Annotated in this window: 53 protein-coding genes (1 of these 53 running past the window's edge); 30 read left to right on the forward strand and 23 right to left on the reverse strand. The window is 70.8% G+C overall.

Annotation, left to right across the window (positions count from 1 at the left end; all coding sequences use genetic code 11):
* Positions 1–115 precede the first annotated feature (115 nt).
* The 3 genes from VGR06_RS35455 to VGR06_RS35465 form a co-directional block, all read right to left on the reverse strand.
* Complete coding sequence (locus VGR06_RS35455; RefSeq protein ID WP_327563573.1) at positions 116–1,546, reverse strand: hypothetical protein; 1,431 nt, start codon at positions 1,544–1,546, stop codon at positions 116–118.
* Entirely contained in the window at positions 1,543–3,381 is a 1,839-nt protein-coding gene (locus VGR06_RS35460) for a dynamin family protein (protein ID WP_327563574.1), read from the reverse strand. The genes VGR06_RS35455 and VGR06_RS35460 overlap by 4 nt, the downstream gene beginning before the upstream one ends.
* A gap of 93 nt (positions 3,382–3,474) precedes the next feature.
* Entirely contained in the window at positions 3,475–4,656 is a 1,182-nt protein-coding gene (locus VGR06_RS35465) for an IniB N-terminal domain-containing protein (RefSeq protein ID WP_327563575.1), read from the reverse strand.
* A gap of 214 nt (positions 4,657–4,870) precedes the next feature.
* Here VGR06_RS35465 and VGR06_RS35470 point away from each other — a divergent pair, with 214 nt between their 5' ends.
* The gene (locus VGR06_RS35470; protein WP_327563576.1) at positions 4,871–6,100 is read left to right on the forward strand and encodes an Hsp70 family protein; all 1,230 of its coding nucleotides are present in this window, start codon (positions 4,871–4,873) and stop codon (positions 6,098–6,100) included.
* A gap of 44 nt (positions 6,101–6,144) precedes the next feature.
* Positions 6,145–8,457 (forward strand): helix-turn-helix transcriptional regulator, encoded by a 2,313-nt coding sequence (locus VGR06_RS35475; RefSeq protein ID WP_327563577.1) that lies wholly within the window; start codon positions 6,145–6,147, stop codon positions 8,455–8,457.
* 12 nt (positions 8,458–8,469) lie between these two features.
* Here the strand turns inward: VGR06_RS35475 and VGR06_RS35480 are convergent, their stop codons facing one another.
* From VGR06_RS35480 to VGR06_RS35490, 3 genes are all read right to left on the reverse strand, one after another.
* Positions 8,470–9,144, reverse strand: coding sequence for a hypothetical protein (locus tag VGR06_RS35480; protein ID WP_327563578.1), 675 nt, complete (start codon positions 9,142–9,144; stop codon positions 8,470–8,472).
* Between the two features lie 149 nt (positions 9,145–9,293).
* A complete protein-coding gene (locus VGR06_RS35485; RefSeq protein WP_327563579.1) occupies positions 9,294–10,859 on the reverse strand; it encodes an adenosine deaminase in 1,566 nt (521 codons plus the stop codon).
* 123 nt (positions 10,860–10,982) lie between these two features.
* A complete protein-coding gene (locus tag VGR06_RS35490) occupies positions 10,983–11,831 on the reverse strand; it encodes a M23 family metallopeptidase (protein ID WP_327563580.1) in 849 nt (282 codons plus the stop codon).
* 93 nt (positions 11,832–11,924) lie between these two features.
* Here VGR06_RS35490 and add point away from each other — a divergent pair, with 93 nt between their 5' ends.
* Entirely contained in the window at positions 11,925–12,956 is a 1,032-nt protein-coding gene (gene add / locus VGR06_RS35495; RefSeq protein ID WP_327563581.1) for an adenosine deaminase, read from the forward strand.
* 28 nt (positions 12,957–12,984) lie between these two features.
* Here add and VGR06_RS35500 read toward each other — a convergent pair whose 3' ends face one another.
* On the reverse strand, positions 12,985–14,955 hold the full coding sequence (locus VGR06_RS35500) for a Xaa-Pro dipeptidyl-peptidase (protein ID WP_327563582.1): 1,971 nt from the start codon (positions 14,953–14,955) through the stop codon (positions 12,985–12,987).
* Positions 14,956–15,019: 64 nt separating this feature from the next.
* Here VGR06_RS35500 and VGR06_RS35505 point away from each other — a divergent pair, with 64 nt between their 5' ends.
* On the forward strand, positions 15,020–16,597 hold the full coding sequence (locus tag VGR06_RS35505) for a DUF4139 domain-containing protein (protein WP_327563583.1): 1,578 nt from the start codon (positions 15,020–15,022) through the stop codon (positions 16,595–16,597).
* Between the two features lie 12 nt (positions 16,598–16,609).
* Here VGR06_RS35505 and VGR06_RS35510 read toward each other — a convergent pair whose 3' ends face one another.
* Genes VGR06_RS35510 through VGR06_RS35520 form a run of 3 tightly spaced genes read right to left on the reverse strand, consistent with a single transcriptional unit; the run spans position 16,610 to position 19,917 of the window.
* Positions 16,610–19,018: an ATP-binding protein gene (locus VGR06_RS35510; RefSeq protein WP_327563584.1), complete on the reverse strand. Its 2,409-nt coding sequence runs from the start codon at positions 19,016–19,018 to the stop codon at positions 16,610–16,612.
* Positions 19,019–19,043: 25 nt separating this feature from the next.
* Entirely contained in the window at positions 19,044–19,655 is a 612-nt protein-coding gene (locus VGR06_RS35515) for a DUF6879 family protein (protein WP_327563585.1), read from the reverse strand.
* Entirely contained in the window at positions 19,648–19,917 is a 270-nt protein-coding gene (locus tag VGR06_RS35520) for a hypothetical protein (protein ID WP_327563586.1), read from the reverse strand. The genes VGR06_RS35515 and VGR06_RS35520 overlap by 8 nt, the downstream gene beginning before the upstream one ends.
* Positions 19,918–20,036: 119 nt before the next feature.
* On the opposite strand from VGR06_RS35520, the gene VGR06_RS35525 reads away from it, so the two are divergent.
* The 7 genes from VGR06_RS35525 (at position 20,037) to VGR06_RS35555 (ending at position 26,314) form a co-directional block, all read left to right on the forward strand.
* Complete coding sequence (locus tag VGR06_RS35525) at positions 20,037–20,921, forward strand: dihydrodipicolinate synthase family protein (RefSeq protein ID WP_327563587.1); 885 nt, start codon at positions 20,037–20,039, stop codon at positions 20,919–20,921.
* Entirely contained in the window at positions 20,921–21,922 is a 1,002-nt protein-coding gene (locus VGR06_RS35530) for a proline racemase family protein (protein WP_327563588.1), read from the forward strand. Before VGR06_RS35525 ends, VGR06_RS35530 begins: the two co-directional genes overlap by 1 nt.
* Positions 21,923–22,039: 117 nt before the next feature.
* Positions 22,040–22,705, forward strand: coding sequence for a GntR family transcriptional regulator (locus VGR06_RS35535; RefSeq protein WP_327563589.1), 666 nt, complete (start codon positions 22,040–22,042; stop codon positions 22,703–22,705).
* Positions 22,702–23,811: an FAD-binding oxidoreductase gene (locus VGR06_RS35540; RefSeq protein ID WP_327563590.1), complete on the forward strand. Its 1,110-nt coding sequence runs from the start codon at positions 22,702–22,704 to the stop codon at positions 23,809–23,811. The genes VGR06_RS35535 and VGR06_RS35540 overlap by 4 nt, the downstream gene beginning before the upstream one ends.
* The gene (locus VGR06_RS35545) at positions 23,808–24,041 is read left to right on the forward strand and encodes a (2Fe-2S)-binding protein (RefSeq protein ID WP_327563591.1); all 234 of its coding nucleotides are present in this window, start codon (positions 23,808–23,810) and stop codon (positions 24,039–24,041) included. The genes VGR06_RS35540 and VGR06_RS35545 overlap by 4 nt, the downstream gene beginning before the upstream one ends.
* A 175-nt stretch (positions 24,042–24,216) precedes the next feature.
* The gene (locus VGR06_RS35550) at positions 24,217–25,497 is read left to right on the forward strand and encodes an NAD(P)/FAD-dependent oxidoreductase (RefSeq protein WP_327563637.1); all 1,281 of its coding nucleotides are present in this window, start codon (positions 24,217–24,219) and stop codon (positions 25,495–25,497) included.
* Positions 25,498–25,501: 4 nt separating this feature from the next.
* The gene (locus VGR06_RS35555; RefSeq protein ID WP_327563592.1) at positions 25,502–26,314 is read left to right on the forward strand and encodes a TIGR02452 family protein; all 813 of its coding nucleotides are present in this window, start codon (positions 25,502–25,504) and stop codon (positions 26,312–26,314) included.
* On the opposite strand, the gene VGR06_RS35560 is transcribed toward VGR06_RS35555, so the two are convergent.
* The 5 genes from VGR06_RS35560 to VGR06_RS35580 are packed head-to-tail and all read right to left on the reverse strand — an operon-like array spanning position 26,311 to position 29,422.
* Entirely contained in the window at positions 26,311–27,345 is a 1,035-nt protein-coding gene (locus VGR06_RS35560; RefSeq protein WP_327563593.1) for a DUF2332 domain-containing protein, read from the reverse strand. The genes VGR06_RS35555 and VGR06_RS35560 overlap by 4 nt on opposite strands.
* 36 nt (positions 27,346–27,381) lie before the next feature.
* Complete coding sequence (locus VGR06_RS35565; RefSeq protein ID WP_327563638.1) at positions 27,382–27,702, reverse strand: DUF3574 domain-containing protein; 321 nt, start codon at positions 27,700–27,702, stop codon at positions 27,382–27,384.
* Complete coding sequence (locus VGR06_RS35570; RefSeq protein WP_327563594.1) at positions 27,702–28,202, reverse strand: GNAT family N-acetyltransferase; 501 nt, start codon at positions 28,200–28,202, stop codon at positions 27,702–27,704. Before VGR06_RS35570 ends, VGR06_RS35565 begins: the two co-directional genes overlap by 1 nt.
* A gap of 33 nt (positions 28,203–28,235) precedes the next feature.
* Positions 28,236–28,904, reverse strand: a complete 669-nt coding sequence (locus VGR06_RS35575; protein WP_327563595.1) for a hemerythrin domain-containing protein — start codon at positions 28,902–28,904, stop codon at positions 28,236–28,238.
* Positions 28,905–28,918: 14 nt separating this feature from the next.
* Positions 28,919–29,422 carry an SRPBCC family protein gene (locus VGR06_RS35580; RefSeq protein ID WP_327563596.1) on the reverse strand — a complete coding sequence of 168 codons (504 nt, stop codon included), beginning with the start codon at positions 29,420–29,422 and terminating at the stop codon, positions 28,919–28,921.
* Positions 29,423–29,586: 164 nt separating this feature from the next.
* Here VGR06_RS35580 and VGR06_RS35585 point away from each other — a divergent pair, with 164 nt between their 5' ends.
* Positions 29,587–30,297 carry an AraC family transcriptional regulator gene (locus VGR06_RS35585; RefSeq protein ID WP_327563597.1) on the forward strand — a complete coding sequence of 237 codons (711 nt, stop codon included), beginning with the start codon at positions 29,587–29,589 and terminating at the stop codon, positions 30,295–30,297.
* Between the two features lie 6 nt (positions 30,298–30,303).
* Positions 30,304–31,266: an isopenicillin N synthase family dioxygenase gene (locus tag VGR06_RS35590; protein WP_327563598.1), complete on the forward strand. Its 963-nt coding sequence runs from the start codon at positions 30,304–30,306 to the stop codon at positions 31,264–31,266.
* Between the two features lie 100 nt (positions 31,267–31,366).
* Here VGR06_RS35590 and VGR06_RS35595 read toward each other — a convergent pair whose 3' ends face one another.
* Together VGR06_RS35595 and VGR06_RS35600 are read right to left on the reverse strand one after the other, a co-directional pair.
* On the reverse strand, positions 31,367–32,578 hold the full coding sequence (locus VGR06_RS35595; protein ID WP_327563599.1) for a LuxR C-terminal-related transcriptional regulator: 1,212 nt from the start codon (positions 32,576–32,578) through the stop codon (positions 31,367–31,369).
* Positions 32,579–32,841: 263 nt separating this feature from the next.
* Positions 32,842–35,070 (reverse strand): peroxidase family protein, encoded by a 2,229-nt coding sequence (locus VGR06_RS35600; RefSeq protein ID WP_327563600.1) that lies wholly within the window; start codon positions 35,068–35,070, stop codon positions 32,842–32,844.
* A 543-nt stretch (positions 35,071–35,613) separates the two neighbouring features.
* On the opposite strand from VGR06_RS35600, the gene VGR06_RS35605 reads away from it, so the two are divergent.
* Entirely contained in the window at positions 35,614–38,370 is a 2,757-nt protein-coding gene (locus VGR06_RS35605; RefSeq protein ID WP_327563601.1) for a lectin, read from the forward strand.
* A 214-nt stretch (positions 38,371–38,584) separates the two neighbouring features.
* A complete protein-coding gene (locus VGR06_RS35610; protein ID WP_327563602.1) occupies positions 38,585–40,591 on the forward strand; it encodes a prolyl oligopeptidase family serine peptidase in 2,007 nt (668 codons plus the stop codon).
* Between the two features lie 238 nt (positions 40,592–40,829).
* Here VGR06_RS35610 and VGR06_RS35615 read toward each other — a convergent pair whose 3' ends face one another.
* Positions 40,830–41,792 carry a hypothetical protein gene (locus VGR06_RS35615; protein WP_327563603.1) on the reverse strand — a complete coding sequence of 321 codons (963 nt, stop codon included), beginning with the start codon at positions 41,790–41,792 and terminating at the stop codon, positions 40,830–40,832.
* 60 nt (positions 41,793–41,852) lie between these two features.
* On the opposite strand from VGR06_RS35615, the gene VGR06_RS35620 reads away from it, so the two are divergent.
* The 6 genes from VGR06_RS35620 to VGR06_RS35645 all read left to right on the forward strand — a co-directional run bounded on the left by VGR06_RS35620 (position 41,853) and on the right by VGR06_RS35645 (position 46,731).
* A complete protein-coding gene (locus VGR06_RS35620) occupies positions 41,853–42,602 on the forward strand; it encodes a Sir2 family NAD-dependent protein deacetylase (RefSeq protein WP_327563604.1) in 750 nt (249 codons plus the stop codon).
* 198 nt (positions 42,603–42,800) lie between these two features.
* Positions 42,801–43,670: a DUF4129 domain-containing protein gene (locus tag VGR06_RS35625; protein WP_327563605.1), complete on the forward strand. Its 870-nt coding sequence runs from the start codon at positions 42,801–42,803 to the stop codon at positions 43,668–43,670.
* Positions 43,667–44,071 carry a hypothetical protein gene (locus VGR06_RS35630; RefSeq protein WP_327563606.1) on the forward strand — a complete coding sequence of 135 codons (405 nt, stop codon included), beginning with the start codon at positions 43,667–43,669 and terminating at the stop codon, positions 44,069–44,071. Before VGR06_RS35625 ends, VGR06_RS35630 begins: the two co-directional genes overlap by 4 nt.
* Complete coding sequence (locus tag VGR06_RS35635) at positions 44,068–45,033, forward strand: MoxR family ATPase (RefSeq protein WP_327563607.1); 966 nt, start codon at positions 44,068–44,070, stop codon at positions 45,031–45,033. Before VGR06_RS35630 ends, VGR06_RS35635 begins: the two co-directional genes overlap by 4 nt.
* On the forward strand, positions 45,030–46,280 hold the full coding sequence (locus VGR06_RS35640) for a DUF58 domain-containing protein (RefSeq protein WP_327563608.1): 1,251 nt from the start codon (positions 45,030–45,032) through the stop codon (positions 46,278–46,280). The genes VGR06_RS35635 and VGR06_RS35640 overlap by 4 nt, the downstream gene beginning before the upstream one ends.
* A 91-nt stretch (positions 46,281–46,371) precedes the next feature.
* The gene (locus VGR06_RS35645; RefSeq protein ID WP_327563609.1) at positions 46,372–46,731 is read left to right on the forward strand and encodes a hypothetical protein; all 360 of its coding nucleotides are present in this window, start codon (positions 46,372–46,374) and stop codon (positions 46,729–46,731) included.
* Here VGR06_RS35645 and VGR06_RS35650 read toward each other — a convergent pair.
* Positions 46,664–47,488, reverse strand: coding sequence for an SAM-dependent methyltransferase (locus VGR06_RS35650; RefSeq protein WP_327563610.1), 825 nt, complete (start codon positions 47,486–47,488; stop codon positions 46,664–46,666). The genes VGR06_RS35645 and VGR06_RS35650 overlap by 68 nt on opposite strands.
* Before the next feature lie 73 nt (positions 47,489–47,561).
* On the opposite strand from VGR06_RS35650, the gene VGR06_RS35655 reads away from it, so the two are divergent.
* Both VGR06_RS35655 and VGR06_RS35660 read left to right on the forward strand, forming a co-directional pair.
* Positions 47,562–48,545, forward strand: coding sequence for a penicillin-insensitive murein endopeptidase (locus VGR06_RS35655; protein WP_327563611.1), 984 nt, complete (start codon positions 47,562–47,564; stop codon positions 48,543–48,545).
* A gap of 53 nt (positions 48,546–48,598) precedes the next feature.
* Complete coding sequence (locus VGR06_RS35660; RefSeq protein WP_327563612.1) at positions 48,599–50,020, forward strand: M28 family metallopeptidase; 1,422 nt, start codon at positions 48,599–48,601, stop codon at positions 50,018–50,020.
* On the opposite strand, the gene VGR06_RS35665 is transcribed toward VGR06_RS35660, so the two are convergent.
* Together VGR06_RS35665 and VGR06_RS35670 are read right to left on the reverse strand one after the other, a co-directional pair.
* Positions 50,013–50,180 carry a DUF397 domain-containing protein gene (locus VGR06_RS35665; protein WP_327563613.1) on the reverse strand — a complete coding sequence of 56 codons (168 nt, stop codon included), beginning with the start codon at positions 50,178–50,180 and terminating at the stop codon, positions 50,013–50,015. The two genes, VGR06_RS35660 and VGR06_RS35665, sit on opposite strands and share 8 nt — an antisense overlap.
* Entirely contained in the window at positions 50,146–51,030 is an 885-nt protein-coding gene (locus VGR06_RS35670; RefSeq protein ID WP_327563614.1) for a helix-turn-helix transcriptional regulator, read from the reverse strand. Before VGR06_RS35670 ends, VGR06_RS35665 begins: the two co-directional genes overlap by 35 nt.
* A 104-nt stretch (positions 51,031–51,134) precedes the next feature.
* Here VGR06_RS35670 and VGR06_RS35675 point away from each other — a divergent pair, with 104 nt between their 5' ends.
* Complete coding sequence (locus VGR06_RS35675) at positions 51,135–51,626, forward strand: hypothetical protein (protein ID WP_327563615.1); 492 nt, start codon at positions 51,135–51,137, stop codon at positions 51,624–51,626.
* On the opposite strand, the gene VGR06_RS35680 is transcribed toward VGR06_RS35675, so the two are convergent.
* On the reverse strand, positions 51,623–52,906 hold the full coding sequence (locus VGR06_RS35680; RefSeq protein WP_327563616.1) for a DNA polymerase IV: 1,284 nt from the start codon (positions 52,904–52,906) through the stop codon (positions 51,623–51,625). The genes VGR06_RS35675 and VGR06_RS35680 overlap by 4 nt on opposite strands.
* A 104-nt stretch (positions 52,907–53,010) precedes the next feature.
* Between VGR06_RS35680 and VGR06_RS35685 the strand changes: the two genes are divergently transcribed.
* Genes VGR06_RS35685 through VGR06_RS35705 form a run of 5 tightly spaced genes read left to right on the forward strand, consistent with a single transcriptional unit; the run spans position 53,011 to position 55,308 of the window.
* On the forward strand, positions 53,011–53,469 hold the full coding sequence (locus VGR06_RS35685) for a YbaB/EbfC family nucleoid-associated protein (protein ID WP_327563617.1): 459 nt from the start codon (positions 53,011–53,013) through the stop codon (positions 53,467–53,469).
* Positions 53,470–53,471: 2 nt separating this feature from the next.
* The gene (locus tag VGR06_RS35690; protein ID WP_327563639.1) at positions 53,472–53,786 is read left to right on the forward strand and encodes a type VII secretion target; all 315 of its coding nucleotides are present in this window, start codon (positions 53,472–53,474) and stop codon (positions 53,784–53,786) included.
* Positions 53,783–54,484: a hypothetical protein gene (locus VGR06_RS35695; protein WP_327563618.1), complete on the forward strand. Its 702-nt coding sequence runs from the start codon at positions 53,783–53,785 to the stop codon at positions 54,482–54,484. Before VGR06_RS35690 ends, VGR06_RS35695 begins: the two co-directional genes overlap by 4 nt.
* A 6-nt stretch (positions 54,485–54,490) precedes the next feature.
* The gene (locus VGR06_RS35700; RefSeq protein ID WP_327563619.1) at positions 54,491–54,946 is read left to right on the forward strand and encodes a hypothetical protein; all 456 of its coding nucleotides are present in this window, start codon (positions 54,491–54,493) and stop codon (positions 54,944–54,946) included.
* Complete coding sequence (locus VGR06_RS35705; RefSeq protein WP_327563620.1) at positions 54,943–55,308, forward strand: hypothetical protein; 366 nt, start codon at positions 54,943–54,945, stop codon at positions 55,306–55,308. Before VGR06_RS35700 ends, VGR06_RS35705 begins: the two co-directional genes overlap by 4 nt.
* Before the next feature lie 17 nt (positions 55,309–55,325).
* Here VGR06_RS35705 and VGR06_RS35710 read toward each other — a convergent pair whose 3' ends face one another.
* Positions 55,326–56,054, reverse strand: a complete 729-nt coding sequence (locus tag VGR06_RS35710) for a class I SAM-dependent methyltransferase (RefSeq protein WP_327563621.1) — start codon at positions 56,052–56,054, stop codon at positions 55,326–55,328.
* 31 nt (positions 56,055–56,085) lie between these two features.
* Here VGR06_RS35710 and VGR06_RS35715 point away from each other — a divergent pair, with 31 nt between their 5' ends.
* Positions 56,086–56,725 carry the 5' portion of a ParA family protein gene (locus tag VGR06_RS35715; protein ID WP_327563622.1) on the forward strand. 233 nt of this gene lie beyond the right edge of the window, so 640 of the gene's 873 nt are visible here — the first part of the coding sequence; the start codon lies at positions 56,086–56,088; its stop codon lies beyond the right edge, outside the window.

Raw genomic sequence — 56,725 nt, forward strand, 5'->3', positions numbered from 1 at the left:
GGTGTGGACGGCGTGGGCTGTTGTGGAAAACCGGGGCGCGAAGATCGGTGGGCGGGTGGAAATGTCGGTGGGGTGGTGTAGCGGCGGCCGGCTGGACGGCGGGTGCGCCGGGCCGCTACGGGGCGACGCTGGCCAGCATGCCTTCGCAGGTGCGCACGACGGTGGCCGCGGCAGTGCGCGCGGCTTCGTCCAGGACCGGGTTCTCGGCGTGGTCGCGCCAGCGGCGCAAGGCCGCGATGATCGCGTGCCGCAGGCCGGTCGCGGTGGGCTCCTCGGCGAGTCCCAGCCGGACCGGGAGGCCGGAGCCGGAGCCGCCGATCAACTGGCGCGCCTCGGCATCCAGCTCGGCCGGGAGCACCAGCTGCCCCACGGAGAGCGCGGCGAGCAGCCGGAGCTCCCGGAACTCGTGCGCGCCGGCCAGGATCCGCTCCAGCTCGGCGACCAGCGCGGCGGCCGGCGGGCGCGGCTCGCGGCGCAGCACGACCTCCAGCGCGAGCAGGGCGGAGCGCGCCTTGAGCACCGGCGCGCGGTCGGTGAAGTAGCGCGCCACCGCCTCGCGCACCTCGGTCAACCCGCTGCGCTGCACCAGTTCCGCGGACAGCGTCCCGTGCGTGTCGAAGCCCTGCCGGATCAGCGCGGTGGCCAGCCGCAACCCGAACAGCCCCAACCGGTCCAGCAGCGCCCGGCGCAGCTCGGCGTCCACCGGAACCGGGAAGTCGGCACCGGCGAACCGGTCCGCGGACAGCAGGTAGCCGTCCATTTCGGACCGTGGCGCGTGCGCGAGCGTCGCCAGCGCGTCGAACTCCGGCGGCCGCAGCGCCCGGCCGGCGTAGCCGAGCAGGCCGGTCACCGCGATCACGTCCTGGCACAGCGCCCGGGTGCGGGCGTCCCGGCGGTGCTGCCGGGCCAGCTGCTTGGCGGCGAACAGCGCGTCGATCCGGCCGCCGCCCATCTCGTCCGCCCGGGACAGCACCACCAGGGTGCCGACCGGGTAGGCCATGGCCAGCGGGTGCTCGTGCAGTGCTTGCAGCAAGCCGAGATCCGTGGCGTGCAGGTGCTGGGTCAGGTAGAGCACGGCGTCCGCCTCGGTCGCCACCCGCTCCATTGTGGACGGTTCGGCGCCGGGCGTGTCGATCAGCGCGGTCCCGCGCAGGGTGCGCGCCGGCCAGTCCACCACCACCCGGTCCAGGCGGCGGCCCCGCCATTCGCCGAGGTCGACCCGCAGCCGCCCGCCGGAACGGTCCGCCGGCACCTCGGCCGGCGGACCGTCCGGCGGGTACACGGTCGCCCGCGGGGTGGCACCGGCCAGGTACCAGACGGTGGTCAACGCGTCGTCGCCGAGCGGCAGCGGCGCGACCTCCTCCCCCACGAGCGCGTTCACCAGCATGGACTTGCCGGCCTTCGGCTGCCCGGCGACGGCGATCCGCAGCGGGCCGCCCAGCCGGTCGGCCTGCCAGCGCAGCCAGCCGGTCGCGCGCGGGTTGTCCCGGTACACCTCGAGCGTCCGGTTCAGCAGCGCCCAGACCTGGTCGAGGAGGCCGGTCATCCGGTGAGGCTCCGGCGCGGCCGGGGCAGCGAGATGCCGCCGGGCACCAGCGCGGTGATCCGGCCGTGCAGCGTGGTGAGGCCCTGCAGCGCGGTCCGGGCCTCGCCGGCGCGCCGCTGCTGCTCGGCGGCGTCCAGGTCGGCTTCCCGCTTCGCCGACTGCGCGGTCTGCACGATCTCGGTGCGCAGCTCCTCGGCCGTGGCCGCCAGATGATCACGCAGGCGGCGCTGCAGCTGCCGGAGGATGTCCTTGGTGTCCTTGCTGAACGCCAGGAAGAAGTCGTCGACGTGCCGCTGGCCGGCCGCCTTGGCGATGGCCTGGCGCCGTTTGAGCCGGGCGCCGGCCTCGTCGTAGATGGTCTTCGCGGCGAACAGGATGCCGGCGCCGAGCGACACCGCGTTGATCAGCGGCCAGCCGGCGAGGCTGGTGGCCAGGCCGAACATCAGCACGCCGCCGTAGGAGCCGCGCAGGCCCACGAACACCTTCTGCCCCACCGAGAACCGCTCCACCCGCGGCTCCTCCAGCTCGCGCGGGTCGGCCAGCAGGCCGTCGTCGATCTCCAGCAGGGACCGGGGCAGCACGTCGTCGCGGTAGGCGTGCAGGTCCCGGTTGATCCGGTGGGTGATCCAGTCGAACCGCTCGACGAGCCAGGCGAAGTTGGTGTCGGCGGCCTCGGCCAGGCTCTCGTCCAGCCAGGAGCCGAAGGAGTCCCAGTCGACCGCGGGGTCGGCCTCGTCGAAGAACTTGTCCATCTCGCGGAGGATCCGGCGGGTCCGGTCGCGCAGGTCGAACTCGAGGTCGGAAACCAGGTCGGCCATGTCGTCGGCGAGCGCGGTCTGCCAGGCGGCGGCGTCCTTGCGGAGCTGGTCGATCTGGCGCTGCGCGGTCTGCCACTTCGTGATCGCCTCGGACGGCCCGCCGGCCGGGGTGCCCGCGACGGTCTGGTGCAGCGGCGCCAGCAGCTGCTGCACGGCCATCCCGGCGAGCACCGCGACGGACCGCCGGGCCAGCACGTCCGGCTGGCCGAGCACCTCACGTTGCAGGTGGGTGACCAGCTCGGCGAAGCCGGACTCGGCGTTGAGCGCCTCGTCGCCGGACTTGGCCGCGGCCAGCCGCAGCATCGCCGACACCGGGATCACCGTCGCCTGGATGCCGGCGCCGGCCAGGCGGGCCCGGTTCCGCTCGGCCACCCGGCGCCAGCGCGGCGCGATGTCGATTTTGGTCAGCACCACCACGACGGTGGGGCAGAGCCGGGCGACGGCCTCGATCAGCGCCAGCTCCGTGGTGGCCAGCTCCCGGGTCGCGGCGGACACCACCAGCACCGCGTCGGCCTCGGCGACCACGTTGAACAGGGCGTGCGAGCCGCGGAACGACACCGTGTCGAGGTCGTCCACGGCCGGCGTGTCCACCAGCACCAGCCCGTTCGCCAGCAGCGGGCGGGGGATGCCGACCTCGGTGTGCAGCAGCTCGCCCCGGCCGGCCGGGAGCGCCGCGGCCCGGATGGCGATCTCCTCGACCGGGATGGGCTCGCGCCGGGGCTCCGGGGTGTCGGCCGGCTCCTTGACCAGGGCCGCGACCGGCGACTGGGCGTGCCCGATGACGATCGGGGCCGGTGTGGTGACGTTGTCGCCGACCGCGCAGACCGGCGCATTGATCAAGGCGTTGACCAGCTGGCTCTTTCCCTGGTTCGGCTCACCGACCACCGGGACCCGCAGCGTGGGCTCGAGCAGATGGGCCCGCTTCTGCCGGAGCCGGTTGGCCAGGTCGGGCCGCTGGTGATCGCTGCAGGCGCCGATCGTGGCGTCCAGGACGTCCAACCACGGCTGTGATGTCACCCGGAAGAGTGTGCCGTGTCCACCCATTTGGGTGAAGAGCGGGGGGCGGCCCCGCCATGTCGGCAGAACCGCCCCCCGAGGGCGATCTGAAGCTCAGTGCCCGAACGGGAGGTGGTTGTCCAAACCGTCCGTCAGATCGCCCACGAGCGGCACCTGCGCGGTGAGTCCGCCGACCGTGTCGTGCACGGTGTCCAGGCCGGGGACGCTCGGCAGCGCGGGGAGCCCCGGCACGGCCGGCAGGTCCACCGGGAGGTCAGGCAGCTGCGGCAGATCGACCGGGAGGTCGGGCAGCTGCGGGAGGTCGACCGGCAGCTGCGGCAGGTCGATGGGGAGACCAGGGAGACCAGGGAGACCGGGCAGGCCGGGCAGGCCCGGGAGCCCGGGAAGGCCAGGTACGCCGGGCAGCGCCGGAAGGCCGGCGGGCAGGCCGCCGGGGAGGTCCACCGGCAGGTCGCCGAGGCCAACGTCGGCCACGCCCGGCAGGTGCGCTGCCGAGGTCGGGTCCTGGATCGTCGTGGCGAACTGGTCGGCGCCCTGGCTGACCAGGCCACCCGCGGTCCACGCGCCGGTGTTGAGGCCGTCGGCGAGCGCCCCGGCGCCTTCGGTGAGGAAACCGGTGAGCGTGGCGGCACCGTCGGTGACCACGCCGGCCACCGTGCCGGTGACCAGGTCGCCGCCCTTGCCGATGGCGTCCGCGTCGAGCGGGAACCCGAAGGACGACCCACCGCTCTCCATCGAGAGGCCCGCCGGGCCGATGCCCGTCGCGAAGCCCTCGCTGCCGAGCATGCCGCCGGCGAAGGACAGGCCGGTGGACTCGGTCGACAGGCCGTGCTCGTTCACGCCGAACTTGGCGACGCCGCCGCCCATCGTGGAGACCATGTCCAGCTCGCCGGCCAGCTCGGGCGAGTCGGTGGCCAGGCCGAGCTTCGCGACACCGCCGCCGAGCAGGGAGTCGAGGCCGGTTTCGCCGGAGATCCCGCTCATGCTGCCGCCGAAGGCGAACCCGCCACCCCCGAGCGCCGAGGTCAGGTTGCTCTCGCCGTTCAGCCCGTCGAGGCCGCCGGACAGCGCGCTGTCCACCCCGAGGCTGCCGCCCGACGCGGAGGCGAGATCCAGGACCAGCGGGATGGCGTCCACGACGTCCTGGGGCGTGACGTCCGGCAGGCCGGCACCGCTGAGCGCCGCCACCGGGTCGAGGTCGAACGCCTGGCTGCTGGCCGGATCGGTGAGCAGCTTGAGCACGAAGTCGTGCAACGTCGGTTCAGCGCTCTGCAAGAGATGCTCCTTGGTGCAGGGGATCGATTGGGTTGACCGGCGCACCGTATTGAGCCCGCACCCAGTTCCACATCGGGGATTACGCCTAGTTGTGCACCGTAACCCGATAGGGCGATGCGCGTTACTCGTTAGGGGGTTAGGGGTTTGCCGGCCCGAACACCCCGGGTGGTACGAACACGCACGGGATTCACACGATCACGGAGGAAGCGCCTGCATGCCATACGTCCTCGGGGTCGACGTGGGCAGCGGTCACACGACTGCGGCGCTGAACAGGCACGACGAGGACGAGGTCTGGGTGCTGCCGCTGGACGCGGTCACCCCATCGGTGCATTCCGTGCTCTACCTGACGGATGACGACGCCGTGCTGGTCGGCCGGGACGCGCTGGCTCGCGCGGAGGCCGAGCCGGACCGGGTGGCCCGCGGGTTCGTGGACCGGATCGGTGACCCGGTGCCGCCGCTGGTCGGTGGCCGGCCCTGCCCCGCGGAGGTGCTGACCGCGGCACTGGTCTGCTGGGTCGTGGACCGGGCGGCGGAGATCGAGGGCGACGGTCCGGAGCGGGTCGTGCTGACCCACCCGGCGAGCTGGGGCCCGCACCGCCGGGCCCTGCTCGACGGCGCGCTGCGCCAGGCCGGCCTGCCGGACGTGCTGCTGCTGCCGAAACCCGTGGCCGCGGCGGAGACCCACGCGGCCGGGCATCCGGTGGCGGCCGGCGACGCGGTGGCCGTCTGCGACCTGGGCGAGCACACCGGGTGCGGCGCGGTGACGCACCTCGGTCCGGCCGGGTTCGAGCTGGTCAGCCGGGCCGAGGCGGGCGAGCACGTGGCCGGCGCCCGGTTCGACGACGCACTCGTCGCGCACGTGCTGGCCGAGCTGGAGCGGGCACCGGCCGACCTCGACCCGGAGGACGAGGACGTGCGGGCGGTGCTGGCCGAGCTGCGCGCGGCCTGCCGCACGGCGAAGGAGACGCTGTCCAGCGCCACCGAGGCGGTCGTGCCGACCCCGCTGCTCGGCCCGCCGTCCAGCGTCCTGATCCCCCGCTCCCGGTTCGAGGAGCTGATCGCCCCGGCGGTGCATCGCACGGTCGACATGCTGCTGCAGGCGATCCGCGCGGCCGGCGGGGCACGGGTGACCGCGGTGACCCTGGTCGGCGGATCGGCCCGGGTACCCCTGGTCGCCGAACTGGTGATGGCCGCTTCACCCGTACGAGTAGTAGTCGACGCGGACCCGGCGACCGCCGTGGCCCGAGGCGCGGCGCTGGCCGCCCGGCGCGCGCCGGATCCGTCGGTGCGGCCGGTGCGGCTGCCCGAGCAACGGGAGCACGTGGACCCGGACGCGCCCACCCAGCCGCCGCGCCCGCCGGTCGAGGTGGCCCCGCTCGACGTCCCGCTGCGCGGCGCCCGGCGCTGGCGATCCGCCGGCCGGGCACGGCGAAGAGCCGGTTGAGCCAACCGCATCCGGCCACTCCGAACCCCCTGCGAGGACTGCCGTTGAACACGCGCACCGCTCCCGAGCTCATCCCGGACGAACGGATCCGGCGGCTCCGCGACGCCATCACCGCCGACCCCGGCACTCCGGTCCGGGCCGGCATCCTGGCCCCCGGCGGCTACGGGAAGACCGCCCTGCTCGCCGACCTGGCCGCGATCTACCGGAACGCCGGGGTGCGGGTCGCCAGCGGGCCCGAGGAGCTCGACGAACCCGGGGTGCTGCTGGTGGACGACGCGCACCTGCTCGATTCGGCCACGCTGCGCCGGATTCGGGAGCGGGCCGCGGCGGACCGGGCCCGGGTGATCATGGCCGCGCGGCCGTGGCCGGTGCCGGACGGGCTGCGCGAGCTGGCCGGCGCGCTGGACGGCACCGCGGCGCTGCGGCCGTTCGACCGGGCTCAGGTCGGGGCGTACCTGGCCGCGTCCGGGGTGCCCGGGCGACCCGGGCTGGAGGAGTTCGTGCTGGCCCAGACCGGTGGCGTGCCGGCGTTCGTCGAGCGCCTGGCGCGCGGGCTCGATCCGTCCACTGAGGACTCGGCGTTGACCGTGCCGGCCACCGCCGCGGCCGAGCTCGGCGCGGAGGTGGAGGCGCTGCCCGCGCCGGTGGTCGGGTTTCTGCTCGCCGCTGACCAGCTGGGCGGAGTCCTGCACGTGGACCTGCTCGGCGACCTGCTGGAGTGTGACCGGGAGGCGGTCGGCGAGATCGCAAAGGCGGCGCTGGCCACCGGGATGACCGACCAGGGCGGGCGGCTGATCCCGATCGTGCGGCTGACCATCCGCACGGTGATCCCGGTCGACCGGCGCACCGCGATGCGGCAGCGGCTGGCCGACGCGCAGCTCGCCCGGGGCCCGGCCTGGGCGGAGCGGGTGTCGCTGGCCGGTGACCTGGACACCGCGCTGCGGGTGGCCGACCAGGTGCTGGCCTCGCCCGAAGCGCCGCAGCATGGGGCGGCCGCGCGGGTGGCCGCGGCGGCGCTGGCCCACCGCGGCCAGCTGGGCAGCAGCGCGGAGTTGTTCCGCTGGGCCGGAACCGGGCTGACGAACGCGTTCGCGGTCATCGGGCTGATCGGCACCGGGGCATTCGCGGCCGCCGAGGAGCTGCTCGGCGAGTCCATTTCGGACGGTCCGCCGACGCTGCTGTCCGGGGCGGCCGCGCTGATGGCACGCGGGGTGCACGCGTCGGTGAGCGGGGCGCCGGCCGAGGCACTGACCGGGCTGGTACGGGCCGCGTCGCTGCTCGAGCCGGCCGACCCGGGGATGCTGCTGCCGGACTCCCCCGCCGCACTCGCCGCGATCGTCGCGGTGCAGTGCGGGGAGCTGGACGTGGCGGACTCGGTGCTGCAGCGGGCGGTACGGGCCGGGATGGGCGGCGCCCCGTTCGCGGTGCGGCACCGGTTGCTGCGCGCCTGGGTGTGCCTGACCCGCGGGGATCTGTCCGCGGCGCGGGAGCGGCTGCAGAACGCCGGCGCGGCCCGGGCCGCGGGTGGCCCGCTGCCGCCGCGCGACTGGCTGTTCGCGATGGCGCTCGAGGTGGGGCTGGCCCGGCGGACCAGCGATCTGAACGCGCTGCGCCGGCTGTGGGCGCGGGCCGGGGACGCGGTGATCCGGCACCCGGTGGACCTCTACACCCTGCTGCCGCTCGGCGAGCTGGCGGTGGCCGCGGCCCGGCTGGGCGACTCGGAGCGGCTGGCCGCGCACCTGGATTCGGCGCGCTCGCTGCTCGACGCGCTCGGCAACCCTCCACTGTGGGCAGTTGGGCTGCACTGGAACGGGGTGCACGCGGCGATCGTCGCCGAGGAGTGGGACGTGGCGCAGGCCCACGCGGCGGCGCTGTCGGCGATCCCCGGTGAGCTCGGGCGGTACCCCGCGGTCCTGGCCGCCGCCGCGCGCAGCTGGCTGTCCGTGGTGCGCGGCGAGGTCGACCCGGAGGCGGTCGAGGGTGTGGCCCGCGACCTGCACGCGGCCGGGCTGCGCTGGGACGCCGCCCGGCTGGCCGGCCAGGCGGCGATCCGCACCGCCGACCGCAAAGCCATGGTCGGCCTGATGGAATGCGCTCGGGTGCTCCAAGGCGAGAGCGCCGCTCTCGATCGTGACACGTCGTCTGAACCGCGTGCGGGTGGCCAACTCAGCGAGCGTGAGCGCCAGGTCGCCCGGCTCGTCCTCGCCGGCCTCACCTACCGCGAGGTCGGCGACCGCCTGTTCATCTCGGCGAAGACCGTCGAGCACCACATCGCCCGCATGCGCCAGCGGCTCGGCAGCACCAGCCGCCGCGAGCTCCTGGCCCAGCTCCGGGAGCTGCTGGGCCAGGCCGGCTGACGACCCGCCGGGTTACCGGTGCCGCACGGCGATGTCGGCCGGGAAGCGCGGATCGATTTCGTAGTGGGTTTCGAACTGGCTGCTGAAGCCGGTCACGCTGACGGTCTGGCCCACCGCGAGACCGGTGAGGTCGATGCCGGTCTGGGTGTTGACGAAGATCGTGAGCTCGCCCGAGCCGTCGTCGACGAAGAACTTGAACCCGAACGGGGGATCCGACGCCGGCGCCTGGGTGATCCTGCCGACGACGCGGACCAACTTGCCTTCCGACGCCTCGTTCACGGCTCCGGTGGCCAGCGGCGTGGGTCGGACCTTGGGGCCTTTGCCGTGCACGAAGACCGCGGCCGGGTCATCGGGGACGAGGATGAGCAACCCGGAGCTGTCGCGCAGCGTGCCGGTCACCCGCACCTGGCTTCGGACCGCGATGCTCAGGTCGACCGCGACGCTGACGTAGATCCCGGCGCTCCGGTCCTGCACGGCGAAGCCCTTGTCGAAGAAGCTGGACTCGAACGCACCAGACGGGGTCGTCGCCGAACCGTCGACCGTGACCACGGTGCCCGGCGGCAGGGTGCGCGCCTGGGCGATGGGCAGAACATGGGGACCACCGGCCGACGCGCGGGCGGGTGCCGCGAGGCCGATCGAGAACAGCACCAGGAGCAGGGCCGAAGCCCAACGGCGCCATGCGTGCATGCTAGTCCGCCTCCCCGGAATTGAATGCGGCGGTTCCGTCCCAGCGAACGGGGCGGAAATCCGGTTGATTGTGGCTGGGTGCCGTCACGGTACCCCTGAGGTTCCGTTGGTCGGCCCGAGGCCAAGTCAACCCGTCCGCGATGATCCAATCAGACACGCCCTAACCCTCCAGATCTTTGGTTGTAGCGTCGTTCGAACGCGGTGAACTTAGCCTCCTGCTGCCATTGCAGGCTGGCTTTCGGGCTGCTGGCGAGGAACGCCCGGCAACTCGGACCGGGCAGCGGTGCGCCCAGCCGATCGTGGGCACAGGGCGCGGCCGGCAGGAAGATGTCCGGGCCGCGCCACAACGACGCGCCGGCGAGGAAAGCGTGCTCCAGGCTGGTGCGGGCCAGGGTTTTCAGGTCGCCGTAGCGCAGGTGGTAATCGGTCGTCGCGCGCTGGTACTCGTGGGTGAGGTCGATCCGGGAAACGCCCTCGTCGTCGGTGGACAGCGAGACCGGCACGTGGAACGCACGGTACCTCGGGAACGGGTGCTCCCGGCCGGAGACCTCGAGGATCTGGTCGTTGCTGGTGAGGTTGATCTCCGTCATCACGTGCCGGTCGGCCATGGTGCGCAGCAGCGCCGGCCAGTCGTCCTCGCCGAGCACGTCCACACCGTGCCCGATCCGCTCCGCGTGCCCGGTGAGTACGGCCTCGCGGATGTGGTAGGTCAATTCCTCCGGCTTGACCAGGCCGGGAACGAGTTCGCCGGCGTGCAGGGAGATGTGCCCGGTGGGGTAGACGCCGCGCAGGAAGTCCAGCATCCGCATGTGCAGCCGGTAGTCCCGAATGGACACCTCGCCCTCCTCGGGCGAGACCATGTTGAGCGCGACGGTGCGGTTGTCGGCCGCCGACAGCTCGAAGGCCGACACCATGAAGGTGAACACGACGTTCGGCGGGTTGTTGCGGTTGACCTGCTGGATGTAGCGCAGGGACACCGCGCAGCCCGGGGACGCCGACGGGGTGCCGCAGCCGAGCAGGGAACGGTAGCGGGCCTCGTCGGCGGTGATCTCCGCACCGGCGGCGGCGGCGATGCCGGCCATGGTGCCGCCGGCCAGGACCTGGGCCCGCATCGCGGCGAAGTCCTCGGTGAAGGTGACCCGCGCGGCGAGTGCGGACAGGGCACCGCCCTGCCGGGTCAGCATCGACTCCAGGTACTGCTCGTTCTGCCGGCCGGCCCGGTCCAGCACGTCGGCCAGCAACTCGACCCGGTGCGGACCGGTGACCGCGCCGAACTTGCCGAATGTGTTGAAGAAATGGTCGTGACCAGATTCGCCTTGGCCGGTCTGGAAGCCCTCCATGGACCACGCCATGAGCAGGGCACGGTAGAACGCGGGATCGGTCGCGGTGTCCGCCGCGGGGCGCTGTCCCGCACCACAGGGCCCGGTCGCCGCGACAAAGGTCGTGCTGTTGACGCACAGCCCGTCCTGCGCGGCCAAGGAGATCAGCAACTCGGTCGACGCCGCCCCGGACAGGTGACTGTGCAGGTCACCGCCTTTTGGCAAATCCCGCAGAAACGAACGCAACCGATCCGGATCATGCCGCACCGAGTTCAGATAATGCTCAGCTCCCAGTTCGCCGGCAGGTTCGGCCTGTGCGACCGCGGCCGGCACCACCAGGCCCAGGCTCAGGATGCCGGCGGCGACCAACGACAACCCGGTGCGTGGCTTGCGCATCGTGTTCCCCTTTATTGAGTTTTGTGCGACCCGACGTACACCGAAGCACGCGGCCAATCCGTCCGCAATAGTCCGAAAGACCCTAATAGGCCCGCGGAATTGTTGCTAAGCTATTTGGATCAGTTAGCCGCAGTGTTCGAAGGGGCTCGTGTAGGAGGTTCCTCCGGCCGAACCGCCCCAGCGGACGCAGGAGCCGGGGGCCGCTTTACGGACGGGGCCGGCGTAGTAGGCGTAGGAGCCGGAGTCGGTGGTGCGGGTTTGGCCTTCGACCTCGAGGAACGCCGAGGCTGCCGACGCGGTGCCGATGGAACTGGCCTTGATGGTGGTGACGCAGTTGTTGCCGTTGGCGGCGTTGTAGAGGAGGTAGACGGTGCCGGCGGAGCCCAACCCGGCCCAGTCGATCACCTGGTAGCCGCTGCCGCAGGCGGCTTGGGGCGTGTGCGGGTTGTTGGCGGCGCAGGTGTTGGCGCTGGTGTAGGCGCGGGTGCCCCAGTAGAGGATCTGGCTTCCGTTGAGCACGATCTTGACCGCGGTGCTGTTGAGGCGTTCCTCGAAATGCAGGTGCGGGCCGGTGGAGCCGCCGGTGGTGCCGACGTTGCCGATGAGCTGGCCCGGGCTGACCAGGTCGCCGACGGCGACGCGCTGGGCGGAGAGGTGGGCGTAGCGGGTGGTGTAGCCGGCGCCGTGGTCGATCTCGATCCACTTGCCGTAGCTGATGCTGCCCTCGTCGTCGACGCGGGAGACCCGGCCGGAGGCGGCGGCGCCGACCGGGTCGCCGTCGTCGTTGGCGCGGTTGAGGTCCACGGCGTTGGCCGGGCTGTGGTCGGTGCGGGTCTGGCCGTCCCAGGTCTGGCCGCACGGGAACGGGAGCTGGAACGCGGGTGCGGCGCCGGCTTCGGGCACGGCACCGAGCACCACGACGGCGGTCGAGATCAGGGCTGCGCCGGCCAGCGATGCGAGGGCACGGAACATGGGCCACCTCCTGCAGGGTCGGGGAGACTCGTCAACATCTTGCCAACTAGGAGGCGGGATTGTGTATACCTAACGTTGAGTCATCATGGCTGGGTGCAGGACTTCATCGCAGCGCTGCCCAAAGTGGAGCTCCACGTGCACCTGGTCGGCTCGGCCTCGGTGGACACGGTGCTGGAGCTGGCCCGCCGGCACCCGGACCGCGGCGTGCCGCTCTCGCCCGCGGAGCTGCACGCGTTCTACGAGTTCACCGACTTCGCGCACTTCCTCGACGTCTACGTGAAGGTGAACAGCCTGGTGATCTCCGGCGCCGACGTGACCGCGCTGGTGCTGGGGCTGGCCGCCGACCTGGCCCGCAACAACGTGCGCTACGCCGAGGTCACCGTCACCCCGGTGCCCCACCTGGCCCTCGGCATCGAGCCGGACGAGCTGGCCGAGGCGCTGACGGCCGGCCGCACCCGGGCCCGGGCCGAGCACCGGGTGGAGCTCGCGTGGGTGTTCGACATCGCCGGGTCGCTGGGGTACAAGGCCGGCATCGCCACCGCCGAGTGGGTGCTGCGGCACCGGCCCGAGGGCACCGTCGGGTTCGGGCTCGGCGGCGCGGAGCTCGGGGTGCCGCGGGAGAAGTACCGCGACCCGTTTCTCCTGGCCCGCGACGCCGGGCTGCATCTGGTGCCGCACGCCGGGGAGACCACCGGCCCGGAGACCATCTGGTCGGCGCTGCACAACCTGCACGCGGAGCGGATCGGCCACGGCACCAGCGCCGCACTGGACCCGTCGCTGCTGGACCATCTCGCCGCGAACGGCATCCCGGTCGAGGTGTGCCCGACCTCCAACATCCGCACCCGCGCGGTCCCCGACCTCGCGGCGCACCCGCTCCCGCTGATGCTCGAGGCCGGCGTCCCGGTCACCCTCGCCACCGACGACCCCGGCATGTTCCACACCGACCTCAACCGGGAATACCTGTTGTGCCACAACGACTTCGGCCTCGGCCCCGGCGAGCTGGCGGACCTGGCCCGCACCGGCGTGCGGGCCGCGTTCTGCCCCGACGCGCTCAAGGGCACCCTGCTCGCCGAGATCGACGCGGTGTGCTCGCCCCGAGGAAGCAACGTCACGTTCATGCCCTAGAGGGGAAGCAACGTCACGTTGCTTCCCGTCACCGGAAGGTGGTCCACCGGTCGGTCGGGGTGGCGGCCGGATCCGCGGGCTGCAGTTCGGTGACGATCTGCGGCGCCGTGGTGGTGTCCGGCAGGGTGGTCGCGCCGGGCAGCAGGGACACCGGGAGCCCGAGGCGGCTTCGGCCCAGGTCGAGGTCCACGGTCGCCCCGGTGTTGAACGGGATGGTGAAACCGTTGTCGCTCAAGGTGATCACCAGCCCGAGTACCCGGCCGGCGGGGAGCACGGTGTCGTGCGCGTGCAGCGTCCAGTCCACTGTGTACCACTGACCGGGGACGAGCGGGCTGGGCGCCGTGAGCGAGTCGCGGTGGGCGGCGTCCAGCCAGCCGCGGGTGAGCACGGCGAAGTCCGCGGTTGTCAGGTTCTTCGCGGTGTCGCGGTAGCACGGGTCGTCGCCGGCGGTGCTGGCGCCGAAGCAGGACTCGGTGCTGAGCGTCCGGATGCCTTCGCCGGAGCCGAGGTAGTTGATCCGCTCGGCCCGGCCGTAGTCGACCAGGCGCGCGGAGAGCTCGGTGTTCGGCTGGTTCACCTTGATCCGCAGGCTGATCGTCGCGGTGCCGCTGATCCGCACGTCGTGGGGCAGCGGTGCGGACAGGAACACCCGCCGGCCGGGGACCGCGGTGTTCGGGTCGCGCACCGCGGCGTTCTCGCTCAGCGCCGGGTCGTCGGTGACGGACGCCAGGGTGCCCGGGCGGCTCGGCCGCAGACCCAGCGTGCCGGTGGTGCCGTCGCCGGCGCCGAGCGAGACCGGGAGCTTGACGGTGCCGGGCGCCGGCCAGGTCCGTTCGTCGACCCAGTGGTCCGGGGTGCGCTCAAGGGTGGCCATCGGCTCGCGCATGACGTTGTTTCGCAGGCCCTGCAACCAGAAGTCGAACCACTTGTGCAATGTGGACACCCAGTCGGCGCGGCGGAAGTCGAACGGGTCGACGTGCCCCTCCTGGCTCAGCCAGATCTTGCGCGGGACGTCGCGCCGCGCCAGCGCGTCCCACCACTGCGCGAAGTGCTTGGTCTCCACGTTGAGGTCGTTGATCCCGTGCACGACGAACACGCTGGCGCGCACCGTGCGGGCGTCCGGCACGAAGTCGCGCTCGGACCAGAACGCGTTGACGTTCCCGGTGGCGTTCTCCGAACCGGTCAGCAGCCGCTCGCGGTTGGCCACGCAGATGGGGTCCGGGCGGCCGTTGACGAACCCGGAGAGCCAGGACGGGCCGAAGTCGGCGGTGTAGATCGCGCCGTTGTCCCGGTAGTAGTCGTACCAGCTCGAGATCGCGGAGATCGGCACGATGGTGGCGAGCCCGTCGACACCGGTCGCGGCCACGCCGTTGGCCACGGTGCCGTCCCAGGACTTGCCGATCATGCCGACCTTGCCGGTGGTCCAGTCCGCGCGGGCGACCGTGCCGTCGGCGTACTCGCCGTGCGCCCGGCCGTTCAGCCAGTCGATCACGGTCTTCGCGCCGATGATCTCCTCGCGCCCGCCGACGTCACCGCAGCCGGTGGACCGGTTGGTGCCGTTGAAGTCCACGGCGGCGAACGCGTACCCGCGCGGCACGAAGTAGTTGTCGTAGAACAGCGGGAACTTCACCACGTCGCCGTCCGGCCCGTAGACCTTGCGCTCGCTCTCGTTGCCGCGCCCGCAGCACTCGTAGTACGGCGAGGCGTCCATGATCACCGGGATCTTCACCCGGGCCTGCGCGGTCTCCCGCGGGCGCACCAGGTCGACGACGATCTTGTCGGGGGCGCCGTCGCCGTCGTTGTCGAGCGGCGTGGTGACCCACACGCTCTCCCGGATGGCGTTGGCGTAGTCGTAGACGGGCACGGTCTCGGTGCCCCGCACGTGCGGCGGCGCCACGTGGGCGGTGGCGGGCGCCGGCACGACAAGACCGGCCAGACCGGCCAGACCGGTCAGCGCCGCGGCCAGCGTGATACGGCGAAAGGACTGGACCATCGTCATGTGCCGCAACGTATCCGCGCCGCTCCGACCGACGGTAGCCCCGATGGTCGGCTAGCGTGGCCCAATGACCACCAGTGTGGACGCCCCGATCGTCGCGGTGACGGTGTATCCGGGGCAGGCGCGGATCACCCGGCGCCAGGTTGTCGAGCTGGCCGCCGGGGAGCAGCGCGTGCAGGTCGGCGGGCTGCCGCTGAGCCTGCGCGCCGACTCGGTGCGGGTGAACGGCCGCGGCCCGGCGACCGTGCTGGGCGTGGACGTGGTGGCCGAGCACCACCCGCGCTCCCCCGACGTCACCGTGGACGAGTTGGAGAAGCGCCGGCAGGCGTTGGCGGACCGGCTCAGCGAGCTGGACGACGAGGGGACGGTGGCCACCGCGCGCCAGGAGCTGATCGGGTCGCTGTCCCGGCGGTCCGGCGCGGCGTTCGCCCGGGCGCTGGCCGCCGAGTCGGCCGAGGTGTCCCGGGTGGCCTCGGTCGGCGACGCCCTGGCCGAGCAGCTCGGCGCGGTCCTCGCGAGTCGTAGAGAGCTGGCCGAGCGCCGGCGGACCGTGCAGCTCGAACACGAGGAGGTGGTGCGCCGGCTGGGCGAGCGGCTCGCCCAGCAGGTGCCGGACCGGCGCGCGGTCGCCGTGGACCTGTCTGTTGCCGGGCCCGGCGCGGTGGAGCTGGAGGTGTCCTACCTGGTCGACGGCGCGCGCTGGGAGTCCCGGTACGACGTGCGGTTGCGCGGCGAGTCGCTGACGCTGACCTGGTTCGGCCTGATCACCCAGCACAGCGGGGAGGACTGGCCGGAGTGTGACCTCAGCCTGAGCACCGCCCGGCCGGCGAGCGCCGTGACCGTGCCCGAGCTGGACCCGTGGTACCTGCAGCGCGAGGAGCCGATGAAGGTGTTCCGGGCACAGGGAATGGTGGGCGCGGGTGCGGACTTCGCCATGCCGGCCCCCGCCGCACCGGCCGCCGCGAAGGCCAGGCAGCTCTCCGCGCCGCGCGAGCTCGCCACGGCCACCGCCGGGGTCGAGCACGGGGTCGCGGCCACCACCTACCGGCCGGCGCGCCGGATCGCGGTGCCCGCGGACGGCACCGCGCACCGCACCACGGTCACCGTGGCGGAGCTGCCGACCCGGCTGGACCATGTCACGGTGCCGCTGCGCGGGCCCGAGGCCTACCTGCGGGCGACCGCGGTCAACACCTCGGAGCACACGCTGCGGCCCGGTCCGGCCGCGATCTTCCACGACACCGAGTACGTCGGCACCACGACTTTGGAGCCGTGGGCGCCCGGCGAGGAGGTGGAGCTGGCGCTCGGCGTGGACGACCGGGTGCGGGTCGAGCGCGAGCTGGTCCGGCGCGCGGCCGGCAAGGCGGTGCTCGGCGGCACCCGCCGGCACGAGGCGGCGTACAAGATCACGATCGGCAACTACGGGCCACGGCCGGCATCGGTCACGGTGATCGACCAGATCCCGGTCTCCCGGGACGATGCGATCGAGGTGCGGGAGGTGCGGCTCGAGCCGAAGCCGGCGGAGCAGACCGACCTCGGCGAGATCACCTGGAAGCTCTCCCTGGAGCCCAACAAGACCGCGGAGCTGACCATCGCCTTCCGCGTCGACGTGAGCAAGGGCGTCAAAATCTCCGGCTGGCGAGATTGACATCCGAATAGGTCACGTGGTCCCCAAGCGCTCGCTGATACGGCGACGCATGTCAGCCGCTCTCGGATCGCCGAAACCGGCAAGGATCGACAGAGCTTCCGCCCAGTGGAGCCGAGCCCGATCGTCGGCGCCGGTTCGCAATAGAACGTTGGCCAGGTTATTCAACGACACGGCCAACTGCCAGCGGTCTTTGAGTTCTCGATGGGTAGCGGCGGCACGTCGATGGAAATCTGCCGCCTCCTCGGTCCGCCCGATTTCGGCATATGCCTCACCGGTAGCATCGAGAACACGAGCCTCACGGCTGCGGTCGCCGAGCTGGCGGTGCAGGGTCGCGGCTTGCTGATATACGACAAGCGCCTCCGCCGGCCGACCGAGGGCACGAAGTACTGCACCGAGCTCGAGCGACCAGTACGCATCTTGGACGCGGTTACTTTGCTCACGAGCAATGGCTATCGCTTGCTCGATCAACGGAAGTGCCGTCCCGGGTTGCCCGCGCTCGCGCTCAATCCTGCTGAGGAGATAAAATGTATCCCCTTCATTGATCCGTTCCCCTCGTTCACGAAAGATATCGAGCGCGCGCCGAAGAACACGGTGGGCCTCGGCCAGCTCCTCGAGCTCGCAGCTGACGTGACCAAGGTTGAACAGCAGCAGAGCTTCCCAATAGGAGTCACCGTGTTCCCGCAGGCCAGCCAGGCTCTGCTCGAAAAAGCTCCGCGCTGACACCAGATCCCAGGCGAGAAGAGCGGCCCGACCGAGACCATTGAGGGCCAGTGCCGCGCCGAAGCCGTCGCCCAGCTCTCGGCGGATGTTGAGCGTAGCCCGGTAGTACTCGGCGCCCTGCTCCAGGCTCCGCGCCTGGATGTGAACCATGGCCAAACTCTCGAGTAACTCCGCTTCAGCGCCGCGGTCGCCGAGTTGTCGAGCCGCGTCCAAGCCGATTTGCGACGTGTCCAACCAATCGTCAAACACGGTGAGAACTCCGTAGACGGTGCGGAGCACTACTGCGAACTGCCACGCAAACCGCGGATCACCGGCAGCGGTCGCAGCGCGGATCACGGCACCGAAGTTGACTCGCTCCGACTCACACCAGCGCATCGCCTCGCCGAACCCGCCAAACGTCATCGGCATGCTGCCTTCACCAGGCGGGTCAAGCGGGACACGGGGTTCATATGGACGTAGGGCGGCTTGTGCCGCGTCGGCGGAGCGCAGGTACCAGGCAAGCACCCGGCGCAGGGCCGCCTGAAGGCTTTCCGGAGTTTCCTCCTGCCGGGCCTGATCGGTTGCGTAGATCCTCAAGAGGTCATGGAACTGATATCGATCGGCACCGTTCTCCTCCATCAGATGCAACCCGGCGAGGATATCGAGTTGCCGTCGTGTTTCGTTGACATCCACGCCGACTAGTACCGCGGCCGCCGCCGTGCTGAACTCGGATCCGGGATACAGACCCAACAGCCGAAACACCCGCGCCGTCTGTTCAGCCAATGCTCGGTAAGACCAGGCAAACGCAGTGCGTACTGCCTCGGCATCCTCGTCCTCGCCGGACGATAGCGCAGCCCAGAATCCCGACTCATCGCGCAATCCCATGATCAGTTGATCCAGCGGTATCCGCGGCCTTCGAGCGGCACGTTCGGCCGCGATACGCAGCGCCAGCGGAAGGCGTCCGCACAATCGTGCGAGCTCGACCAATTCCGCCGAATCGTCCTCCGCACGATATGCGGCCGTCGCCGTCCGGAGCAGGAGAACGGCATCGGGCGCGGTGAGCACGTCGAGGGTCACCCGGTGAGCGCCGTCCCGAATCACGAGGCCAGACAGGCGGCTCCGGCTCGTCACAACGACCAGGCAAGCGGCCGTGCCTGGCAGCAATGGGCGAACCTGCCCGACGGTTGCGGCGTTGTCCAGAACCACCAACATCCGCCGGTTGGCGAGGAGCGATCGGTACAAGGCAGCCTTGTCGTCGACATCGACCGGTATGGAGCGGGGCGGCACGTCCAGTGCGCGCAAGAACCGGTCAAGAACCCGATCCGCTCCAATCGGCGGGCCCGGGTCATAGCCACGCAGGTTCACATATAACTGACCATCCGGAAAGTGTGGCCGAACCCGATGTGCCCAGTGCACCGCCAGCGAGGTCTTGCCAACTCCGGCCGTCCCGACAATGACAGAAACACCCGCAACGGAGGATCCAGCGACATCTCCGGCCAGAAAGGTGTCGAGCCGATCCAACTCGACCTGGCGGTTCACGAAACCGTGGACGCCGACGGGCAACTGCTGGAGCACCGGACCACGTGCACGGCCCTGACCTCCAAAAAATATGCCGCCATGAATCGTCCCGGCTTGCACCACGTCGCCGGCCGAGCCGGACAGTTCAGAATGTGTTTCTCCGCTGGCGGGCTCCCTGACGTGCTCGCTCGGACCGCCGGTCACCGCCGCTCCCAGGTAGCTAGCGATGTCATGGATTCACAGGTGGCTCCATGTGAGCAATCCTTCGCTGGAAGAAAATGCTCAATTCTTCACCCTCTGAGTAAAGGTGGTCAATGAACTCGACGCATTGTGCCACAATGCCCACGCCGATGAACCGGCTTGCTCCCGTGCAAGCGCCGTTTTCGTCGTAGAAGGCGCAATACGCGGTGTCATCCCCGACCGTGAGGAGTTCGGGCAGCGGACGATCCGTCTCGAACTCTTCGACCTGCAACGGTGTGATCACGCGAGTTGTTTCGCCGTACTCTGCTGCGAGCAGCAGGTAATGCAGTTCCCACTGCACATACGGAACGACGGGTTCCTCCACACCCCGCACCCGGTACAGACCGATGCCGCGGGCCTCGACGTCACGGCGCATCTCTTCGAGATCCGCACGCTGCTCACCGATGAGCCGAAGGGCGTCGTCCCAGTCGCCACGAACAAGTGCCTTCCAAGCAGGATTCTCCGGTTCTCTGAAGTTCTGCAGCCGCTCAAGCTTCCACGAGTCGTGACTGCCCGCGCTTGCGAACCGCTTTCCATAGTCAGCTTTGAACTCCGCACGCGTCAGCCGTTCGCCACTCGCACCATAGAGCAAATCAAGCATCGGGCATGTTCGCCTTCGCCGAGATGAAGGTGGCGCGCGGCAGAATTACTAGCCGCTCGTCAAAATCAATACTCGCATTGTCCGGGATTCTGGACCCGAAGGCCGAGGTCAGATCCTTCCCGATGACGGCAATGTCACCATTGTCGAGCTCCCAGATATCGGGACACTCGGCGCGCGTCGTGCTGACTCCGTCCCCATGCGGGGGCTTGCACAGTCGCCGGACAAACGACGCGGCGGGGTCGGCCTTCCATGCGTCGACCATGACTTCCTCCAACGGACTCGAACATGATGTCACGCACCGTACCAATGGTGTCACGGCCTGCCGGGTTGCCGCCGGGACAAACACGGGACAGCTGCTGTGCCATGTGATATTTTACCGACATGATGATACCGGGTCGGCCGTGGCATGGGGTGCTGGTGGCGGCGGCGTTGCCGTTTCGGGAGGATCTGAGTGTTGATCTGGAGCGGTATGCCGAGCACGTGCGGTGGCTGGCCGACGGTGGATGTCACGGCATTGTGCCGAACGGATCCCTTGGGGAGTACCAGGTTCTGACGCCGGAGGAGCGGGCGGCAGTGGTGGCGACCGCGGTGGCGGCGGCGCCGGAGGGGTTCACCGTCATGCCGGGGGCGGGCGCCTACGGGGCGCTGGAGGCGCGGCGGTGGGCGGAGCAGGCGGGCGAGGCGGGGTGCCCGGCCGTCATGCTGCTGCCGCCGAACGCGTACCGGGCGGACGAGCGGGCGGTGCTCAACCACTACCGCGAGGTGGCGCGGGCCGGGCTGCCGATCGTGGCGTACAACAACCCCTTCGACACCAAGGTGGATCTCACGCCGGAGCTGCTCGCGCGGCTGCACGGTGAGGGCCTGATCGTGGCGGTCAAGGAGTTCAGCGGCGACGTGCGCCGGCCCTACCAGATCGCGGAGCTCGCACCGGGGCTCGAGTTGCTGGTCGGTGCGGACGACGTTGTGTTGGAGCTGGCGCTGGCCGGCGCGGTCGGCTGGGTGGCCGGCTTCCCGAACGCCCTGCCGCGCCAGTGCGTCGAGCTGTACCACGCCGCGACGGGCGCCGACCCGGCCGCCGCGGTCAAGCCGTACCGCCGGCTGCATCCGTTGCTGCGCTGGGATTCCCGCTTCGAGTTCGTCCAGGCGATCAAGCTGTCGATGGCGGTCGCCGGCCGGTACGGTGGGCCCTGCCGCCCGCCGCGGGAGCCACTGTCCGACATGGACGCCGCGGCGATCCGGGCGGCCACCGAGGAGGTGCTGCACTGATGCGGTCGAGACATGTGTTCCACGCGGTCGACTCGCACACCGAGGGCATGCCCACCCGGGTGATCACCGGCGGGGTCGGCGTGATCCCAGGCGCCAGCATGGCCGAGCGCCGGCTGCACTTCATCGAGCACCTGGACCACCTGCGCCGGCTGCTGATGGAGGAGCCGCGCGGGCACGCGGCCATGTCCGGCGCGATCCTGCAGCCGCCGGCCCGGCCGGACGCCGACCACGGGGTGCTGTTCATCGAGGTGTCCGGGGTGCTGCCGATGTGTGGGCACGGCACCATCGGCGTGGCCACCGTGCTGGTGGAGACCGGGCTGGTGCCGGTGGTCGAGCCGGTGACCACGATCCGGCTGGAGGTGCCGGCGGGCCTGGTCACCGTCGAGGTCGCGGTGCGGGACGGCCGGGCGGAGGCGGTGACGATCAGCAACGTGGCCTCGTTCGCGGTGGCGCTGGACGCCAAGATCGACGTGCCGGGGTTCGGCGCGGTGCGGTACGACCTGGCCTACGGCGGGAACTTCTACGCCATCACCGCGCTGGACGAGCTGGGCATCCCGTTCGAGCACGCCGAGCGGGAGCGGCTGCTGGACGCCGGGCTGGCGATCATGGACGCGATCAACGCCGCGGATCCGCCGGTGCATCCGGAGGACCCGGCGGCGCGGGACGTGCACGGGGTGTACCTCACCGCGCCCGGCTCGACCGCCGCCCACTCCCGGCACGCGATGGTGCTGCCGCCGCGCTGGTTCGACCGTTCCCCGTGCGGCACCGGCACCTCCGCGCGGATGGCCGCCCTGCACGCCCGCGGCGAGTTGGGTGTGGGCACCGACTTCGTCAACGAGTCGTTCCTCGGCACCCGGTTCACCGGCCGGCTGACCGGCGAGACCACGGTCGGCGGGCGCCCGGCGGTGCTCCCCACGATCACCGGGCGGGCCTGGATCACCGGCACCGCCCAGTACCTGCTCGACCCGGACGACCCGTTCCCGGCCGGGTTCCTGTTGTGAGCGGGAAGTGAGGCCGCGATGCCGGCTGCACGGAGGAGCAGCGCAGGTGCGAGGAACGAGCACCGAGCAGCGGACGGAGGAAGCCGGCATCTGCTGCGGCCGAGCTGGAGCGAACCGGTGGACACCGTGACGGCGGAACTTCCCAGCCTCGCCGAGCGGACCAGCCTGCGCCAGCAGGTGGGGAACGCGTTGCGCGCGGCCGTGATCAGCGGTCAGCTGCGGCCAGGGGTGGTGTACTCGGCGCCGGCGCTGGCCACCACGTTCGGCGTGTCGGCCACCCCGGTGCGCGAGGCCATGCTGGACCTCGCCAAGGAGGGTCTGGTGGAAGCCGTGCGCAACAAGGGTTTTCGAGTCACCGAACTGTCCGAACGGGACCTCGACGAGCTGACCGAGCTGCGCATGCTGATCGAGGTACCGACCACGGCGGCGCTGGCCGGGCTGCTGGACACCGGCGCCCTCGCCGAGTTGCGGACCCTGGCCGCGGCGATCGAGGTGGGTGCGGCGGACGGGGACCTGGTCGCCTACCTGGAGGCCGACCGGCAGTTCCACCTCACCCTGCTCGGGCACGCCGGCAACCGGCACCTGGTGGAGCTGGTCGGTGAGCTGCGCTCGCGGGCCCGGCTGTACGGGCTGGCGCGGCTGGCCGACTCCGGGGTGCTGGTCGGGTCCGCCCGCGAGCACGCCGAGTTGCTTGACCTGATCGAGCGTGGCGACACCGGGGGCACGGAAGCCTTGATCCGCCGGCACATCCGGCACGTGCGGGGCGCCTGGGCCGCGTCATGACGGACGTGGTGGTGATCGGCGCCGGTATCGTCGGCGCGGCGTGCGCCTACTACGCGTCGGCGGCCGGGCTGTCGGTGACCGTGGTTGACCGCGGACCGCTGGCCGGCGGCACGACGTCGGCCGGTGAGGGCAACCTCCTGCTGTCGGACAAGGAACCCGGGCCTGAGCTGGAGCTGGCGCTGCGGTCCAACCGGCTGTGGCTGGAGCTGGACGTCGGGCCGGTCGAACTGGAACCCAAGGGCGGCCTCATCGTCGCGGCCACCGCCGCCGGAATGTCCAGTGTGGAGGATATGGTGGCCGGGCAGCGGGCGGCGGGCGTGACGGTCACGGTGACCCGGGACCCCACCGAATACGAGCCACGGCTGCGGCCGGATCTCGCCGGCGGCGCCTACTACCCGCAGGACCTTCAGGTGCAGCCGATGCTCGCCACCGCACGGATGCTGCGCGCGGCGCCGGGTCTGACCGTCCACTACGGACATACCGTGACCGCGATCGAGACACACCACAGCCGGGTCGTCGCGGTGCGCACGGACCGGCAGCGCATCCCGACCGGGGCGGTGGTCAACGCGGCCGGCGTGTGGGCCGGTTCCGTGGCGGGTCTCGCCGGCGTGCCGCTGCCGATCGCGCCGCGGCGGGGTTTCGTGCTGGTCACCGAACCGCTGCCGCCGCTGGTCCGGCACAAGGTCTACGCCGCAGACTACGTGGCGAACGTGGCCAGCGGCGACGCCGGGCTGCAGGCCTCCGCGGTGGTCGAGAGCACGCCGGCGGGCACCATGCTGATCGGAGCGAGCCGCGAGCGGGTCGGCTTCGACCGAACTTTCGCGCTCCCCGTGCTGCGCCGGCTTGCCGCCCAGGCCGTCACACTTTTCCCTTTTCTGGCAACGGTTCGCCTGTTGAGGGCGTACCGGGGTTTCCGCCCGTACAGCCCGGACCACCTGCCGGTGATCGGCGCCGACCCGCGGGTGCCCGGCCTGTTCCACGCCTGCGGCCACGAGGGCGCGGGCATCGGCCTCGCGCCCGTGACCGGCGAGCTGATCGCCCGGGAGCTCACCGGAAAACCGGCCGAACTCGACCTGACCCCGTTCCGCCCGGAGCGATTCGCATGATGATCACGTTCGAGGGCCGGGAGATCCCGTTCGAACCGGGCCAGAGCGTCGCCGCGGCCCTGATCGCCGCCGGCATCCGCGCCTGGCGCACCACCCGCCGCGACGCCGCACCTCGCGGCTTGTTCTGCGGCATCGGCGCCTGCTACGACTGCCTGATCACGATCAACGACACCCCGGCCCAACGCGCCTGCCTGGCACCGGCCCGCGACGGAGACGTGATCACGCCGTGAGCTACCGCCGGCCCACGAACCCACCCCCCACCCCAGTTCCGGGTGGGGGCTCTGCGGCCAGTTTATCGGCGGGGGCATCTTTGAAGATCGAGTTGGGGGTGGGTGTGGATGGGAGGGGTTGTTGTGGATAAGTGGGGGTGGGGGTGATGTGGGCGTGGTGCGTTACGACATCGCTGTGGTAGGGGCTGGGCCGGCGGGGTTGGCTGCGGCGGCTACCGCGTCGGCGGCGGGGCGGCGGGTGGTGCTGCTGGACAGTGGGGTGGTTCCGGGTGGGCAGTATTGGCGGCATCGTCGGCACTTTCCTCCGGGAGGTCCGCGGTATCGGGAGCTGGCGGGGGCGCTTCGGCGAGTGGAGTACCGGCCTGAGGCCGGGGTTTGGTTCGCTGAGGCGGGGTTTGTGCTGCACGTGCCGGGCGGCACGGTTGAGGCGGAGCGGGTGGTGCTGGCGACGGGGGCGCATGACCGGGTGGTGCCGTTTCCGGGTTGGGATCTGCCCGGCGTGCTGACCGCGGGTGGGGCGCAGGCCTTGCTGAAGGGGCAGGGGGTGGTGGCCGGGCGGCGGGTTGTCGTGGCGGGCACGGGGCCGTTTCTGCTGCCGGTGGCCACCGGCTTGGCCGAGGCGGGGGCCCGGGTGGTCGGGGTGTTCGAGGCGGGCAACCCGTTTCGGATGGTGCGCCACCTGCCGGTGCCGGCGGCAAAACTGCGGGAGGCCGCGGGGTACGCCGTGCGGCTGGCGCGGCACCGGATTCCTTACCGCACGGGGCATCGGGTGGTCGCGGCGCATGGCGGCACCGAAGTGACGGCGGTGACCGTCCGCGGGCCGGGCGGTGCCACCCGGCGGGTGGACTGCGACACGCTCGCGGTTGGCCATGGGTTCGTGCCCGCGCTTGAGCTGCCGGTGCTGCTGGGGTGCGCCACCCGCCTCGATGCCGACACGAACCTGGTGGTGACCGTCGACCACGATCAGCGGACGTCGGTTCCGGATGTCCATGCGGCAGGCGAGATCACGGGTGTCGGCGGAGCCGACCTTGCTCTGGTTGAGGGCACGATCGCGGGGGCGGCCGCGGCCGGTATCGGGGTTCCGGATGGTTTGGTCCACCGGCGCGCCCGGTTGCGGCGGTTCGCGGCGGCCCTGCACGCCGTGCATCCGGTGCCGGGTAGCTGGGTGGACGCGTTGACGGACGACACGGTGATCTGCCGGTGCGAGGAGGTCCGGTTCGAGGCCGTGCGGGCGGCGCTGACCGACCTGGGGGCGACTGAGACGCGGACGGTGAAGGCGCTGACCCGGACCGGTATGGGTTGGTGTCAGGGCAGAATGTGCGGGTTCGCGGTGGCGTGCCTGACGGCCCGGGAGCAGGGGCGGCCGGTGCGGGCGGCCGATCTGGAAGCGTTCGCGAACCGGCCGATCGTTGCGCCGGTGACCCTCGGCGAACTGGCCGCCGGCATGATCGAATGATGGCATGAGCCGCCAGCAGCGGGCCGACATCGCCCGGCAAACCGATGAGATCGTCCATGCGGGACGGTATGCCACCCGGTCCGGCGCCGAGGTCGTCATCGCCGACGCGGTCGTGAGCGCGGTGCGGGGCACGATTCTGTACCGGCCGGAGCACGCCGTGGATGAGGGACCGCCGCCGAACGAGCGTGCGCTGGTCGAGGTGACCGAAGAGTCCACCCTCGCGGCGGCCAGGAGACTGGCCGGGGCCGCGCCGGATCCGGTGGCGTGCTTGAACTTCGCCTCCGCCCGCAAGCCCGGCGGGGGATACCGGTCGGGCGCGGCGGCGCAGGAGGAGAGCCTGGCGCGGTCCTCGGCGCTGGCCGCGTCGCTGGTGGCCGCACCGGAGTTCTACGAGTTCCACAACGCGAACCGGGACGCCCGGTACAGCGACCGGGTGATCTACTCCCCCGGCATCCCGGTGTTCCGCGACGACGCCGGCGCGCTGCTGTCCCGGCCATACCGGGTCGCGTTCCTGACCGCGGCGGCGCCGAACGTCTCGGCCATCACCGATCCGGCGCAGCTGGCGGAGATCCCGGCGATCCTGCACCGCCGCGCCGGCAAGGTGCTGGCCGTCGCCCGCCGGCACGGCCACCGCCGGCTGGTGCTGGGTGCCTGGGGCTGCGGCGTGTTCGGCAACGATCCGTCCACAGTGGCCGGTGTGTTCGCCGGCCTGCTGCGCACCGGCGGTCCGTTCGCCGGCATGTTCAGCCACGTCGTGTTCGCGATCCTCGACAACGAGGGCACCACCGTCGCGGCGTTCCGGAAAGCGTTCGCCTAGTCTGCCAGCCACGCCAGCAGGCGGCCCCGCGACCAGCAGCGGCCAAGGGCCTCGGCGTGCAGAGTCGAGTGGTCGAACAACGCCAGGCCGATGATGCTGTGGCCGGAGGCGCGGCGATCGCCCAGTGTCGGTATCGTCGGCGCGACTCCGACCCCCTCCGCTGACACCCACGCCACCGCCCGGCCGGCCGCCGCTTCGTCGAGGCGATGGAGGAAGCGCAGGCGGCTCTCGAGCGGGAAGTGCGACAGCGCCCACGTCGTGGTGACGACCGGCAGGGCGTCGGAGGGTACATGGGCGACGGCGTCGGGCAGCACCTCGACGGCGTCACCAGCCAGCAGCAGCGCGGGGGCTGTCGCCGCCAAGGCCATCTCCGCTTCCAGCCTCGCGATCCGCTCCGGCTGATCCGGCCACAGGCTGGCGCGCAACCATCGGGCGTCTTCCGCGTCGGTCACGTCGACCGGATCGAGGTCGACGCCGACCCGGGCGACGACCTCGGGCATCGCCCGCGTCGGGATGGGCCGGTCTCCCACGACCGAAGCCGACAGCTGCACGGGAGATGACGGGTCGCCCAGCGATTGTCCGTTGCTGTAGGTGATGCCAACGCGATCGACAGTGAGATTGAGCCCAGCCGAACAGCCCACGTCGATCAGCCCAACCGCATTCGCGCCCACCCGGCGCGCCGCCTCGGTGATGGCCGGATACAGCACGGCGCAGCGTCCGGTCTCGTTGGTCCGCGTCCGCCGGCGCACGGCGATGGCCACGACCGAGTCGGTCATGCGCAACAGCGTGTCGATCGCCGCGCCAGCGGCAGCCTCGCCGTCCGCGGCGGCATAGGCCGCGGCAAGCGCCGGGGCGCGTCCGGCGAGGGCGAGATCGTGCAGCGCGGCGAGGATCACCGTGGGATGCCGCTTGCGCGCCGGCACCGCCTCGATGGCGCGCAACGCCTCGTCGGACTCACTCAGGGCCACGGCGACGCGCTCATACAGCGGCGATGTTCCGGCGGCGTCGACCTCACCGAAGCGCCGAAACACCTCAGCGAGTGTGCGGGCCCTACCCACGACAGGACACTAGAAGGAAACCCGTTCGCGGGTGTCGACCCGGAGCACCGGCTGCTGCTGCAACTGGTCCTTGTAGGCTTGGCGGATCTCTTCGATCTCGCGGTTCGCGATGTGGTCGGTCAGCGGGTACAGCAGGATCAGCACCTTCGACTTCTCCTGGATGATCACGGATCCGTCGCGGAACTGGCCCAGACTAGTCCGCCCCTCCGGAATTTGATGCAGTGGTTGCGTTCCCGGGGAACGCTGCGGTCGTGTGGTCGATTGTGGCTGGGCCCCGTGACGGTCCCCTGAGGTTGTGTTGGTCGGCGCGGGGCTTTCCGCGGTGATCATCACACGCCCAAGTGGAGCGGGCGGTGCATGATGTGCAACCCCACGTAGCCATTCACCGGGTGGTGGAACGCTTCCGGGACGGTGCCGATGATCTCGAAGCCGAGCGACTTCCACAGGGCGACCGCGCGGGTGTTGGCTTCGACGACGGCGTTAAACTGCATGGCGCGGTAGCCGGCCGCGCGGGCCCAGTCGAGGGCGTGCTGGCCGAGGGCGCGGCCGACGCCCTTGCCGGAGTGGGCCGGGTCGACCATGAAGCTGGCGCTGGCGATGTGTGCGCCCGGGCCGCCCTGGTTGGGGTTCATCTTGGCGGAGCCGAGCACGGTGCCATGGTCGTTGACCGCGACGACGGTGCGGCCGGGCGGGTCGAGCAGCCAGATCTCCCGGGCCCGCTCCTCGGTCAGGTTCCGGTCGTAGGCGTAGGTCTCTCCGGCGGCCACGATCTGCTGGAGGAACGGCCAGATCGCCGGCCAGTCGGCCGGGGTCGCGTCACGGATCAGCACGGCGCCCAGCGTGCTGGGGACGCCGCCGCGGGGTCAACGGATTTCGGCGGCGGCACCGTAGAGCTTGGCGTGATCCTTGCGGTAGATGCCGACGCCGACGGTGCGCCAGATCAGCCGGACCGGCGCCGGCAGCAGCGCCATGAACCGGGTCCGCTCGTCCAGAGTGGCGTCCCGCAGGATCGCGCCGAGTGCGACCAACCCCTTGCGGCCCTTGGGGATCCCGCTCTGCCCGTGCTCGCCGAGGGCGGTCCATTCAACCTGCGTGATGTGGTCGGAGACCAGCGGCAGGATGTGGTTCTCCTCGTCGTCGAGGTGCTCGTCGAGCGCCACCGACAGCTCCGCGATCAGCGCCGCCAGCTCGTCCCGGCTCACCTCGTCGGCCCCCGCGCGCCAGCGGATCAGCACCGGGTCGATGCGCTCGAGCAGCGAGGACACCACCTCGTGCTGGGTTTCCATGCGCCGCACCAGCTCGGCGTCGAGCGCGCCGATCCGCGACAGCAGCAGCGGCCAGAGCATCTCGTCCTCGCCGGTGTGGTGATGGTGCAGCCCGCGGGTGAGCACGGCCGCGTGCCCGCCGACGATCTCCGCGCGCGCCCGGTCCCCGGCGGCCACCGCGCGGACCAGCTCCGGCAGCGCGGCGAACTCGCGCCGGAACATCTTGTGCACCAACACCATGTCCCAGGTGTCGACCTTGGCACCCATGGCTCCCACCCCGTTCAGCTCGGCTCGACCCAGATTCCCGGGGAAGTCTGCCGAGCGAAAGGGCACAAGGTCCACAGTGGCCCCCGGCTCGACCGGATCTCGAGACGATCAGGCGCCCCGGCCGCCTCCAGGGTCCGCTTCACCACCGCGATGCCGGCGGACATGAGCTCGCCCATGGGTTCGGCCACCTCGTGCGGCAGCACGTCGGCGATCCACACGAACCGGCTGTGGCCCGGACCGTCCGGGAACACCTGCGCGGAGGCGTTGTGATGGCTCAGGCCCAGCGGACCAGCGACCACCGACCACACCAGACGCCGGGCCGCGTCGTCGCGGTCCACGATGAGCTCGCGGGCCACGCCCCCATTGAAGAACGTGACGACGCGGGCGCCGGGCTCGAGCCGGGTGTCCACGACGAAGCCGGGGACCAGGGGTTCGTGGAGCGCGCCGACGTCGCGCAGCGCCGCCCAGACGTCGTCCGGGCTCGCCTCGATCATGATCTCCTTGCGCACGGATGCCATGGGCGAGAGCCTGCCCAACCCCGGCCCGGGCCGGGGTTGGGCATTCTTGCGGTGACTGTCGGCGCCCGGGCGTAGCGTGACCGCGTGCTCAGCAGCGTGGCCGTGGCGGCCGGTCCGGCTTCACGATCACGACGGTGACCTGCGCAAACGATCATGTTAGATGGATGCCGGCGGCCGAGCCGCGCACCGGGTACGGGCTGGTGCTGGTCCGGCATGGACGATTCCGCCGGCTGGCGCGCGGGGTCGCCGTCGACGCCGATCCGGCCGTGGGCTACCTGATGGCGCCGGACGAGGACGAGCGGTTCGCGCACCCGGCCGGCGGGGACGTGTGCACCTGGGTGGGCGTCGCGCCCGACGTGTGGCACGTCATGGCGGGCGACTCGCGCGCCGGGCCGGCGGTGTACGTGGACGCCCGGCTCGACCTCACGCACCGCCGCCTGCTGGCCGCGGCGGCGGCCGGCGACATCGGGTACGGCGTCGCCGAGGAGTTGCTCGGCGCGCTGGCCCAGGCCCTGCGCAGGGCGCCGCCGGGTGGTGCCGCCCGGGACCGGGCCCTGGTGGCCGCCGCGCGGGAGGCCCTCGCCGCCGATCATCCGGCCGCGGCCGGGTTGCTGCCGCTGGCCGCGCTGCTCGGCGTCTCGCCGTACCGGCTCAGCCGGGCGTTCCCGCGCGAGACCGGCGTGCCGTTGACCCGCTACCGCAACCGGATCCGGGTCGGCCGGGCTCTCGACCGGCTGGCCGCCGGGGAGCGGAACCTGGCGGTCCTGGCCGCGGACCTGGGTTTCGCCGACCAGGCACACCTGTGCCGGACCATGCGCGCGCACCTCGGGCACCCGCCGTCCGAGGTGCGCCGGCTGCTGGAACCGGCAGGATAGGAGCTTGTGCGGCTACCCATCATCGACGTGAGCCCGTTCGCCGGCGCCGGGTCCGAGGCCGAGCGGGACCGCGTCGCCGCGACCGTCGACGCCACCTGCCGGGAGACCGGCTTCTTCCTGATCACCGGGCACGGCGTCGAGGACGGCGTCAGGGCCGCGATGCTGGACGCGGCGCGGGAGTTCTTCGCCCTGCCACTGCCCCGAAAGCAGGCCATCGCCATTGAGAAGTCGGCGCACCACCGGGGTTATGTCGGCATCGCGGCGGAGACTTTGGACACTGTCGGCGATCTGAAGGAGACACTGGACACCGGCGGTGAGCATGGTCCGGACCACCCCGAGGTGCGCGCCGGGGTACCGCTCTTCGGCCCGAACCAGTTGCCCGACCTGCCCGGCTTCCATGAGGTCTGGACCACCTACCGGAGCCAGGCGATCGAGGCGGCCGAACGGGTGCAGCGGGCGATGGCCCGCGCGCTCGGCCTCTCCGACGAGCACATCACCACGCTGCCCGGCGGTGAGACCATGTACCACCTCCGGCTGATCCACTACCCGCCGCAGCGCTCGCACACCCCGGCGCCGGGCCAACTCGGCTGCGGCGCGCACACCGACTACGGCACCGTCACGGTGCTCGCCGATGACGGCATCGGCGGGCTACAGGTCATGCACCGCAACGGAACCTGGATCGACGTGCGGGTGCCCGGCGACGCGCTGGTGGTGAACATCGGCGACCTGATGGCGATCTGGACCAATGACCGGTGGATCTCCAACCCGCACCGGGTGGTCAATCCGCCGGACACCGATCGCTACTCCATGCCACTGTTCGTCACGCCGCCGTTCCACGCCACGATCAGCTGCCTACAGAGCTGCGTGGCCGACGGCGCGAAGTACCCGCCGCAGCAGGCCGGACCGTACCTGCTGTCCCGGTTCGACGCGACGCACAGCTACCGAAACCCCTTGCTGGACAACGGTTAGAAAGCCTCCGCCCAACCAACCGCACCTCAGGGGAACGTGACGCAACCCAGCCACAATCAACCTGACAACCGCAGCGTTCGCTGGAACGCAACGACAGCAGTTAATTCCGGAGAGGCGGTTCAGCGGGAGTGCGGGCGGCGGGGATGAGGTCGAGCAGGCCCAAAGCGTGTGCGGCGGCCAGCGCTCCCGGACGGTTGCGCGCGCCAAGTTTGCGGAACAGGCGGGCCTGGGTGTTCTCGACGGTTTTCTCCGCGATGCCGAGCGCGCGGGCGGTGAGCCGGACGGTGTGACCGTTCGCGATGGAGCGGAGGATGTCGCACTCGCGGGAGGTCAGCTCCGGCAGGCCGGGAGCGGAGCCCCCGGAGGGGCCGCGCACGGCATCGAGCAGGGCACCGGCGGCGCTCTCCTCGATAGCAAGGTAGCCGTGCGTGGCCAGGGTCAGGGCGGGCACCAGGTCGGTGGCGACCCGGTCGGCGGTGACGACGGTCAGTGCGCCGCGGAGCAGGGCGCCGAGCACCTCGGCGCGCGGTGGCGGGGTACTGCGGACGAGCGCGACCGGAAGGCCGGCGTCCCATCCGGTGGGCCAGTCCGTGGGGGCAGGGTCGACGAGGACCACGAACACCGACTCGGAGGCCTCGCCCTCCTCGGGTCTCGGTCTGTTGGCGTCCACGTCCGTGGCCACCGAGATGCCGGCGGCCAGCAGGGTGGCGGCCACCCGGTCGCGGGTCGGGCCGGACTCGCCGCGCAGCACCGCGACCACGGTGTCCACCGGTCTGCCGTTGGTCGCCGGGCGCGCCGGCGGTCTGGTGACGATGCCGAGCGCGGTCGCCCGGGCCACCACCTGGCACTGGCTGGCGACCTCGAGCTTGCGGTAGATCCGCCGCTTGGCGTTGGCGACCGCGGAGGTGCTGATGTCCAGCAGCTGGGCGATTCGGTTGGCCGTGTGCCCGGCGCTGAGCAGAGAGATGATCTTCCCCTCCTGCTCGGTCAGCCCGTCCTCCAGGCCGGCCGAGCGGACCGGGTGGTTCCGGTACGTCGCAACGTAACGTTGCAACACGACCAGCAACGCATCGAGCCCGTGCGAGCACGGCAGCAGCGTGTCGACGCCGAGTTGCCAGAGCGCGCCGAGCTCGGCCGAGGACAGTCGCTCGTAGACGACCACCAGCCGGGCCAGGTCGACGCAGTCCTTGAGCCGCTTCAACACCTGCGGGTCCGTGCCGATGCCGCCCCCCACGTCCACCAGCACCACGTCCGGGTGTTGCAGCTCGCACAGCATGGGCAGGTCGTCGAGATCAGCGACACTGCCGACCACCGCGTACTCGGGCCTCGCCTCGAGGCACCCTGCCAGCGCGTCTCTGAACAGACGGCGAGGAGAGCGCAGCGCTACACGGATCATGTACACCTACCCCTTTTGCGCCTGGCACTCCTCCCCATGACTCACTCATTGTGGTACTGCGACCACATGTTGCAACAGGCCCTAGGGGGTTTAGTTTGGGCAACTCCAATTATTGCCATTACCAGTGCTTGAGCTGAACCGGTCCCGTGCGATGTGCACGGGACCGGTTCAGGGATTACTTAACTCTGGACGACCGTACAGGCCGTGGTGTTCAGGCTGATCGCCGTCGGTCTGGCGTTGGTCACCCCGTTCCAGGTGGCCGTGAACCCGACATCCTGGACGGTCTGACCCGGGTTGATCTGGTTGTTCCAGGACGCGTTCTGCGCAGGCACCCTGTTGATGTCCTGCGTCACCACCCCGTTCCAGAGCAACGAGACCTGCTGGCCGTTGGCGAACACGAACCGCTCGGTCCAGTTGGTGATCGGCGTCGATCCGGTGTTGGTGATGTTCTGGCTGACCTGGAACCCGTTGGTGCTCCCGGTCCACTGGTTGGTGATGTGGTACTCGACCCGGCAGCTGGTCGGCGGGTTGTCGCCGTGCGTGAAGAACACGTTGCCCGGCAGCTCCGCCCGGTCGATGCCGGCGTTGCGCGAGATGATGTCGCCGAGGTTGCTGCGGAAATCGATCCCGTAGGTGTTGCGGATGAACGTCAGGCCCTGGTCGTTGCCGAAGAAGAACCGGTCACCGTCCCGGAGCCGGGTGAACTCCCGGGTCCACATTGCACGCTGCAACGCGCCGAACTCCGATCCGGCCACGTGCTGCTCGGACACCATGCCGATGAACGGGTCCACATTGTTCACGTTGCCGTAGATCGCGGCCAGCTTCGCGGCCAGCGGGGCCCGCCGGGTGGCCTTGTCGATCGTGGTGTCGGCCCGCACCGGGTCCGCCACCGGGTCGACAACCTGGTTGAACGGGTCGCGCAGCTGCGTGAACTCGAGGCTCGCCGGGGTGTCGATGCCGGTGCCAGGCGGGAACGTCTGGCTGGCCTCGCCGGTGATCTGGGTGAACGAGGTCACCGCCGGCAGCCCGTAGGCCACCCGTAGCTGGTTGTAGCTCGGCATGCCGTGATCACGGGCCCGCTCGATGTCGATCGCACCGAGGTCGGTCACGCCGTTGAAGCAGTCCGGCAGCTCCGGCCCGTCGAGGCAGTCCGGGTTGCTGGAGTTCGGCACCTTGAACAGCACGCTGCGCAGCTGGTTGTCGATCATTTCGTCGTTCTTGTACTGCGCCTCGGCGCCGATGGCCTCCAGCAGCGGTCCAAGCTGCAACCGCGGGACCAAGTCGGGGTTGAAGAAGCCGCGGTTCAGCGGAATCACGACGGCGACCTCGTCGCCTTCTTCGACCTCGAGGCCCTGGGCCCGGAAGAAGTCGAGGTCCGCCGCGCTGTAGGTGCCGGCCTCGGCCTCGATCTCCATCTCACCGTGGATCTGGCTGTGCGCCCGGTATCCGACGGTGGCGAACTCGTTGGACAGTGTGGCGTCGATGTTGTTCTTGTACCCGGTGTAGGCGGGCAGCGTGACGCCCATCGCCGGGAGCCACTCGTTGTAGGTGACGAACTGCTGCTCGGCGACCACGACCCGGCGCGCGATCTGGAACTTGTCCTCCTGGCTGAGCGAGGCGGGCAGGGCGTTCACGATCCGGTTGTGCTCGCGGGCGAACAGGGTGTGCGTCGCGGTAAGGAACAGGTTCTCGTTGGCCCGCACGTCGCCGGCGACCATGGCGCTGTTCGGGTTGGCCAGCAGGATGCCGTCGACGTCCATGGCCGGCGCGGTGTTCGCGTTGCCACGGGCGGTCTTCCTGGGCAGGAAGCCGTTCTGCAGCATCAGCGTGGCGGCGTTGTTGGCCGGGTTGCCGTCGACCGTGCCGTCCCGCAGCCAGTCCAGCCGGGTGGCCGAGGCACCGTAGACCGTTTCCGCGTCGATGTACGAGCTTTCGGTGTTGACCTGCTGGCGTGGGTTGTTCACGCCGGTCCCGGGTGCGGCGGCCGAACGCTGCATCGCGATCGTGCCGAGGTTGTTGGTGAACTGCTCATCCGGGTCGGCCGCGTTGAACGCGATGTTCTCGTTCTCGGTGCCGGACTGGCGCAGGCCGAAGGTGTGGTCTAGGAACTGGCCCCAGGCCCAACCCCAGGCGTCCAACTGCCGCTCGGAGAAGATGTTCTGGGCGATGTCGCTGTGGACCCGGTTGCTGACCATCCGGGCGTTCGGCCCGGTGACCGGCTGGCTGCGGCCGTCGGCGTAGCGCGCGGCGGCGACCCGGGAGTAGGGCTGGCCGGCCCGGCCCCAGTTGGGGTTGGCCGCGTTGTTTCCGGCGCCGTCGAGGTTTGCCACTTCAAAGGGCACGGCCGCCGTCGCGGAGCCCGACATGATCAGTACCTGCGCCACGGCGAGGATCACCGCGGCGGTCATGATCAGTAACGGATTCCGTGAAGTTCTCAATCTAAGCTTCACGTCATTCCTCTCCATCAGCATTAGCCGCCGCACCACCGGGGGTCAGGGGAACCGGTGGGTCGGCGACGCACGGGAACTGTTTATGCAAAGAAGCAGGAATCCGGCAGGGATTTACGAAGCTCGCCGAAATACTTTGGCCAACCGCGCTCCGAATCGCTCGATTGCCCAAACCGGCAGGTGGGCCGGCACTGGTCAAACGACATTGTTGAGGCGGGCCCCGCCACGGGACATTTTCGGCACCTGCGGCAATCCTGGACCGCGTCCAAACAACGGTCAATACCGGCATCCCACCCGTTTCCCTTGGGGGTGTCACCTGGAGAAACAGGCGGCTACCCGGCGCACCGACCGGTCGGTTGACAACGCTGTCTCACCTGCTGACAAAACCGGCCGAACCGCTGGTCCAACCGGGCGAAGTCAGCGCTCCAGCCTTCCCGGCGGCCCGGCCCGCTGGGAGGATGCAACGCTGACAACGTTGTCAACTCCTCCCTGCTGGAGTACGCCATGCACCGGTATCCGATATTCGCGGCGCTGCTGGCCGCCGGTACCGCCCTTGCCCTCGCCGTCGCCCCGGCCGCCGTCGCCCACGCGGGGCCCGTCGTCGGGGTCGTCATCGACGATCCGGCCCAGTACGTGAACCCGTTCGTCGGAACGAAACCTGGCGGCCCGGACTTCGGCCACGGCGGCGGCGCCGGCAACACCTTCCCCGGCGCGGACGCCCCGTTCGGCATGCTGCAGTGGAGCCCGGACACCGTGCTGCACCAGCACGGCGGCTACCACTACGACGACAACCGGATCAAGGGGTTCAGCCTCACCCACCTGTCCGGGCCGGGCTGCAGCGACTTCGGCAACGTGCCGTTCATGCCCGCGCTCGGTGGCAGCCCGGTCAGCTTCTCAACGTTCTCGCACGCCAACGAGTCCGCCGCGCCCGGCTACTACTCGGTGACGTTCGACAACGGCGTGCGCACGGAACTGACCACCACCGCGCGCAGCGGACTGGCCCGGATCACCTACCCCGCCGGGCAGCAGGCGTCCCTGTCGGTGGACGCGGCGAAGGCGTTCAACGCGGCCAGCGGCACGATCACCGTCGGCACCAGCACGTTGACCGGATTCACCGACAGCGGCGGGTTCTGCGGCGCGGGGAACCGCTACCGGCTGCACTTCTCCATCGAGTTCGACCGGCCGTTCGTGTCCGCGGGCGTCGCCGGTCCGGACGGCAAGGTGGACAACTCGCGGCGCTCCATCGAGGGCAGCAGCAAGGGAACCGTGCCGGCGTCGCCGAAGACCGCGGCGTCGCAGTCGGGTGTGGACACCCGGCTCGCCCCCGCACCCGAGGCGACCACGGGCGCGGTCGAGCCGCTGGCCGCGGCGGCGTTCGTCTCGTTCGACACCAGCGCGAGCCGGACGGTGACCGCCCGGGTCGGCATCTCGTTCGTCAGCGTCGACGGGGCGCGCGCCAACCTCAACGCGGAGCAGGGCGGCCGGTCCTTCGACGATGTCCGGACCGGCACCCGGGCCGCGTGGAACGACCTGCTCAGCCGGATCGCGGTGACCGGCGGCACGACCACCCAGCGCCAGGTGCTGTACACCAACCTCTACCACTCCCTGTTGCACCCCAACGTGTTCAGCGACACGAACGGCCAGTACACGGGCTTCGACGCCCGGGTGCACAGCACGGTCGCCGGGCACACGCAGTACGCCGACTTCTCCGGCTGGGACGTGTACCGCTCGCAGGTACAACTCGTGGCACTGCTGGCACCGGCGCAGGCCTCCGACATCGCCCAGTCCGCGATCAACCAGGCCACCCAGGGCGGCTACCTGGACCGGTGGACCGTGGCCAACGGCGGCACCGGCGTGATGAACGGCGACCCGCTCTCGATCATCATCGCGAACATGTACGCCTTCGGGGCACGCGACTTCGACGCGGCGGCCGGGCTGCAGCGGATGCTCACCGGCAGCCACGACGGGCGCCAGCGGCCCGGTTTCCAGCAGTACGACACGATGGGCTACGTCCCCACCGGCACCGGCGGGGTCTGGGGCTCCGCGGCCACCACGCTCGAGTACACCAGCGCGGACTTCGCCGTGTCCGCGTTCGCCGGCCGGCTCGGCGACACCGCGACCGCCGAGTCCTATCTGCGCCGCGCCCAGTACTGGCGCGACCTGTTCGAGTCGCGCAACAGGTACCTCCAGCCGCGCAACGCCGACACCACGTTCCCCTCGTTCAGCCCGACCCAGCAGAACGAGTACGTCGAGGGCAACGCCGCCCAGTACACCTGGATGGTCCCGTACAACTACCGCGGCCTGTTCGACGCGATGGGTGGCAACGCCGCCGTGCTCCCCCGGCTCGACGCGTTCTTCACCGAGCTCAACGCCGGACCCACCAAGGCGAACGCCTACCTCGGCAACGAGCCCAGCCTGGAGACCCCGTGGGCCTACGCCTACGCCGGCGCTCCCTACAAAACGGCCGACGTCGTCCGCCGCGCGCTGACCTCGATCTTCAAGGCGACCCCGGACGGCTACGTCGGCAACGACGACCTCGGCCAGATGTCCTCCTGGGCGGTCTGGGCCGCAATCGGCCTCTACCCGGAGGTGCCCGGCCGCTCCGAGCTCGTCCTGGCCAGCCCGCAGTTCCCCGGCATCACCATCCGCCGCGGCAACGGCGCGGTGATCGACATCAGCGCACCGAACGCGTCGGACACCGTGAAATACGTGCAAAGTCTTACGGCGAACGGAGTTTCGTCGAATCGTCCCTGGCTGACCGAGTCTTTCGTGGCCACCGGCGGGACGCTGGCGTTCACCTTGTCGTCGACGCCGAACACGTCGTGGGGCTCCGCCGCGGCCGACGCGCCACCCTCGTTCGAGGTGGGCCCGAACCCGGCGCGCACCGGTCCGATCACCGGGCTGGCGAGCAAGTGCGTCGACGTCAACCAGAGCAGCACCGCCAACGGCACCAAGATCCAGCTGTGGACCTGCAACGGAAGCAGCGCCCAGGTGTGGACCCTCGCCTCCGACGGCAGCGTCCGTGCCCTCGGCAAGTGCCTCGACATCGACCACAGTGGACGGTCCGACGGCACCAAGCTCCAGCTGTGGGACTGCAACAGCACGGGCGCCCAGCAGTGGTGGCCCCGCCCCGGCGGCGCGCTGGTCAACCCGCCCTCAGGCAAGTGCCTGGACGTGCCCAACAGCAACACCGCCGACGGCACCCAGCTCCAGATCTGGACCTGCAACTCCACCGGCGCCCAAACCTGGCGCCTGCCGTAGTTGATCGGCGCGGGGAAGCAACGTCACGTTCATGCGCTAGAGGGCAAGCAACGTCACGTTGCTTTCCGGGCGGCCGGCTGCCGGCTTCGGTCACCGACCAGGAGTTCCGCGCGCGGTTCCGGCGCGAGTCGCGGATCGTGGCCGACCTCAGGCATCCCAACGCGGCCCCCCGCGGGCGGAGGCCTCCGCGACCGCCACTGGCACACTGACAACCATGACCGACGATCCCTACCTCTGGCTGGAAGAGGTCACGAGCGAGACCGCCCTGGACTGGGTACGGGACCGCAACGCCGAGTCCGTCACCGAGCTCACCGGTGGCGAGCGCTTCGCCGAGCTCCGCGACGAGATCCGCCAGGTCCTCGACGCCGACGACCGGATCCCCTACCCGCGACGCCGGGGTGAGTACCTCTACAACTTCTGGCAGGACGCCGACCACCCGCGCGGCCTCTGGCGGCGGACCACACTCGACGAGTACCGGAAGGACCGGCCCGCCTGGGAGATCCTGCTCGACGTGGACGCGCTGGGCGAGGCCGAGGGCGAGAGCTGGGTCTGGGAGGGCGCCGCGTTGCTGCGGCCGGAGTACCGGCTGGCCCTGGTGGAACTCTCCCGGGGTGGCGCGGACGCGGCCGTGGTGCGGGAGTTCGACCTGGAGACCCGGTCCTTCGTCGACGGCGGGTTCGAGCTGCCCGAGGCGAAGTCGTACGTGAGCTGGATCGACGCGGACCGGATCTTCGTCGGCACCGACTTCGGCGAGGGGTCGATGACCACCTCGGGATATCCACGGATCGTCAGGGAGTGGCGCCGCGGCACGCCGCTGGCCGAGGCCGTGACGGTGTACGAGGGGAAGCCGGACGATGTCTCCGTGCACGGGTACCACGACTCGACCGACGGGTTCGAGCGGGACATCGTCAGCCGCAGCATCGACTTCTGGCGGAGCGAGAAGTACCTGCGCACCCCGGGCGGGGACCTGGCGCGGATCGAGGTGCCGGACGACGCCCGGATCGACGTGCACCGCGAGTGGTTGCTGGTGACGACCAAGACCGAATGGACGGTCGACGGGACGACCTACCCGGCGGGCGCGTTGCTGGTCGCGGATTTCGAGAAGTTCATTGCGGGGCAACAAGATCTGATCGTCCTCTTCGAACCGGACGAGCATTCGGCGCTGAGCTACCACGTCTGGACGCGACACCACCTGATCATCGCCTCGCTGGTCGACGTGCGGAGCCGGCTGGAGGTGCTCACCCCCGGCCCCGACGGTCTCCGCCGCGCGGATCTCGGGGCAGTGCCGGAACTGGCCGTGGCCGAGATCGTGGGGGTCGACCCGCACCAGAGCGACGAGTACTTCCTCAGCGTCAGCGGGTTCACCCTTCCGTCCACTTTGGAGCGTGGTGAGATCGGCGCCGAGCCGGAGATCCTCAAGCAGGCACCGGCCTTCTTCGACGCATCCGGGCTGACCGTCCAGCAGCACTTCGCGGTGTCGGCCGACGGCACCCGGGTGCCCTACTTCGTGGTGGGCCGCGGCGACGGCCCCGGACCCACGATGCTCTACGGCTACGGCGGCTACGAGATCTCGCTGACCCCGGGCTACAGCGGCACGCTCGGGCGCGGCTGGCTGGCCCGCGGCGGAACCTACGTGGTGGCCAACACCCGGGGCGGCGGCGAGTACGGCCCCCGCTGGCACCTGTCCGCGCTGAAGGCCGACCGCGCCCGGGTGTACGAGGATTTCACCGCCGTGGCACGGGATCTGGTGACCCGCGGGATCACCACCCCGGCACAACTCGCCATCCAGGGCGGCAGCAACGGCGGCCTGCTGATGGGCGTGATGCTCACCAAGCACCCCGAACTGTTCGGCGCGGTCGTCGCCCAGGTTCCCGTCCTGGACATGCTCCGCTTCCACCGCCTGCTGGCCGGGGCGTCCTGGATCGCCGAGTGGGGCGATCCGGACGACCCGGCCGATGCCGTCTACCTCAAGGAGTTCTCCCCTTACCACAACGTCGGCAGTGGACGGACCTACCCGCCGGCCCTGCTCATCACGTCCACAAGGGATGATCGGGTGCACCCCGGCCACGCCCGCAAGATGGTCGCCCGGCTCCTCGAGACCGGCCACGACGTGCGCTACTACGAAAACATCGAAGGCGGCCACGGCGCGGCGGCTGACAACGAGCAGCTCGCGTTCAAGTCGGCCCTGATCTACGAGTTCCTCTGGCGCATCCTGACCTAGTACAGCAGCCGCGCTTCCTCACGTCGCTGTGTTGGCGCCTCACGTCGCTGTGTTGGCGCCTCACGTCGCTGTGTTGGCTTCTGGCGTGGGTGTGTTGGCTGGCGACGACGACGCCGGACGCAGCGGATGGCGCCCACCACGCACCCTTGGCCAACACGGCGACGCCACACGCCAACACAACGACGCCACGGGCCAACATGGCGACGCCAGAGGCCAACACGCCGAACAGCACGAAGTGCTAGGCCCGGAAGCCGTTGCGGGTGTAGGTCAGGCTGAACGAGCCGCGGTTGGCGAAGTACACCGACACGAGGTACGCGGGGTCGGTGGCGAGCAGGCCGCGCGGGATGTCGCCGCCGTCGTCGTGGTCGTCCCAGCCCCACGGCGCGTTCGCCGAGTTGTCCGCGCCGTTGTCGCCGCGGAAGGTGCCGAAGCTGGCGTAGGTGACCGGATCCGAGCGGCGCGCCCACATGCCGCCGGCGGCGAACGTGTCGGCCAGCCGGTAGGCCACCGACCGGTCGTTGCCGCTGGACGGGACCTCGGCGGCCGTGGCGCTCGGAAAGTAGACGACGCCGTCGCTGCCGGGGAAGTTGGCGCCGTTCCAGCCGAACGCGCCGTGGCCCTTGGCCTCCTGGAACGTGGCCGGGTGCGGGACACCGCCGACGTTCTGCACGATCAGCGTGCCGTCCACGCTCTCCCGCCCGGCGGTGTACGGGCTGCCGGCCGGCAGGTAGGAGTAGAAGTTGTCGTGCGCCACGGTGACCATGGCCTCGAGCGCGCCGAACTCGCTGCCGTCCTTGCGCACGGTCAGCAGCATGCCCTCCATGTCGTTCTCGTGGGTGAAGAGCTCGAACGGGTCGGGGAAGTCCTCCCAGTCGCGCGGGTGGTAGTACGCGTACACCAGGAACCAGTGGGTGGACGTCTCCACCACCGAGTAGTACATCCAGCCGGTGAGCCGGGCGAGGTTGTCGTCCTGGTGCTCCCAGTTGTTGAGGGTGTCCCACTCGGCGTCGTAGTCGATCGTGGACAGGTAGTCGGCGTCGTAGTCGGATGAGTCGGTGTCCTGGTAGTGCACTGGTGCCCAGCGCAGCGCGAGTGCCGCGTCGGTGGGTGCGGCGGCGGCCGGGGTCGGGCTCACCATGATCAGCGCGGCGCCGGTGAGCAGCGCGGATCCGGTGGCGGTGAGGCGGCGGAGCAGGGTCATGATGCGCAACCTCCAACTCGGAAACAGAGTCGGAGAATTACGTACCATCGGTAGGTGAACATGAGCCAGCGTCAGGTTGAGCGGGCGCGGTCCCTCGTGGCAACGGCAGGCCGGGTCGTGGCCATGACCGGCGCCGGCATCTCCACCGAATCCGGCATCCCCGACTTCCGCGGCCCGAACGGCGTGTGGACGAAGAACCCGGAGGCCGAGAAGCTCTTCACCATCCACAACTACGTCGCCGACCCCGACGTCCGCCGGCGCTCCTGGCAGACCCGCGCGTCGCACGGCGCGTGGGACGCGCAGGCGAACGCCGCGCACCGCGCGCTGGTCACCCTGGAGCGCACCGGCCGGCTGACCGCCATCGTCACCCAGAACATCGACGGCCTGCACCAGCGCGCCGGCTCCGACCCCGACCTGGTCATCGAGCTGCACGGCACGATGTTCGAGACCATCTGCCTGACCTGCGCCGACCGCCGCACGATGCGCGAAGCCCTCGACCGGGTGGCCGCCGGCGAGCCCGACCCGCCGTGCCTGCTCTGCGGCGGCATCCTCAAGTCCGCGACCATCTCCTTTGGACAGCCGCTCGACGTGGCGGTGCTCGCCCGCGCGCGCGACGCCGCCCTCGGCTGCGACCTGATGCTCGTCGCCGGCAGCTCGCTCACCGTGCAACCCGCCGCTGGCCTGGTCGGGCTCGCCGCGCACGCCGGCGCGACGGTCGTTGTGTGCAACGGCTCCGAGACCCCCTACGACGACCTCGCCGAGGTGGTGCTGCGCGAGCCGCTCGGCCAAGTGCTCCCCGCCCTGGTCTGATCCTGCGAGTCCCCACTTCCAGCACGCGAGTCCCCACTTCCAGCACGCGAGTTCGCACTTCCAGTCAGCGAGTTCGCGGTTGAGACCTGCGGCTCGCTAGCCGAAACCGGGAACTCGACTGCCTGAACCGGGGACTCGCGGTCCTGAACCGGGGACTCGCGGCGCACCCCCGAGCCACCCATCCTCGTTGAACCAGGCATGAGCCTGCGCCGGTTCGTGAGCCCCTACGCCCGACTGCCCGTGCTGGCGCTGCTCGTGGGAGTGACCGTCATCGGACTCGCCACCCACCCCGCCGACGCCCCGGCCGAAGCTCCGGCCCGCACCCCCGACCCCGGGCACACCTCGCTCCCCTTCGCCATCCTGCTCGCCCTCGCGATCCCCGCGACCGTGCTCCTCACGATCGCCGCGGTCCGGTATCGCCGCCGCCCCGCACCCCGGCCTCCGGTGCAACGCCGGGCGGGCCGGCAGCCGCCCCGACGATGGCTCGCCGCGCTGGCGCTGCTCGGCCTGCTCACCGTCACCGTCGCCGGCTCCGCCCTGGCGGCCCGGCTCTCCCGTCCCGACCCGCCGCCGGCCGAACCGCGGCCCAGCCCCACGCCGGCATCGTCGGTCACCGGCGCACCCGAGGACCTGGCGTGGCTGCTCGTGGCGGCGTCCACGCTGCTCACCCTGCTGATCGTGGCGGCGATCGCGCACATCCGGTCCACCGCTGAGGAGCCCGCCCCGAAACCACCGCCGCCGCCCACGCTCGCCGAGGCGGTCCACCGCGCGCTGGCCGCCGTCACCCAACCCGCCGACGACCCGCGGACCGCGATCATCCGAAGCTATGCCGCCATGGAGAACGCCCTGACCACCGTGCCCGCAGCCGCCCCGCACGCCGCCGACTCCCCGTCCGAGGTGCTGCACCGGGCCGCCGCGCTCGGCGCCGTCCGCTCCCCCGGCGCGTGGCGGCTGGTCGAGCTGTTCGACGAGGCCCGGTTCAGCCCACACCCGATGACCGAGCACGACCGCCTGGACGCCGTCGCCGCGATCCGCTTGATCCTGGTAGACATCGAGGGCAGATCATGAGTTGGTTGACGGTCGTCGACGTGGTGGCCATCGTCGCGCTGTTCGCCTGGCGGCTGAACCTCATCCCGCGCCGTCCCGATGCGTCCACAGTGGACGATGAGCCGGCGCCGCTGCCGGACACGTCGATGGACCGGGCCCGGGCCACGCTCGACTGGGCGGACGGGTCCCGGGCCGACTGGGACCGGCACGTCCGCCCGCTGCTCGCCCGCGAGGTCGCCGAGGTGCTCCGGGCCCGGCGCGACCCCGCGCTGCCCCAACCGGCACACACCGGCGGCCGGCTGCTCGGGCCCGACCTGTGGCCGCTGGTGGATCCGGCGCAACCGTTCACCGCCGAACCCGACCGCCCCGGCCCCGGCCGTGACGGGCTCGCCCGCATCCTCGACCGGCTGGAGCGCCTGTGAGACTGCTGTCATCCGCGACGACCGCCCTGGCCACCGCGGTGCTGGACGAGGTCGAGCTGGCCGTGGTCGGCAAGCGCGACGCGCTCACCCTGATCATGCTCGGCATCCTGGCCCGCGGGCATGTGCTGATCGAGGACCTGCCCGGGGTGGGCAAGACGCTGATCGCCCGCTCCTTCGCCACCGCGCTCGGCCTGCGGTTCACCCGCGTCCAGTTCACCCCGGACCTGCTGCCCGCGGACCTCATCGGCACCACCGTCTACGAGCAGGCCCGCAACGTGTTCCGGTTCCGGCCGGGCCCGGCGTTCACCCACCTGCTGCTCGCCGACGAGATCAACCGCACGCCGCCGAAAACCCAGGCCGCGCTGCTGGAGGCGATGGCCGAGATGCAGATCAGCGTGGACGGCGACACGCACAAGCTGCCCGACCCGTTCATCGTGCTGGCCACCGACAACCCGATCGAGTACGAGGGGACCTACCCGCTGCCCGAGGCCCAGCTCGACCGGTTCACCCTGCGCGTGCGGCTGGGTTACCTGCCCGAGGCCGGCGAGGTGGAGATGCTGCAGCGCCGGATCGACCGCGGCTCCGCGGCGCCCACGCTCGGCCCGGTCGTCGGGGTGGACGAGGTGCTGGCCATGCGCGAGTCACTGGAGTCGGTCTCGGTGCACCCGGACATCCTGGGCTACATCGTGGCCCTGGCCGCCGCCACCCGCGGGCACCACCGGGTCGACGTCGGGGTGAGCCCGCGCGCCGAGCTCGACCTGGTGCAGCTGGCCCGCGGCCGGGCCGTCCTCGCCGGGCGCGACTACGTGATCCCGGAGGACATCAAGGCGCTCGCCGCGCCGGCCTGGGCACACCGGATCAGCCTGGTGCCGGAGATGTGGGTGCGGCGGGTGCGGAGCGAGCAGGTGATCGAGGAGCTGCTGCGCCAGCAACCCGCGCCACGGCTGGAGGAGTCGGCGTGACCGAGCCGGTCCGCTGGCGCCCGTCGCCGCTGACGCTGTCGCTGGCCACCGCGTCGGCCACGGCACTGGCGCTGGCCCTGATCGGGCGCCGCCCCGAGCTGATCGCCTTCGCCGCGCCGTTGCTCGGCGCCCTGGCCGGTGGCTGCTGCCGGGTCCGCCCGGCCTCGCACATCACCCTGCGCCCCGAACAGGAGACCCAGCGGTGCTTCGAAAACGAGGTGGTGGCCATCCGGGTCCACGCCCACTCGGAAGGAATGTGCGACGAGATATCGCTGCGCCCGCTGCTGCCGCCCGGCCTCGAACTGATATCCGGCGAGACCGTCCACAGTGGACCAGCAACGGAGTGGCAGATCCGGGCGACCCGATGGGGACGGTTCAGCATTTCCGTGGAGATCACCGCGCGGACCGCGGGCGGGCTGGTGACCGCCACCCTTCGTGCCGAGGCCGGGGAGATCCGGGTCTACCCCAAACCCGCGCCGCTGACCGTGTCGCCGCGGCCGGCCAGCCTGCCCGACCGGATCGGTGTCCACATCGGACGAAGGCGCGGCGAGGGTGTCGAGTTCGCCGCCATCCGGCCGTATGTCGCCGGCGACCCGCTCGGCCAGGTGAACTGGCCGGTGAGCGCGCGGTTGGGGCGGCTGCATGTGACCGAGCGGCTGGCGGAGCGGGCCACCGACGTGGTCGCACTGGTGGACACCTACCCGGTCGCCGACCCGGACCAGGCGTGCCTGGATCTCGCGGTGCACGGCGCCGCGGAGATCGTCCAGGCGGCGCTGCGCCGCGGGGACCGGGCGGGCGTGCTGGCGCTCGGCGGTGGCATGCGCTGGCTCGGCCCGGACGTCGGGCGGCGCCAGTTCTACCGGATCGCCGACGCGGTGCTGGACGCCACGGCCGCGCCGCCGTCGTTCCGGCCGTCCGGCGGTCGGCTGCCGCGGGCCGCGCTGCCGCCGCACGCCTGCGTGGTCGCGTTCACCCCGCTGCTGGACGCCCGGGTCGGCCTGGCCCTGCAGGACGTCCGCGGCCGCGGGCACGCCACCCTGGTCGTCGACGTGCTCCGCGAGCCTCCGGCCGGCGGCGAACCCGACCCGATGGCGGAGCGGCTCTGGCGGCTGGAACGCCGCGGGCTGCACCGCGATCTGGCCAGCGTCGGCATCCCGGTCGTGCCGTGGGGTGAGTGGTCCACTTTGGACGAGGTGCTGTACCCGCTGGCCCGGCGCCCGCTCCAGAGCGGAAGGCCACCGCGATGAGCGGAGTCGGTGCGATGAAGGGGGCCTTCCGCACGCCCAGTGCGAGGAAGGCCCCCTTCATCGCACCCCGCCCGGCCGAAAGGCGGTCGCGGTGATCCGCGCGGTGCCACCGGTCGCGGCGACGGTCGTCGTGCAGGTCGCCGTGCTCGGCCTGGCCCTCGGCCACCCCTCGATCGGGCAGGCGTGCGTGGTCGGCATGGCCGCGCTGCTGTTCCTGCTGGCCAACGACAATCGCAGGTTCACCCGTGCCCGCAGCGGAATTCTCGCGGGCGCGGCACTGACCACCCTCGCTGCCGTCGTCGCCTCGCTGGTGCCGGGCGACCTCGGCCACTTCGGCTGGTGCGTGCCGGTGGCCCTGGTGGCGCTCTACATGCTCGCCACCGTCAGTCCATTTTCCTTGCCACGCCGGCAAAACCGGGGAACCGCTCGGGGTCCTCGGCAAAGTAGCTGATCCCGTCCGGGCGCCACAGCGGCAACGTCACCACCCCCGGCTCGACCAGTTCGAAACCCTGGAACAGCCCGTCGATCTCCTCGCGCGAGCGCAGCATCACCGGGTTCGCGGTGTTGCTGTACACCGCGGCGAACCGCTCGAGGAACTCCCGCGGCTGCCCGGTCATGCTCATGTGCGAGAGCGCGAGATGGCTCCCCACCGGCAGTTCCTCGCGGTACCGGGCGATGATGTCGAGCAGCCCGTCGGAGTCCGGCACGAAGTGCAGCACCGCCACCATGAGCAGCCCCACCGGCTGGGAGAAGTCGATCTGCTTCCGCACCTCCGGCGAGCCCATGACCTCGCGCACGTCCCGCATGTCGGCGTGCAGGAACGCGCAGCGCTCGTTGCCGTCCAGCACCGACTGCCCGTGCGTCACGGCGACCGCGTCGATGTCCACGTACACCACCCGCACGCCCGGGTCGATGTGCTGCGCCACCTCGTGCACGTTGCCGGACGTGGGAATCCCCGAGCCGAGGTCGATGAACTGGCGCACCCCGGACTCCACCAGGAACCGGACCGCGCGCTGCAGGAACGCCCGGTTGGTGCGCGCGCCGGCGACCGTGGCCGGCAGCGCGGCGATGGCCCGCTCGGCGGCCTCCCGGTCGACGGCGAAGTTGTGCGCCCCGCCGAGGTAGTAGTCGTACATGCGGGCCGCGCTGGGCTGGTCGAGATTCACCCTGGGCGGCACACTGCTCGGCCAACTCGTCGCCTGATCCATGCTCCCCCGATCCCCGTTAACTGTTCACAACTCGCCATCCACAAGGCGTGACCACTTCACCATACTGTTACCCATGCCTCGACTGAACCTACGCGGCGCTGGTATCACCCTGCTGACACCCCTCGTGGCGGCGGCCCTGCTCGCGACGCCCGCCACCGCCGACGCCTTCGCCGCCGCGTTCTTCCCCACGCAGAGCACCGGCAACCGCGGCGCGGACGTGCAGGCCATCCAGTACCTGCTCGCCCACCACGGCCATCCGGTCGACCCGATCGGTGTGTTCGGCCCGGCCACGAACACCGCCGTGCGCACGTTCCAGTCGGAGCACGGCCTCACCGTGGACGGCATCGTCGGGCCGAACACCTGGGGCGCGCTGGTCGTCCAGATCCGGCAGGGCGACAGCGGCCCGGCGGTGCGCGCGCTGCAGGCCGAGCTGAACAAGAAGCGCCGGCTGTCGCTCGCGGTCAGCGGCACGTTCGACGCGGCCACCGACGCCGCGGTCCGGACGTTCCAGCAGCACGCCGGCATCGGGGTGGACGGCGTCGCGGGCCCGGTCACCTGGCGCAACCTCGTCTGGCACTACGCCTATCCCGACCTGTCCGCCGGCATCTGCGACCAGGACCCGGACGGCAACGGCACCGCCGCGAACTGGGCCACCGGCGCGGCCTGGGGCCAGCTCGAGGCCGCGGTCCGGGCGTTCGTCAGCACCGGCCAGGGCCAGGTTCCGTTGGGCGACGCGGGTTTCGAGCACGGCGGCGACATCCCCGGCCACGCCAGCCACGCGGTCGGGATGGACATCGACGTCTGGCCGATCCGCACCGACAACGCGCAGTGCACCGCCGGCCGGATCACCTGGCAGTCGGCGACCTACGACCGCGCCGCCACCCGCCAGTTGGTCAACGAGATCCGCGCGGCCGCGCCCGGTCACGTCAAGCTCATCTTCTTCAACGACCCGACGCTGATCAACGAAGGTCTGACCACGCCTTTCGACAACCACGACAACCATCTGCACATCCGTTACTGCGAACGGGTCCATCCGAACAGCCTCTACACGTGCTGATCTCGCGGGCGTAGCTTCGGTGCGTCCTGTCCGCGGTTTGCTCAGGAGGCACCGTGAACGACAACAACCCTGCTATCTCCAGACGAAACGTGCTGGCCGGCGCGGCGATCCTCGGCACGGTTCCGATCATCGGCGCGAACGCCGCGAACGCCGAGGAGGACTCGCACGGGCCCGGGGACGGCAGACACGTCCCCTCGGACCTCCGCGCGATGCTGCGGGACATCAATCCTCGCAACATCGAGCGCACCATCAACAAGCTGGTCTCGTTCGGCACGCGCAACACGCTGTCCTCGCAGGACCACCCCACCCGCGGCATCGGCGCCGCCCGCGACTGGCTGTTCGACGAGTTCCAGAAGGTGGCGGCGACGTCCGGCGGCCGGATGACCGTCGAACTGCAGTCCTACATCCAGGACGTGGCACCGCGAATCCCGGTCCCCACCCCGATCACCAACGTGGTGGCCACCCTGCGCGGTACCAGTCCCGACTCGGTCGACCGGACCTACGTCGTGAGCGGCCACTACGACTCGATGCCCACCGACGTCGTCGACTTCACCTCCGACGCCCCCGGCGCGAACGACGACGCGTCCGGGGTCGCAGCCGTGCTGGAGATGGCCCGGGTGATGGCCACCCGCCCGTTCGACGCAACGATCGTGTTCATGGCCGTCGCCGGCGAGGAGCAGGGCCTGCTCGGCGCGAACTTCTTTGCCACCACGGCAAAAACGGCCGGCAAGAACATTGCCGGCATGTTCACCAACGACATCATCGGCAGCTCCGTCGGGCAGAACGGCGTGCACGACCCGTTCACGATCCGCTGTTTCGGCGAAGGGATCCAGAGCGTGGCGAACACCGTGCTGGAGACCGACTGGCGCCGCTTCGGCGGCTGGGAGATCGAGTCCCCGCCGCGGCAGCTTGCCCGCTATATCAAGGATGTCGCGGAGAACGACGCCACCCGGATGAAGGTCAAGGTCATCTACCGGCGGGACCGGTACGGGCGGGGCGGTGACCACATCCCGTTCCTACAGCAGGGCTACACCGCCGTCCGGTTCACCGAACCCAACGAGGACTACCGCCACCAGCACATCAACGTCGGGGTCCAGAACGGCGTGCAGCTTGGTGACCTGCCGGAGTTCTGCGACTTCGACTACATCGCCCGGGCCGCGCGGGTCAACGCCATCTCCCTGGCCAACCTGGCCCGCTCCCCGGCGGTGCCCAGCGGCGCGCTGTTCAACCGGGCCGGCCTGCGCGCCGACACCGACCTGCGCTGGAACCCGAACACCGAGGCGAACCTGGCCGGCTACGAGATCGTCATGCGGGACACCACGGATCTCGAATGGGAGGACGTCCTCCCCGTCGGCAACGTCACCACCGTGACCTTGCCCGGCGTCAACAAGGACAACTTCTCCTTCGGCGTGCGGGCGGTCAACACCGCCGGCTACCGCAGCCCGGTCGCCTACCCCGCCTCCACCGCTACCTAGGAACGAAGGAACGCCACGCCTCCGGGCCGAACCTCAAGGTCGGCCCGGAGGTGTTCTTTGAATCCCGCACCGCCACACCGGCCAGACCAAGCGCCACCTCGACGCAGCTGCTTCCGCCTCCACCGCTAAAGCTGCTCTTCCTCCAAGCGGTCATCCGCATCCCGCGCGCTCCTCAGGTCATACTTGCCAGCCAAGGCGGCAATCAACTCGCGTGATTGTCCCTCATCCAGCGCGACCTCGGAGATGACTGACACCAACTCGCGGAACGGGTCGACAAATTCCTTGTCTTCCAGGAAGAGACCTGTCCTATAGGTGTCCAGGTAAACAAGAGGCGGGCAGTGCTTGTACTCGAACACCGTGAAAGCTCCGCCGAACGCCGAACCCGTTGGCACGACACGGATCATGACATGGTCGAGGGCTCCAACAAGGAGGAGCTTGAGCATCTGCTCATGCATGATCGCCGAACCGCCGACCTCGAGGCGCAGCGCCTGTTCATGCAAGAAGAAGCCGAACTTGGCCGGATGCCTCGCATCCAGGATCTTCTGCCGCAACAAGCGGATGCGCACGCCCTGATCGACTCCATCGCGATCCCGCCATTGCGGTCGTTCGATCAAGATGCGCGCATAGTCCGCCGTCTGCAACAGACCATGCACCAGCAGCGGCTCGTACATCGTGGATTCCACCGCCGTGACCTCGTTGTAGATCAACGAGTTGAGCGAATCCTCCACCCACTCGCCGTGCGGGCTCAGCCAGTAACCCAACCTGCGCTCGGCTTCGCGGCAGAGCGCGAGAATGTCCATGACATCGGCTCGGTAGAGCCCGCAGTGCCCGAGGTAGGTCACCGCGTCAACCACGTCGATCACGGTCTGCCCGGTCTCGATCCGGCTGAGCTTCGCCGTCGAGAAGCCCATCAACGGCGCCAACTTCGCAACCGTCAGCCCGGCCTGCTCACGCCGGTCCTTGAGCACGGCGCCCAACTCCCGGTACTGCGCACCCTTTGTCCGTTCCACGCGGCCACGCTATGCCCGACTACCGCCAAACCCGCCAGGACGCGCGGAAACTCCACTCCAACGGATCATTGACCGCGGGTCGTTTCCACCCCTGAAATAGTCCTATGCGACTTCGAACACTGATCGGCCTCTGGGTCCTCGGATTTGCCCTCGTGGCTCCCGGCGCTGCCACGGCGGACACCTCGCCGCCGACCTTCCCGATCCTCCCCAACCAATGGTTCGCCGGCGTGGTCAACGGTCAGACCGCCAACGCCACCATCCGCATGGTCTGCCCCGGCCCGGCCGGAGGTACCGGGCATCCGGCCAGCGGCCAGACCCTGTCCGTGAACCGCGTGTCCCCACCGACGGACACGACCAACTTCGGCTTCACCGGCAGCGAAGGCACCTCCATCGCTGCCGCACCGGCCATCAGCAGCACGACGACCGTCCCCGTGATCTTCACCGAGTACTTCCGTCCCAGCGCGCTCCCCACGACCTGGACCCTGCCCTGCGAAGGAGACGGCCGCATCGACTTCACCCCGCGGCCGACCAGCTCAACCGCCCGGACCGCACACGTCCCCGTGCACTTCGTCAACATCGCGACCACGCCGGCCTAACCCTTACCCCGATCCGGCTTCTGCTCGACGATATTTGTCCACTGTGGACGCTCACCCAGCAGCGACGCGGGGTGCACCGCGGCGTGCCCGAACCGGCCGCGCGCCTCGTCCGCCGCCGCATCCGCCTCGCGCCAGCCCCGCTCCGGCGCGTCCAGCGCGAGCTGCTCGCCCGCGTCGTCACCGAGCTGCTCCACCCGCACCCCGATCAACCTGATCGCCCCCGGCGGAGTCTGCTCGTCAAGCAGCTGCCCGGCGGTCCGATAGATCTCCTGCGTCACATCGGTGGCCACCGGCAACGTCCGCGACCGGGTGATCGTGGTGAAGTCCCCGAACCGCACCTTGATCGACACCGTCCGCCCGCGCAACCCCCGCTTGCGCAAACTCGCCGCCGTCCGCTCGGACAACCGCAGCAACTCCCGCCGCACCACACCCCGGTCCGCCTGATCGATCTCGAACGTCTCCTCCGCCCCGATCGACTTCTCCGCAACCTCCGGCTCCACCCCCCGGTCATCATGCCCCTGCGCCAATGCGTACAAATGCTCCGCCGCCGCCACCCCCAACGTCCGCCGCAACCGCGCCAACGGCGTCGCCGCCACGTCCCCCACCCGCTCCAACCCCACCGCCCTAAGCCGCTCCGCCGTCTTCTCCCCCACCCCCCACAACGCCGACACCGGCAACGGATGCAGAAAATCCAACACCTCCCCCCGCGGCACCACCACCATCCCGTCCGGCTTCGCCAACCCCGACGCCAACTTCGCCACGAACTTCGTCGGCGCCACCCCCACCGAGCACGTGATCTCATGCTCCGCCCGCACCCGCGCCCGCAGCGCCTGCCCGATCTCCCCCGGCGTCATCCGCAACCGCTTCAACGCCCCACCCACATCCAGAAACGCCTCATCGAGGCTCAACGGCTCCACCAACGGCGTAACCTCCCGAAACGCCGCCATCACCGCCCGCGACACCTCCGCGTACGTGCCCGGACTCGGCGGCAGGAAGATCGCCTGCGGGCACAACTTCCGCGCCCGCGCCGCCGGCATCGCCGACCGCACCCCGAACTTCCGCGCCGGATAGTTCGCCGCCAGCACCACCCCCCGCACACTCCCACCCGCCACCACCACCGGCCGCTCCCTCAACTCCGGCCGCGTCCGCAGCTCCACCGACGCGTAGAACGCATCCATGTCGACGTGCAGGATCGAGCAACCGGCATCATCCGGCCACCCGTCTTCACCCGCCTTGTACCGCTCCATCAACCCGCGCGGCAGGTCACCACTGCGCCCCACACCCGAAGCCTGACACACACCACCCCGACGGACGAGCCGGTCCGTTTCGGCCTCACGCGAGCGTCCTGCTGACTACACTCCGACATCGCCGACAAAGGGGTGAAATGGACGGGAACATCCTCGAACCGGATCACGCCCGCGAGCGTCTGGCGGCGTGGAAGGGCCGGATCGACAAGCTGGCCGCCGACACCGCGGCGATGAGTGACCGGCTCCGGGAAGTGCGGGTCACCGCGGGCGATCCGACCGGGCTGGCCGAGGTGACGATCGACTCGACCGGCGCGCTGGTGGATCTGCGGCTCACCGACCGGATACAGCGGGTGGCTCCGACCGTCGTCGCCCGCACGATCATGGCCACGCTCGGCGAGGCGAGGAACACGCTGGCCGACCGCTCCCAGGAGATCATCGCGGACACCGTGGGCACCGAGTCGCCCGCGGCACGGGCGATCGCGGACAGCGTCGGGCGGCAACTGCGCGGTAGTCCCGCTCCGGAACCCGCGGTCGGGCGGAACGACGACGAGGGCGACGAGGGCTTCGACACCCGCTCCTACCTGGAACGGCGGTGAGCATGGGATTCCACGTCAACATCGAGCAGTTGCGCGCCCACGCGGGCAACGTGGAGGCGATCCAGGCGCGGTTCGCCGCGGTGAAGGCGGCCAGCGCGCACATCGCGCAGGACGACCAGGCGTACGGGCTGCTGTGCCAGTGGATCGCCGGTGTCCTGGAAGGCCGGCACACCAGGCAGGACGAGCTGCTGGCATACGTGGAGAAGAACCTCGCCATGGTCGCGACCACGCTACGGGTGAGTGCGGACGACTACGAGACCGTCGACGGGACCTCCGCCGACCTGATCCGCCAGGCCGGCGTCGTGGAGGGGAAATGACCGACGGCTCCCTGGTCGCCCCGGTCGAGTCGACCCGCGAGGCGTGGACCGGGTCAAGCCTTGGCGACAGCATCGAGGGCCTCGTCGACGCGATCAGGAGCGACGGTTGGGTCGACGACGTGCTCGCCGGCGCGACGCTGGCGGTCGAGGTCGCGGCGACCGTCATGGACCCGATCAGCGCATTGCTGGCCAACGGGCTGGGCTGGGCCATGGAGTACTTCGAGCCGCTGCGGGAGATGCTCGACGAGCTGACCGGCAAGCCGGACGTGGTCAGATCCCACGCCACGACCTGGGACAACATGGCCAAAGAGCTGTACGCCATGGCCAACGATCTCGGCTCGCACCTCAACAGCGACCTGCCCGACTGGCACGGCCAGGCCGCGGACGCCTACCGCAGCAAGGTGACCAACAACGTGGAGGCCATCGGCGGCCTGGCCGCGATCTCGGCGGCGATGGCGGCGGCCACCGAAGGCGCCGGCGGCCTGGTGGAGCTGACCCGCGAGATCGTCCGCGACCTGATCGCCGACCTGGTGGCCAGGGTGATCGTGTGGGCCGTCGAGGCGATCTTCGTGGTGACCATCCCGGCGATCGCCTCGCAGATCGCCGCGGCCGTGGTCAAGTGGGCCGGGCGCATCCTCACCTACACCATGGGCCTGGTCACCAGCCTGCAGAACCTCACCAAGCTCATGAACGGGTAGGCGGCCGTGCCAAGACTGCTCGCGTTCCTCGCGCTCGCCGTGCTGTTCGCCCTGCACAAGAAGAAACCGCCCGGCAACGGTCACGGCCGGCCCCACGACGGTGAGGACCGGCCGCCGCAGCAGCACGGCTCGATCAACGCCGGCGAGGGCGTGACCAGCGCCCAGAACGCCACCGGCGAGATCGCGGAGCAGGGCCGACCGTCGGAGGTCACCTCCGACCGGGACGTGCACGGGCAGGTCCGCGCCGGCGAACGCGAGGTCGACGTGGATCACGTGTGGCGCGAAGGCGAGATGTACATTCAGGAGGACGGGCAGGTCGTCAGGATTCTTGCCAACGGGGACGGCACCTACTCCGTGGTCGTCCGGGACATGTCGAACCCGTCCGGACGGCCGACCACGGTGATCGGGAACATGACCGAGAAGCAGGTCCAGAGCCGGATCGATCGGGGGTTCTGGGAATGAGCACACCGGCGCAGGCGACACGGGACACGGTCGCCGAGATGTGGCGGGCCGTGCTGGACGAGACGGTCAGCCGGGCCGACGCGCACCGCTGGGCAAGCCAGTGGGTGGAGGGTGACGACCCGGATGTCAGCGATCCGATGGTGTGGTCGGCGCTGCAGCGGCTGCACGGATTCGACCTGGTGTGGACCGACCTGGAGCGGACCACGGTGCGGCATGGCGGTTCCGCTGCCTATGTCCACACGATGCAGGACATTCGGGAGGCGTTCGCCACGTGGCGGGCCGCCTGCGTGAGCTACGACGCCGACCCGGCCGAATACATCCGGCGCGTGAAGGAGGCGGCCCGCTCCGCCGGAGCGGGCTGAACCCGCTCCCACCCAGCTCAGCGAGGACCACCGGTGGCGGTCCTGGCCATGGCGTGCAGGCGGGTGGCCACGTCTCGCAGGGGAGCGAGGGTGGCGACGCGGAGTTCGAGGTCCGCAAGGGCTCCCGGGTCGAGTTCCAGTACTGACCCGGGGACGAGGTCGGTGAGGACGCCGCTGCCCTGGACGAGCTCGACGGTGAGGCCGGCGTCGATCAGGAGCCGCTGCAGGGTGTCGGTGTCGAAGCGGCGGAGGAGGGACTCGCCGGGGAGGTGGCCGGCGGGGTCGTCGAGGAGGGCACGGGCGTCGGCGAGGCGGCCGGCGACGGCGCGGTGCAGCACGGCGGCGTGGCGGTTGGCGACCACCACGGAGACGGTGCCGCCCGGGGCGAGGGCCTCGGCGATGGCGGCGACGGTGTTCTTGGGGTCCTCGACGACCTCGAGCAGGCCGTGGGCGAGGGCGAGGTCGGCGGCGGCCGGGGCGACCAGCTCGCGGAGGGCGTCGGCGTCTCCCTGGACGGCCGTGATGCGATCGGACACGCCGGCTTCGGCGGCGCGGCGGTGGAGGGTGGCGAGGGCGTTCGGGCTGGGGTCGACGACGGTGACGGTGCAGCCGGCCGCGGCCAGCGGGACGGCGAGGGTGCCGCTGCCGCCGCCGACGTCGAGGACCCGGGGCGGGCTGCCGCCGCGGCGCTCGCGGGCGGCGGCCAGTGTCCCGTCGAGCGCACGGCGAACGGCATCCAGTCGCATGGACAGAGCGTAGGACCGTAGGGTTCTCGGCGTGCGAACGGTCGCGGTGCTCAGCCTGAAGGGTGGTGTCGGGAAAACCACCGTGGTGCTCGGCCTTGCCTCGTCGGCCATGCGGCGCGGGGCCCGCACGCTGGTCGTCGACCTCGACCCGCAGGGCAACGCGACCGCGACGCTCGACCCGGAGGAGACCGAGGCGACGCTGGCCGACGTGCTGGAGACGCCGCGGCCGACGGTGCTGCGCGCGGCCATCGCGCCGAGCGCCTGGGGCGACGAGGTGGACGTGCTGGTCAGCTCGGAGGAGCTGGAGGCGCTCAACGACCCGGACGCCGACCCGCGCCGGCTGGACAAGCTCGGCCGGGCGCTGGCCTCGCTCGGTGAGCTGCTCACCGACGGCGAACTGCCGTACCAGCTCGTGCTGCTCGACTGCCCGCCGTCACTCGGCCGGCTGACCCGCTCCGCGCTGGTCGCCGCGGACGGCGCGCTGCTGGTCACCGAGCCGACGCTGTACGCGGTGTCCGGCGCGAACCGGGCGTTCGACGCGCTGGAGGAGACCCGCGAGCGGCACAACCCGAACCTGGTCCCGCTGGGCGTGGTGGTGAACCGGGTGCGCCCGCACTCCTACGAACACCAGTACCGGATCGCCGAGCTGCGGGAGAGCTTCGGCTCGCTGA

This window comes from Actinophytocola sp. (genome assembly GCF_036002505.1).
Taxonomy (GTDB): domain Bacteria; phylum Actinomycetota; class Actinomycetes; order Mycobacteriales; family Pseudonocardiaceae; genus DASYTH01.

Excerpts from the sequence above, each read along its gene's own strand:
- VGR06_RS35455 (WP_327563573.1), bottom strand. The coding sequence starts at position 1,546 with ATGACCGGCCTCCTCGACCAGGTCTGGGCGCTGCTGAACCGGACGCTC.
- VGR06_RS35470 (WP_327563576.1), top strand. The coding sequence starts at position 4,871 with ATGCCATACGTCCTCGGGGTCGACGTGGGCAGCGGTCACACGACTGCG.
- VGR06_RS35480 (WP_327563578.1), bottom strand. The coding sequence starts at position 9,144 with ATGCACGCATGGCGCCGTTGGGCTTCGGCCCTGCTCCTGGTGCTGTTC.
- VGR06_RS35485 (WP_327563579.1), bottom strand. The coding sequence starts at position 10,859 with ATGCGCAAGCCACGCACCGGGTTGTCGTTGGTCGCCGCCGGCATCCTG.
- VGR06_RS35490 (WP_327563580.1), bottom strand. The coding sequence starts at position 11,831 with ATGTTCCGTGCCCTCGCATCGCTGGCCGGCGCAGCCCTGATCTCGACC.
- VGR06_RS35500 (WP_327563582.1), bottom strand. The coding sequence starts at position 14,955 with ATGACGATGGTCCAGTCCTTTCGCCGTATCACGCTGGCCGCGGCGCTG.
- VGR06_RS35505 (WP_327563583.1), top strand. The coding sequence starts at position 15,020 with ATGACCACCAGTGTGGACGCCCCGATCGTCGCGGTGACGGTGTATCCG.
- VGR06_RS35515 (WP_327563585.1), bottom strand. The coding sequence starts at position 19,655 with ATGCTTGATTTGCTCTATGGTGCGAGTGGCGAACGGCTGACGCGTGCG.
- VGR06_RS35520 (WP_327563586.1), bottom strand. The coding sequence starts at position 19,917 with ATGGTCGACGCATGGAAGGCCGACCCCGCCGCGTCGTTTGTCCGGCGA.
- VGR06_RS35525 (WP_327563587.1), top strand. The coding sequence starts at position 20,037 with ATGATGATACCGGGTCGGCCGTGGCATGGGGTGCTGGTGGCGGCGGCG.
- VGR06_RS35530 (WP_327563588.1), top strand. The coding sequence starts at position 20,921 with ATGCGGTCGAGACATGTGTTCCACGCGGTCGACTCGCACACCGAGGGC.
- VGR06_RS35540 (WP_327563590.1), top strand. The coding sequence starts at position 22,702 with ATGACGGACGTGGTGGTGATCGGCGCCGGTATCGTCGGCGCGGCGTGC.
- VGR06_RS35545 (WP_327563591.1), top strand. The coding sequence starts at position 23,808 with ATGATGATCACGTTCGAGGGCCGGGAGATCCCGTTCGAACCGGGCCAG.
- VGR06_RS35555 (WP_327563592.1), top strand. The coding sequence starts at position 25,502 with ATGAGCCGCCAGCAGCGGGCCGACATCGCCCGGCAAACCGATGAGATC.
- VGR06_RS35565 (WP_327563638.1), bottom strand. The coding sequence starts at position 27,702 with ATGATCACCGCGGAAAGCCCCGCGCCGACCAACACAACCTCAGGGGAC.
- VGR06_RS35575 (WP_327563595.1), bottom strand. The coding sequence starts at position 28,904 with ATGGGTGCCAAGGTCGACACCTGGGACATGGTGTTGGTGCACAAGATG.
- VGR06_RS35580 (WP_327563596.1), bottom strand. The coding sequence starts at position 29,422 with ATGGCATCCGTGCGCAAGGAGATCATGATCGAGGCGAGCCCGGACGAC.
- VGR06_RS35585 (WP_327563597.1), top strand. The coding sequence starts at position 29,587 with ATGCCGGCGGCCGAGCCGCGCACCGGGTACGGGCTGGTGCTGGTCCGG.
- VGR06_RS35600 (WP_327563600.1), bottom strand. The coding sequence starts at position 35,070 with ATGACCGCCGCGGTGATCCTCGCCGTGGCGCAGGTACTGATCATGTCG.
- VGR06_RS35605 (WP_327563601.1), top strand. The coding sequence starts at position 35,614 with ATGCACCGGTATCCGATATTCGCGGCGCTGCTGGCCGCCGGTACCGCC.
- VGR06_RS35610 (WP_327563602.1), top strand. The coding sequence starts at position 38,585 with ATGACCGACGATCCCTACCTCTGGCTGGAAGAGGTCACGAGCGAGACC.
- VGR06_RS35615 (WP_327563603.1), bottom strand. The coding sequence starts at position 41,792 with ATGACCCTGCTCCGCCGCCTCACCGCCACCGGATCCGCGCTGCTCACC.
- VGR06_RS35620 (WP_327563604.1), top strand. The coding sequence starts at position 41,853 with ATGAGCCAGCGTCAGGTTGAGCGGGCGCGGTCCCTCGTGGCAACGGCA.
- VGR06_RS35625 (WP_327563605.1), top strand. The coding sequence starts at position 42,801 with ATGAGCCTGCGCCGGTTCGTGAGCCCCTACGCCCGACTGCCCGTGCTG.
- VGR06_RS35630 (WP_327563606.1), top strand. The coding sequence starts at position 43,667 with ATGAGTTGGTTGACGGTCGTCGACGTGGTGGCCATCGTCGCGCTGTTC.
- VGR06_RS35650 (WP_327563610.1), bottom strand. The coding sequence starts at position 47,488 with ATGGATCAGGCGACGAGTTGGCCGAGCAGTGTGCCGCCCAGGGTGAAT.
- VGR06_RS35655 (WP_327563611.1), top strand. The coding sequence starts at position 47,562 with ATGCCTCGACTGAACCTACGCGGCGCTGGTATCACCCTGCTGACACCC.
- VGR06_RS35665 (WP_327563613.1), bottom strand. The coding sequence starts at position 50,180 with ATGCGGATGACCGCTTGGAGGAAGAGCAGCTTTAGCGGTGGAGGCGGA.
- VGR06_RS35675 (WP_327563615.1), top strand. The coding sequence starts at position 51,135 with ATGCGACTTCGAACACTGATCGGCCTCTGGGTCCTCGGATTTGCCCTC.
- VGR06_RS35685 (WP_327563617.1), top strand. The coding sequence starts at position 53,011 with ATGGACGGGAACATCCTCGAACCGGATCACGCCCGCGAGCGTCTGGCG.
- VGR06_RS35690 (WP_327563639.1), top strand. The coding sequence starts at position 53,472 with ATGGGATTCCACGTCAACATCGAGCAGTTGCGCGCCCACGCGGGCAAC.
- VGR06_RS35695 (WP_327563618.1), top strand. The coding sequence starts at position 53,783 with ATGACCGACGGCTCCCTGGTCGCCCCGGTCGAGTCGACCCGCGAGGCG.
- VGR06_RS35705 (WP_327563620.1), top strand. The coding sequence starts at position 54,943 with ATGAGCACACCGGCGCAGGCGACACGGGACACGGTCGCCGAGATGTGG.
- VGR06_RS35710 (WP_327563621.1), bottom strand. The coding sequence starts at position 56,054 with ATGCGACTGGATGCCGTTCGCCGTGCGCTCGACGGGACACTGGCCGCC.